Below are 54,704 nucleotides of genomic sequence, written 5' to 3'. Positions count from 1 at the left end.
TCGACATCGGTTCCTTGGTGATGCCGTATATTTCAGGAAACGACCAGCACTACATCTCACCGGGAACGATCGACAGCTTCGAGCTGACGCCTACAGAACTTGAGGCGTTTCTCGGCTTAGAGAATATACCAGTGATAATCGATTCGAAACTTCGGTGGAGTTCTACCGTTGGACTAGATTCCTTCTGATCACGGACCGGAGATGCCGGTGTGGTTCCCAGCGGCCACAGCGCCGGCCTGCGAGAGCAGCAGCAGCGCCGTGAAGAGGACGCCCATCGCGCGTGGGTGGTCAGCGAGGTACTGTACGACCGCGTTGGAGTCATTGTCGGACATGACGATTGGTACCTATACGCGCTTTAAAATAAATTTTTCTGACACTTTCTGATACGATATTATGTTAATTTAATCCGATATTGTTAGTACAAAAAGGCAGACGGAGCCGAGAGCGTCTCTCGACGATCACCACTCGGTAAGACGACCGTAATTCGACAGTGAAAACGAACCGGGAGCGCGACCTGTAACTACTCGGAGTTGTCGTCTTCGAAGTCCGTCTCTTCGCCGAGATCGCGATACATCGCGGTGAAGTCGTGCTCCTCGTCGAACGACGTGAGGGTCTCGTCGAGGTCGCTCCGCAGTTCCCGCACGCGCTCGGTCAGCTCCTGGTACTCCTCGTGGGCCTCCAAGGTGGCGGCGTCCTTCTCGGATTCGAGGAGCGCTTTCTTCGAGGCGAGCGCGAACAGCTCCTGGATCCCGTCGTCGTAGCGGCTCCGGCGGAGCAGGTTCTCGACGGTCTCCTTGAGCGAGTCCCGCGAGACCGGCTTCACGAGGTAATCGTCGAATCCCATCTCGACGATGTCGAAATCGGGCTCGACGGCGGTGACCATCGCGACGCGGCAGCCGAAGCCGCGATCGCGGATCGCCGTCAGGGCCTCGTCGCCGGAGAGGTCGGGCATCCGCCTGTCGAGGAGGACGACGTCGACCTCGTCGTCGAGTTCGTCGAGCGCCTCGCGACCGCCGTAGGCGACGCGGACGCGATACTCGTCTCTCAACCACGTTGCGTACAGGTCGGCGAGGTCCGGCTCGTCTTCGACGACGAGCACCATCGGCAGATCAGCGCTCATTGGTAGGTGTGCGGTGCGTTCGAGAACACCGATACGATGGAATGGCTCCCGGGGGCATATCAAGATACCCCTTGTGACGTCTCCGTGTTATGCCGCCACTACCACCTGTTCGGAGGCGTGTCGATCCCCCGGATTCTCCGCGCCGAGGAACGTCAGTTGCCGTCCGGGCTGTAGTTCGGCGCTTCGTCGGTGATCATCACGTCGTGGGGGTGTCCCTCGGTCTGTCCGGCGCTGGAGACGCGGACGAACTCGGCTCGCTCTTTGAACCCGGGGATCGTCTCCGCGCCGACGTAGCCCATCCCCGAGCGCATCCCGCCGACGAGCTGGTGCAGTTCGGAGGCGAGCGTCCCTTTGTACGGCGTCGCCGCCTCGACGCCTTCGGGGACGAAGTCCTCTTCTTCCTCGTCGGTGTCCTTGAGGTACCGCTCGCCCCCGCCGGACTTCATCGCGCCGACCGAGCCCATCCCGCGGTACTGCTTGTACTTCTTGCCGTTCATCGTGATGACGCGGCCGGGTGCCTCGTCGGTCCCCGCGAAGTACGAGCCGAGCATCACCGCGTCCGCGCCGGCGGCGATCGCCTTGATCGCGTCGCCGGAGTAGCGGATGCCCCCGTCGGCGATGACGGGGACGCCCTCGGGGGCGGCCACGTCGGCGACCTGCGCGACCGCGGTGATCTGCGGCATCCCGGCGCCGGAGACGACGCGGGTCGTACAGATCGACCCGGGGCCGATGCCGACTTTCACCCCGTCGGCGAAGTCGACGGCCGCCTCGGCCGCCTCTCGCGTGCCGATGTTGCCGACGACGACGTCGGCCTCGACGGAGGACTTGATCTCGCGGGCGTTGTCGAGCACGTTGAGGTTGTGCGCGTGCGCGCAGTCGATGAACAGCACGTCGGCTCCGGCCTCGTCCGCGGCGAGCGCGCGCTCGGTGTCGAACGGCCCGACGGCGACGCCGACGCGGAGGCGGCCGTCCTCGTCGCGAGCGGCGTTCTCGTGCTCGCGCCGCTGGAGGATCCCCTGCATCGTGACGAGGCCGACGAGGCCGTCCTCGTCGTCGACGATCGGGACGCGCTCGATCTTGTGGTCGTACATCAGTTCGAGCGCCTCGCGAGCGCCGACGTCGCGGCCGGCGGTGATGACCTCGTCGGTCATCGCCTCGCGGACCTCGTCGGTCTCGCCGACCTCGAGGTACGGCCGCACGTCGGTCGCGGAGATGATCCCGAGGACGGTGTCGTCGTCGTCGACGACCGGCGCGCCCGAGACGCCCTCGCGCTCCATCATCTCGTCGACGTCGCGGACGGTCTGCGTCGGGCTGGCGGTGACGACGTTCTCCCGTCGAATCACCAGCTCGTCGGCGCGTTTGACCCGCTCGATCTCGGCGACGAGGTGCTCCTGCGGCATATTCTGGTGGAGCACGCCCAGACCGCCCTCTCTCGCCATCCCGATGGCCATCCCGGACTCGGTGACGGTGTCCATCGCCGCCGAGAGGATGGGGATGTTCAGTTCGACGTTCTTCGAGACGTGCGTCGAGACGTCTGCGGCGTCGGGTTCGACCCGGCTTTCCATCGGTCGAAGCAGTACGTCGTCGAACGTCAACGCCTCTGGTACGCGAAGTTTCTCCGAAAAGGACCCCTGTGTGGAACCGTCTTTCGCCATATAAACGGTCCACAGTCTACCGACAAAAACGTTGCGAGAGACCATCGCTGTGTAGATTGTTGCCACGTAGTCGACTCAGATATACAGAGGCGTGTACAGTATCGCCTACATCTCCGCGGCGGCTGCTAGGCACCGTCGGTGCCGGGAGCGTCGTGAGTGTACCAGCGGCGTCACGGAACTTTCAGATGTCGCAATATTCGCCACCCTCCCGTGAGTGAATGAGCGATTCGACGCCTATCCGGATCTGTTTCGTGAAATAATCGATTTTTGGCCGACTCTAGTGTGAGAGACGCAGACCCGTGACCCTCTGTCCCACACAACGTTTAATATCCCGTCACGATAGCAATTAGGTATGGACTCCGAGTGTCCCTCTGCATCGCGCATCGCCGGTCAGCAGACCACGGAATTCGATGCGACTTTTACATTTACAGCGATGCAGAACTTCAAACGGGGAAATTGGCTGCTCCCCGCGCTCGATTCGCTCGGAGTGCTCCCGCAGGCCCTCGGCGCGTCCGCGCCGGGCTTGCGCCCGCATCGCCGTCTGGCCGATGGTGACGGCCGTTAGTCGCGAATGAGCGTCTCACGGCATCCGGTCGCGCTCCGCCTCGAGCAGCGGGTGGGCGGTGCGACCCGACTCCTGGCGACGGTGATGGCTCTCCCGCTCGTCGACGGGATCTTCCCGGCACTCATCATCGCTGGCGCGCTCAGCAGTCCGCTCGGCATCATCGAGACCGGACTGCTGATCTTCGGCGGGTCGGCGACGGTCGCGGTCATCCTCGCGGAGATGGACGGCACGCGCCGCGAGCAGGTGACGTCGATCCTCCTCCTCGGCGCGCTGTTGCTCCCCGTCGCGGGGCTCGAGGCCCTCTTCGCGGAGACGCTGAAGAGCGTGCTGAACTTCCAGGTCTTCCACCGGTTCGCCGGCTTGGTGATCCTCGCGGTCGCCGCGAAGACCGCCTCCGCGAAGGTCGGCGAGTATCTCCCCTCCCCGAGCATCATCATCGGCTTCGGCCTGATCGCAAGTCTCGAACTCGGCGGGGCGACGCTCGTGGTCGATCCCAACCTCGGGACGGTCGCCCGCGCGGTCGCCGCTGCCGGAACCGGCGTCGCCTTCGCGCTCGCGGTGGCGACGTTCGCACCGAGCCTCCGCGGGGCCGTCGACATCGACCGCTTCCGCTTCGGCAGTTCGGTCGCGCTGGGAATGCTTGCCGTCGACGTGCTCGGTCTGCTACCGACGGAAGCGCCCGTCGCGTTGGCCGTACTGGGCGTGACGGCGCTGTTCGCCTACGACCCGGACGCGGAACTGGACCACGAGGCAGAGGCGGTCGACGACGTCGACGACGGCCCCGATCGAGACCAACTGCAGGAGGTCGAGGAACGCGACGTCGCGGGTGACGCGCTCTCGTCGATCCGAGCGGCCGTCACCGACGGCGGCGACGGTGACGACTCCGAAGACGAGCGCGAGTCCAACGAAACCGGCGGCGACGTCGGCTACGGCTACCCGGATTCGGACGGCTCGCGAGCGCCGTGGCTCTGAACGGTCTGTGAAGACCGCCACGTGCGCGACGGATTTACCATCCTCCGCGTCTTCGACGGGGTATGAGCAATCGCGTCGTGGAAGGACGGATGGTGACACCCAAGCGGCTCGCCGAACTCGTCGAAGGCGAGCGTCCGATGGAGGCGGAGCCGATAGAAGACGCGGAGATGGACTGTCCCGAATGCGGCGAAAACGTCCTCTCGGTGGGGTATATGCCGAGCGTGACCGAGTTCGTGACGGCGTACAAGTGCCAGGAGTGTTCGTGGTCCGACACTGACCGATGACCGGTCTGGCGGCTGGGCGAGATCGGATTCCGTCGACCGATCGTAATTCCTTTATGCCGTATCGGCATACGAGCAGTTGCAGACACAGGGGCCGTGGCCAAGCCCGGCATGGCGACTGACTCCAGAGGCTTGGCGCCCGGTGACGACACTCCAGACTGATATACCGAGCGACCGACTGATCATCGGTTCGCGACGACGACCCTCTGGAGTACCGAGGCGCGTACCGGAGATATCAGTCGATCGGGGGTTCAAATCCCTCCGGCCCCATTCCAAAAAATACCTTTTTCTGAGCCCTAGGTAACGACAGAGCCAAAAATCCGAGATGCAGATCGTGGGCGAAGCGGGAAGCGTGTCTACTCAGTGCTCGGATCGGCGACGTTCTCGAGATCAATCCCGTCGAGTTCTTTTTTGATAGCCTGATCGATCTCAGCATCCGATTCGAGTGGTCCGATTTTGTTACTCAGTTTCCGATACTTCCGCAGGGCACTGAACCGGCTGAAACAACTTCCACAGAGAGACGCGACAGCAGCCTTTGGGATCTCACGACACCGGGTTTTGACGAGGTAGCGTCGACTATGTTCTGCGAAGCGATAGCGGTGAGGGGCCTCTGGAAGCTCGATCTGACAGCGGGCGCAACTGACCGCTGTGCGTTCCATATGAGTGCTAGGTATTCTCTGATGTCATCTTATAATTCATTTCATTCTACAACCAGCCAGGCTCTGGTGCCTCGCCGAAAAGCCCGGGATCCAGTCCGAACAGTTCAGATGTCAGCTACCGGGAGACCGGAACAGCGTCGACGGTGCGGAGAAATGGTTATCTCCGCCACTCGCGACGATAGGGTATGCTTTCCTCGCTTCTCAGGCTATTCGAGGGGTTCACTGCGCTCGAATCGACAGTCGCCGTGTTGGTCGTTTCCGTCGCCGCAGCCGTCGCGATGGAGTTCGTGATTCTTCGGGTAGCCTACCGATACGTGTCGAATACGGACACGGAGTACGACAACATCGTCGTCGCCTCGGTCCGTGCGCCGCTCGTGGTCACCGCTGCACTCGTCGGCGTCTACGTACTCACCCAAGTTCCGACCGTTCGATCGTCTGTCCTGTTCACGCCGGCGGCGCTCGACGGTCTCCTCGGCCGGCCCTCCCTGTCTGTCATCGTCCTCGTCTGGGCGTACGCGGCCAACAACGTGGTGAATCGGCTCGTGGACGCCGTCAACGCGGAAGGGAACCGGTTCGACTTCGCCCCCGTCTTCTCGAACGTCTGGACGCTGGCCGTGCTGGTCGGCAGCGCCGGGACGTTGCTGTGGCTGTGGGGAATCGAGATCACGCCGCTTCTCGGTGCCGCCGGTGTCGCGGGTATCGCCGTCGGATTCGCGGCGAAAGACACCGTGGCCAACTTCTTCGGCGGCATCGCGCTGTACTTCGACGACACCTACAAACTCGGGGACTACATCGTCCTCGACGACGGCACCGCCGGGACGGTCATCAAAGTCGGCGTCCGCTCGACCACGTTGCTCACCCGCGATGAGGTGATGGTGACCGTTCCGAACGCGGCGCTCAACGCCTCGAAAGTGACCAACGAGTCGGCACCGCAACGTCGCCGACGAGTTCGGGTTCCGATCGGCGTCGCCTACGGAACCGACATCGACGCCTTCGAGGAACTCGCAGTCGAGACTGCACTGGCCGAACCGCTGGTGTTGGACTCGCCGAAGCCGCGGGCGCGATTCAGATCGTTCGGAGACTCGGCCCTCCAGTACGAACTGCTCTGCTGGGTGAACGGGCCGACGCGTCGACGCCGTGCGCAACACGAACTCAACCGCGCGCTGTACAAGGCGCTGAACGCCGCCGAAATCGAGATTCCGTACCCCAAGCGCGACGTGACGATCCGTGAGATGAGCGGAGGCGATTCAGACGGCGTCGCCGACCACCCATCCCTTGATTTACAGGCCCGGGAACGGGATGGCGACGGTACCGGAACGAACGAAGCGGTGTAACCCTAGCGGCGAGGCTACGACAGTTGTTTGCGTCACTCAATCGAACTGACAGGTCGTTCCGGACGCATTCACGCGAATTCCGCCAGCAACAGGAGCACGCTGGGCGCGGCCAAGAGCACGACGCCGACGACCAGCAGGACGGCCGGGATCCAGAGGAGCCCCAGGTCGGTGAGGAGCCACAGCCCGAGGCCCGCGAGGAGTACGAGCAACCCGACGAGGCGCAGTGCCCACGTAACGACGCCCTCGAGTCCCGAGTCAGCGACGACGTCGACCACTTCGAGTGCTTCGTCCATTGTGCGCGAGGCCTCATCGCCGCACTCACTTAGGTCGTGCGACCGCGGCCGAGGGAATCTATTTGCGTAGGCGGTAGCAGGAGTAGAGCACACTTCGTCGGTCGGGAGGTCGAATTCCGTCGATTCAAGGACTGTCGGGAATCCGAGACGGCGTCGAAAAAAGGAGTGCTCCGTCAGGGATTCGAACCCTGGTCCTTGCCGTGAGAGGGCAAGATGATTGGCCGGACTACACCAACGGAGCGGTGCGACATCTCTGGATATCGCCGGGATATGTAAAACGGTTCCGTTTTACCCCCGCCGTGCGGTGGTGTGGCGTACACAACGAGCGTACAGCGTGGAAAACCGATCGCCGCTATTCGTCGTCGTCAGCGTCATCAGTCGCAGTCTCCTGAGAGGAATCGACGACGTCTGCGATCTCGGCCTCGGGGAGGTCTCGATACCCCTCGGCCGTGATCGTCGCGATCGTCACGTTCTCGGCGTCGAGTTCGTCGTCTGTACGCAAGAGCGCTCGAACGGCGGTTTCGACGCCCTCGTCGGTCGTGAGCGAATCGGACCATTCCTCTTCGAGGAACTCTTGAATGTCGTCGCGACCGGATCCGATCGCGACCGCTCGCCACTCTTGGGGAGCGCCCGACGGGTCGGTCTGGTAGAGTCGCGGGCGGGCATCGGACCCATCGCCGTCCATTCCGGCGATCAACAGCGCGGCACCGAACGGACGCGTCCCGCCGTACTGCGTCGTCTCCTGAATCTCGTCGGAGAGGGTCTTGGTGAGCGTCTCGACCCCGAGCGGTTCCCCGTAGCGAAGCCGATTGCGCTGTGCCGCGGTCCGAGCGTCGTCGATCAGCCGTCGAGCGTCGGCGACGTGGCCCGCGGAGGCCGCACCGAGGAAGTCGTCGAGTTTGTGCAGTTTCTCGATGCTCTCGCCCTCCATCAGCGAGGACGCCGTCCGACGCAGGGCCGCGAGGACGACGCCGTCCGCCGTTCGGATCCCGAGGCTGGGTGCCCCGCGATTGACTGCCTCGCGAGCGTACTCGACCTGATAGATGCGTCCGTCGGGTGAGAAAAGCGACGTCCCCCGATCGTACGCCTGCTGGTCGTTTCGGTTCATCTGCCTCACTCGGGGCCGTGGACTGATAAACCCACCACCGCCACGGGATTTTACCGGCTCTGCAGAGCGCGAACTCGACGGCGCGAGGGGCAAGTTGCCGACCGAATCAGGAGTCTACCTCGACGACGTCGGCCTCCGCGGCGTTCTGCTTGACGCTGTCGATCCCCTGCGTCGCCTTCTGCTTCGTGGCGTACCCCTCGCCGCTGTCGGCGATGATGTTGCCGTTCGCGTGAACGAGTCGCCAGCGATACTGTCCTGCACTGTCTTCGAACAGCTCGAACGTCGCGCTCATACGGTGCGCGATTTGTTGGCATACCGTAAAAATATGTCCCACGTTCGACACTCGCGAGTAAAACCGAAGTTGTCTCGCTCGCCGTGCTGCCGTCTCACCCGTCGCTGCGTTGCTTGCCCTCAGGAGTCGACCCGCTCGTAGGTGACGAAGTCGAACTCCTCGTGTGGATCGCGCTCGATCTCGATCCACTCGTCCTCGTCCCACGCCGGGAAGTGCGTGTCGCCGTCGTAGCTCCCGTGGATCTCGGTGAGAATCAGGCGATCCGCGCGGGGGAGGAACTGTTCGTAGACGCGCCCGCCGCCCGCGACGTACGCCGTCTCGACCCCCCGTTCGGCGGCGTCGGCCGCCGCTCGTTGGATCGCCTCCTCGACGGAGTTCGCCAGCACAGCGCCCGCCGGGAGGTCCAGCGACTGCGAGGTGAGCACGACCGTCGTTCGCCCGGGGAACGGCTCTCTGAGAGCCTCGACGACCGCCTCGTAGGTCTTGCGTCCGACGATCACCGGATGACCCGTCGTCGTTCGTTTGAAGAACCGCAGGTCCTCGCTGTAGTGCCACGGCATCCCCCCGTCGCGACCGATGACGCGGTTCTCCGCGACCGCGGCGATCAAGGCGAGTTCGACGTCGGCGTCGGTGCCGCTGTCGCTGTCGGCGGCGTCGGGGGCGCTGTCGTCAGTATCGGTTCTTCCGTCGCTGTCGGCGGCGTTCGGAGCGGATTCGCGCATCACTCGGCCACCGCGAACTCGATCCCCGGCGCGGGGTCGTACCCGGACAGTTCGACGTCGTCGTAAGTGAGTTCGTCGAGCGGCACGTCGGCGACGTCGATCGAGGGGCGCTCGCGGGGCTCCCGGGCGCACTGTTCGAGCAGTCCGGGGACGTGGTCGTATCGCTCCTCGCCGTCGGCTTCCGGCGGCGCGCTCTCGACGAGCCACTCGCGGACGTCGCGGTACTGGCTCCGATCGTCGACGGCCGCGAGGCGGGACTGCAACTCGCCGAGGTTGTCGGCGTACCACGCGCCGCGGTCGCCAGCGCCGCAGTAGACGTGGGCGTCGACGACGCTGTGGGCGAACTCGCCGACCTCGAAGCCGGTCCGCTGAGCGAGCGCCGTCGCCAGGAGCGAGTACGCCGCGATGTTGAACGGGATGCCGAGCGCGACGTCGCCGGAGCGCTGGTGGAGGTGGACGTTCAACCGGTCGCCCTGGACGTTGAGCACGAACGTGTAGTGACACGGCGGGAGCGTCGAGACCGCGGCGTTGGCGGGGTGCCACGCGTTGACGACGATCCGCCGGGAGTTGGGGTTCTCCCGGAGCATGTCCAGCGCGTAGGCGATCTGGTCGAACGTCCCCTCGTCGTTCATCCAGCGATGGTCGTCCGCCGGCCACGACTCGCCCGGAAGCCCCTCTTCGGGCACCGGAAAGCGCCGCCAGAAGCGCCCGTAGGCGGTGTCGAGGTGTCCCTCATCGTCGGCCCACGCGTCCCAGATGCCGGTCTCCTCGCGGAGCGTTCGGATGTGCTGTTCGCCGGAGAGGTACCAGACGAACTCGTGGATCAGCGAGTTCCAGCGCGCCCCCGAGAGGTCTTTCGTCGTCAGCAGCGGGAAGCCCTCCGAGAGGTCGACGCGGTAGTGCTGGCTGAACGCCGAAATCGTGTCCACGCCCGTTCGATTCGGCTTGTGTCCCCCTTCTTCGAGGACGTCGGTGACGAGGTCGAGATATTGGCGCATCGGTCGAGTTGCTGTATCCTGTAGTGCGTGCAGTCTTGATTGTTCGGGTCCGGGGGCACCCGATTGACTCGCACTCCTCGAACCGGAGCGGTGCGGTCTGGCCGATCCGACCGGGCATCCGACCGAACGGCTAAGTCGTCCCGTGGTGAACGGCCGGTCGATGACGACGCTCGCCGAGCCTGCGGTGCTCGCCGCCGCGAAGGAGACGCTCTACCCCGACCTCCCGGACCGGTCCGACCAGTACGTCGTCACCGAATCGCAGTTCACGGCCGACTCGTGGGGCGAGTGGTCGGTTCCCGAGGAGGTGCGCGAGCGACTCAGACCCTTCAACTCGATCCGGCTCTCCTCGGGCGAACCGGACCTGCTCGGCGTGGGGCTACCGTCCGGAACGGTGTTGGACGGGGACGTGTCCGAGAGCCCCGTCGTCGCGGTCGAAGCGAAGGGCCACCGGGCGAACGGCGGAGCCGTCGACGTCGCCCGCGGCATCGAGCAGGTGCACTCGCGGCTCTCGGAGGTGAACCTCGGCTACGTGGCCGTCCCCGCCGAGAGCGTCACCGAGACGTCGCGCTCGCTCGCCCGGGAGTTGAACGTCGGCGTCGTCGGCGTCGAGAGCGCCGACGCCGCGTCGGTGCTCGAACCGCCGCGGGTGACCGGGGCGGGCGAGTTCTCGACGGGCGTGGAGGCGATCCGGTTCCAGGCGCGAACGCACCGCCTGACCGACGGGAGCTTCCCGGTCAATCACCCGAAGAACTACCTCGGCTACGCCCTGGCGCTCGCGGCCGACGGGGACACGGAGGCGACGTACGCCGAGCACGTCATCCGACTCGTCGGAGACGGCCGCCGCGGAGCGGTCCTCCTCGGACTCGTGGACCCCCGCGGCGTCGACCGACTCACCCACCTCGGGCGGGAAGTCGTCCGCTTCGCGCGCTCGGAGTGCGGGAGCGTCGAGGCGGCGCTGGCGCGGTTCGACGAGTGGACCGGCAGCCAAGAGCGGTTCACGGAACTCGCCCCGCGCTGGGCGCAGCTCGCCCGGAGCGTGACGATGCAGTACGAGCCGACGACGCTCGTCGTCGACGCGCTCGAGAACCTCCACCGCGACGGCGTCCGCCCGGCGAGGCTCCCGGCGGTGGCGGAAGCCGCCTGCGAGATCAACCGCCCGCTGGCCGTCGAGGTGTTCTTCACCGAGCGCGAGCGCGACGCCGTGCTGCGGAGCGACGGGACGCTCGATCCGACGGCGCTCGACGACCCCTCGGTGTACAAGTCGGGCCTCCACTTCCAGTACAAGGCCCAACTGTACCACGTCGGCCTCGTGACCGACCGCGGCACCGACGACAAGGCGGCCGCGCTCGACGACGAGTGGGCGCTCGAACAGCCCGCGGGCGCGTACCGGACGGTCCGGCGGAGCTGAACGGCGAGCGGCTCCGAACGTATTTATCTGAAGACGGGACCAGACGGGACGATGGAGCGATCATTTCGCGTCAGGACCGACGGGCGGTCGTTCACGATCACCGCGGTCGACAGGGACGATTGGACGGATATGCGCGATCCGTGTCCGGAGTGTGCGAGCCGCGCGTTCGACCACGTCTCGACCTCCGGCGGTCGCTACGAACTCCGGGCGGGCGCGGTCGTGCGCCGGACAGATCGCTGGAACGCGGACCGGTCGCTCCACACGAGTTGTCGGAACTGCGGTGCGGTGCTCGACAAACACCCGGCCTACGACCTCTTGTTCGACCGCGACGGCGACGACGAGCGGGCAGCGAGTTCCGAGTCGGTCTGACCGGGTGTGTCCAGAGCGGCGTCCGCACTACCGGCCGACCGCGACGCCGTCTGTGTTCGGCCCGCGCCGACCGCCAACAACTATAGGTCGCCCCGCCGTTCCGCCGGACGTGCGAGAACGCGGGAGAGAAACTGGTGGCGCAACCGCGGCGGAACCGACACCGACGGAGGTCGCTGACGGGGGCGTCGACGGCGGCGGCGCGCCCGGAACGGACGGCTGGCTCTACGGGTGGGCGATGGGCTACGCCGCCGTCGGTGCCGCGTCGCTTCTCGTCCCGCTGTACGCGATCGACCTCGGGGCGGGCGCGCTCGTCGTCAGCCTCGTCGCCGCGACGGCCGCCTTCGCGGGCGCTCCGGGAGCGATCCTCTGGGGGCGGCTGGTGGCGCGGACGCGACGCCGGCGGCCGTTCGTCCTCGTCGCGCTCGGGCTCTCGGCGGCCGTCTTCGTCCTGCTGCCCTTCCTCTCCTCGCCGTGGACGGTGCTGCTGGCCAACGCGGCGCTGTGGTTCGTCGTCGCCGCCGCCGCACCCGTGTTGAACGTGATCGTCGTGGAGGGGCACGCCCCGCCCGCGTGGCCGCGGCGGTTCGGCCGGCTGAACCACGTGCAGGGGTACGGCTGGCTGGCCGGACTCGTCGCCGGCGGCGCGTGGTCGGCGGTCGTCGGGAGCCGGTTCGCGCTGTCGCCGCTGGCCTCGAAGCGATTGTTCTTCGTCCTCAGCGCCGTCGTCACTCTCGGCGGGATCGCCGTCGTCGTCCTCCGGTACCCCGAGCCGACGGACGTCTCCGAAAGGCGGTTCCGACGGCTCGCTCGGCGGGTCGCTGTCCCCAACGGCACTGCGGCGCGGGCCACGCGTGCCGTGCCGTTCGGCCCCGGACGGATGTACTGGGCGTTCCGGGAACTGACGGCCCGGCGGTCCCGCGGCGGCGCTACCCGGGACCAGGGTATCTTGGCGGGTCTCCGAGAGCGCTTCTCCGAGAGGCTGCTGCGCTATCTCTTCGCCGCGACGGTCTTCTTCGCCGGGTTCTCGGCGTTCTTCGGCCCGCTTCCGGCGTACCTCGTCGACGCGGGCTACGCGACCGACGAGGTGTTCGGGCTGTTCATCGCGAGTTCGGCGGCCTCCGCGGCGACGTACGCGGCCGCCGGGAGCGCGGCGGCGACGTACGACCCGTTCCGGCTCCAGGCCGGCGCGCTGCTGTTCCGCGCGGGAGCGTTCCCGGTGGTCGCCGTCGCCGGAGCGGCCGTCGCACCGCCCGCGGGCCTGTTCGTCGTCGGCGCGCTGTTCCTCGCGATCGGCGGCTCGTGGGCCGTCATCGCCGTGACCGCGACCGGACTCGTTTCCGAACTCGCGCCAGAGTCGGCCCGCGCGGAAGCGCTCGGGCTGTACACCGCCATCGGCAGCCTCGGCGGGGGCCTCGGGAGCGTCGTCGGGGGCGCGGTCGCCGACGGCGTCGGCTACCTCCCGGCGTTCGGCGTCGCCGGTGGCTGCGTCGTCGCCGGGCTGGCGCTGGCGCTCAGGGCGGCTCAGCGGGAACAGACGTCGGAACGGCGTGCCGCGGGGTGAGAACCCGAGCTAGGAATCGGCGGTTTTCGTCGGCGAGATCCAGACGACGAGGTCCTCGTCGCGGCGGACGATGCCCTCGATGAAGTCGCCGTGTTCCATCGGCGGCTCCTCGACGTCGTCCATCGAGACCCGGACCACCTGATCGACCTCGTCGACCAGCCAGCCTACCGCGGCGGCGTCGTCGAACTGCTTCGCGTCGAAGATGACGATCCGACTCGCTTCGCCGGTGTCGTCCGTGTTCAAGAGCGTCTTCGGGTTCACGATCGAGGTGGTACGCCCCCGCAGGTCCATCACGCCCTCGACGTACGCCGGGGCGTTCGGGACCGTCGTGAGCGAGCCGCGGTCGACGATCTCCGAGACGTAGTCGATGTCGACACAGTACGTTTCCTCGCCCAGTTCGAACTCGAGGACCTGCATCTGTCGGGCGGTGGCGTCGCCGTCGTCTGTGGCGGCCGAGTCGGATGGGCCCGCCGCCACGGATTGGTTCTGCGCCATAGTGGTGATTCCGACAACCGATGGGGCCGCCGGTGTCGTCTACGAGACCGGACAGACCGGCAATAAATGTACTCACACCATTATCACGGCTGATTCTCGCCGGGGAGTGCTTAAGTCCCCGAGTCCGGAACCTCGGAGACAGAGATGTGCGGGCACGACCACGGTGCCGGGACCGCGGGTCACGGCCACCGACGCGGGGGCGACGGGCGATGAGCGCGGCCGCCGGCCCCGGAAGCGGTGACGGGGCTACCCGCGCGGTCGTCGTCGACGACTCGCGGTTTATGCGGACGCTGATCCGGAACCTCCTCGAGGACGGCGGCGTGGAAGTCGTCGGCGAGGCGAAAAACGGTGTCGAGGCCGTCGAGACCGTGGGAGACTGCCACCCGGACGTCGTCACGATGGACATCGAGATGCCGACGATGAACGGTCTCGAAGCGGTCGACGCCATCATGCGCGACCATCCGACGCCCGTGTTGATGCTGTCGGCGCACACCGAGGAAGACGCCGACGTGACGTTCGAGGCGCTGGACCGCGGAGCGGTCGACTTCGTCACGAAGCCCGGGGGCGAGGTCACCTCGTCGATGCCGCGCGTGAAACAGGAACTCGTCGAGAAGGTCGAATCCGCCGCCCGAGTCGACCTCACCGCGGACGCCCGGGCCGCTATCACCGATCGATCACCGGCGAAATCGAGGGGGTCTGCAACCCCGTCGCCGACCACGCCCGATTCGGAAGCAACGGTTGGATCGCTCGATGCCGAGGAATCAAGCCGAACGACCGCGTCGGCGTCTCCGGATCGGGAGACGGCACGCCGGTATCCCGAGGTGGGCACGCTCGTCGTCGGCGCGTCGACGGGTGGACCGAACGTCGTCGAACGCGTCGTCGCCGCGTTGCCGCCCGCGGCGAACCTCCGGGTGCTGATCGTCCAGCACATGCCCGAGGGGTTCACCGAGCGGTTCGCGGCCAGACTCGACGAGCGGTCGGAGTACGCCGTCGAAGAGGCCGAATCTGGCGAACGGATCGAGGCTGGACAGGCGCGCGTCGCGCCCGGCGGGAAACACCTGCTCGCGACGAGCGACCGGAACCGCCGGCTCAGACTGGAACTGACAGAGACCGAGCAGATCCACGGCGTCCGTCCGGCGATCGACCTGACGATGGCGTCGGCGGCCGAGACCGTCGAGGGGCCGATCTGCGGGGTCCTGCTCACCGGAATGGGCCGCGACGGCGTCGACGGGATGCGACGGATCGCTCGCGGCGGCGGACACACCGTCGCCCAAGACGAGGCAACCTCGGCGATCTTCGGGATGCCGCGGCGGGCCATCGAGACCGGATGCGTCGACGTCGTCGCGGCCGCCGAGGACGTCGCTTCGAGCGCCTTGCGGTTCTTCGCGGAGGAGGAGTGACCAATGGACGACGAACTATACCAGGAATTCATCACCGAGTCGGAGGAGAGTATCACGCAGTTGAACAACTCCCTCCTCGATCTGGAGGCGAACCCCGAAGACACGGAGGCGATCGACGACATCTTCCGACAGGCGCACACCCTGAAGGGCAACTTCGGGGCGATGGGCTTCGAGAACGCCGCGACCGTGGCTCACGCCGTCGAGGACCTACTCGACGCGGTTCGGAACGGCGAGATCGAGGTCACGCCCGAGCGGATGGACCTCGTCTTCGACGGGATGGACGAGATCCTCGACATCCTCCACGAGATCGAGTCCAACGGCGAGTCCCAGCGCGATCCGAGCGACCTCGTGGAATCGATCCGCGCGGCCGCGGAGCCTACGCAGGAATCCGACGATGCGGACTCCTCCTCCGCGGCGGCCGACGCCGACGGGGAAGCGGAGACGCCGTCGACGACCGAACGGACGAGCGGCCACGAGGCGCTGGACCGGGCCAGGGATCTCCTCGACGCGGGCGACCCCGCGCTCGCTGACGCGGCTCACCTGTACCAGGCCCGGATCGAACTCGACACGGGAGACATGAAGGGCGTCGACGGCGGACTGTTCGTCAACGGGCTCCCGGAGGACCTCGACGTCGTCGGCGCGGAGCCGAGCCTGAACGGGATCGCCGAGGGCGAGTTCGGCGACGACGTCGTGCTGTTCGTCGCCGACGCCTCCCGCGCGGAACTCAAATCGGCGCTGACCGACATCTGGAAGGTGGAGTCGGTGGCGCTGACCGACGTCGGTGCGTTCCTCGACCGTGCGGGCGACACGGAAACCGACGCGGACGTTGACGAGCCACCTGCCGCGGGCTCGGAAAGCCCCGCGGAGGACGGAGACGTCGACGCCGAATCCGCGGCCGCCGCCGTCGACGCCGTCGTCGACGCCTACACCTCGTCGGACGACACGGCGGAGGACACCGAAGCGACCGCTAGTACGGCCACCGCGGCCGAGAACGAAAAGAGCTCGACCGCTGACTCGGACGTCGACGGCCCGAGCGCGGGCGTCGATGAAGGGCCGAGCGCGGATAGCGAGGCGGAATCCGACGCAGATGGTGAGGCCGCAGACGAAGAGAAGACCGCCACCGAGGAACGGTCCGAACGCGCCGGCGGCAGCGACGGCACGGACGACGCCGGAGACGCCGAGGGATCGACGCCGTCGATCTCGGAGGTGAAGTCCGTCCGCGTCGACGTCGACCAGTTGGACGAACTCCACAGCCTCGTCGAGCAGCTGGTGACCAGCCGAATCAAACTCCGGCAGGCCATCGACGCGGACGACACCGCCGGCAAGGACACAATCGACGAACTGGACAAGATCTCCTCGAACCTGCAGGACACGGTGATGGATATGCGGCTGATCCCGCTGAAGAAGGTCTTCGACAAGTTCCCGCGGCTCGTCCGCGACCTCGCCCGCGAGGAGGACAAGAAGGTCCGCTTCTCCGTGGAGGGACAGGACATCGAACTGGACCGGACCATCCTCGACGAGATCTCCGACCCGCTGATGCACGTGCTCCGGAACGCGGTCGATCACGGGATCGAGCCGCCCGAGGAGCGCGAGGCGGCGGGGAAGTCCCGGACCGGATCGGTCGAGCTGCGCGCCGAGCGCGAACACGACACCGTCGTCATCACCGTCGAGGACGACGGGGCCGGCATCGACGCCGACGTGATCAGAGAGAAGGCGGCCGAGAAGGGGGTCCACTCGCCGGAGAAACTGGCTGAACTCCCCGACGAGGAGGTGTACGACCTCATCTTCCACCCCGGGTTCTCGACCAACGACGAGATCACGGACGTCAGCGGCCGCGGCGTCGGGATGGACGTCGTGAAGACCACGGTCGAATCGCTCGACGGCTCCGTGAACGTCGACAGCACGCTCGGGGAGGGGACGTCGATCTCGATTCGGCTGCCCGTGACGGTCGCGATCATCAAGGTCCTGTTCGTCCAGATCGACGATCGGGAGTTCGGCGTGCCGATCAAGTACATCGACGAGATCTCCACCCAGCAGCGGATCCAGCGGGTCGACGGCGCGGAGGTCATCGTCCACGAGGACCACATCTTCCCGCTGATCCGGCTTCGGGACGCGCTGTCGATCGATTCAGAGTCGGACCACGACGGGATGATCGTCCGCGTCCGCCCGGCAGACCGGCAGGTGGCCGTCCGGTGCGACGGGGTCGCCCGACAGGAGGAGGTCGTCGTCACGCCGCTTCAGGGACCGCTCAAGGGGACCGAGGGGCTCTCCGGGACCGCCGTCGTCGGCGACGGGAACGTGGTGCCGATACTCGACATCAACTCGCTGCCGATCCCCGACCGCGGCAAGCAGGCCCGGCGAGGGTGGACCCCGCCGGCCGACGACAGCCCAGACGCAGAGGAGGCAGCCGACTGATGGGGCTCGGAGACGTCGAACGGGACGCCGATTCCGACGCGTTCGACGACCTGCTCGCGTACATCGAGTCGTCGCTGTCGTTCGCGACCAGTTCGTACAACCGATCCTACCTCGACAGGCGCGTCTCCGCGCGGATGCGACGCCGACACGTCGAGGAGTACGACGCCTACCAGCGGCTCCTTCGGGAGGAAGCGGACGAACGGGAGGCGCTGTTGAACGCCCTCAGCGTCAACGTCACGAGCTTCTTCCGCAACCCCGACGTGTGGGACGGCCTCCGGGAGCTACTGGCCGAACTCAGCGACGCCGGGCGCGTCCGGATCTGGAGCGCCGCGTGTTCGGACGGTCGGGAGGCGTACTCCGCGGCGATGCTGGCGCTCGGCGACGACCGGATCGACCACCGGCGCGTCGAGATCCTCGGGACCGACATCAAACCCGAGATCCTCCGGGTCGCCCGTCGCGGGGAGTACCGCGCCTCCGAGACGAACGACCTCGAAGAGCAGCTCGAACCGCTGGCGCACAGCGACCGGTACGTCGAGCGCGACGGCGACGCCTACCGCGTCACCGACGAGGTCAGAGACCTCGTCTCGTTCCGACGCCACGATCTGGTGCAGGAGGAGCCCCCCCAGACGTTCGATCTGGTCATCTGCCGGAACCTGTTCATCTACATCAACACCGAGGCCAAGGAGGCGATCTTCGAGACGCTCGGTTCGGCCGTCAGACCGGGTGGATACCTGACGATCGGGATGACAGAGACCGTGCCCTCCTCGTGTCGCGACCGCTTCGAGGCGGTGGAAAAGCGGCTCAGGATCTACCGCGACACGGGAGCGAAACAGCCCTCGACAGCGCGGAGGTGAGCGGACGTGAAACCCGGTGAGACGAAGATCGAGGACACGCGCGGGCGGTTTCTGCAGGCGCTCAGAAACGGTCGCGAGCGCAACGACGCGGCGTGGACGAACGGGCGGATTCTGCTGTCGAACCGGCGGATCGTCCTCGCCGGGACCGGCGGCAAGCGCACCTTCCCGCTGTCCGACATCGACCAGATCGGCGGGCGCTTCGACGTGAACCAGCGCGTCGCGACCGTCTCAGACTATATCGCGCTCCAGTTCGACGACGGCGAGGACGTCATCCTCGTCGCGCCCGCGGAGTTCGAGGAGTTCAAGATGGCGATCTACGACGCGATCCTCTCCTCGACGCAGTTTCTCGTCCGCCACCCGGCGGTCGAGGGCGGCGTCGTCCAGAACACCGAGTGGGTCGGCGCGCGGCTCAAGGTCGAGGAGCAGGCCGAAGTCGTCAGCATCGCGACCGTCACGGGGCGGTTCGTCGAGATCCCCCTCGACGACATCGGCGACATCGAGATCGGTCACCGGACGGTCAGAGAGGAGCGCCGGAAGGTCATCGAGGTCGAACACTCCGACGACTCCACCAGCGTGCAGACGTACATCTCGGGGCCGAACCGACACGTGGAGATCCTGAGCTCGCTGCTCCGGATCGGCGAGGAGCAGACCGAGACGTCGCTCGATCTCTCCACGCAGGACAAGCAGGTGCTGATGGCGCTGTACTCCGGCGTCTCACCGTTCGACATCCCCGCGTTCCTCGGCATCGAGGTCGACGAGGTCGAAGCGCTGTTCGTCCGGCTCATCGATCACGACGTCTTAGACGAGGTCCGCGTCCGCCACGAGGTCGAGTTGAACGCCCGCGGGCGCTCGATCGCGGCCGACGCCATCGACGAACAGAGCGCCGAGATGTGATCGGTGGCAGTCGCGGACGAATATGTTCGTATTTGTCCTTTTCACTCCTCGAACCCTCTCTCCGAACGAGATGAGCACCTCAGCGGACCGCGATCACGGACACGGCGAGGCCGAACCAGTCACCGACCGGATGCACGACAACTCGTGGTCGGCGAACCTCGAAAAGCCGCAGCACGCCGCCGACGTCGACCTCGTGGTCTCGCAGGCCCTCGACGCGATCGACCACACCGTGGCTGGGAACCACGTCAACCTCGTCACGCACGGCGACCACGGCCATCCCTCCGAGTACCTCTACGAAGCGCTCGAGGCCGAGACAGGAGAGGGCGTGCGCTGGGAGTACGTCCAGCAGTGCGGCTGCGGGGGACACGTCACTCGCGTGTATCTGGCTTGACTCTCAGCGCTCACCGTCGGGTCCGCCAATCGCCCGAACATATCCGGGAGTAGCCATAGGTCGGATTCGTCCGTAGGTCCCCTATGGTCGGATTCCCCTCTCCCTTCGGCGGCGGTGGCGACGACGAACTCTTCGACGAGTACGGTGAGTTCGAGCCAGATCACCTCCCCGAGCCGGGCGCGTTCCTCGACGGCCACGGCGTGCTCGCCGGCGACGATCACGTCGCATTTCATCGGATCTCGCGGGACGTATTCGAGGAGCGCAAAGTCTACGACATGACGTTCAACTACAACTTGGCGCGCTTGAACCTCGACACCCGACACGCGAACGCCGGGTTCCGGTACGCGGAGGAGGCGGACGATCCGTCCGTGCTCCGCGCGGAGTTCACGCCCACGACGCCGTTCTGCCCGCAGACGCACACGCTCACTATCGGGGCCTTCCGGGCGTGGAACGGGCTCTCGGACCGGCACGACTACGACCTCGTTCGGGTGCGAGCCGCCGAGATGCACCACCAGAGCGACGGGATCAACGACCGGCTCCGGGAGTTGGACGAACAGTACCTCGAGACGGGGTCGGTCACTCACGTCCCCGAAGGTGAGACCGATCCGGATCAGGTCGGACCGGGGCTGACCGGCTCAGAGTCCGGCGGAGGGACCGACGCGGACGACGGAGCGAGCCGTCGCAGCCCCGAAGCGCCGTTCTGATTCACTGTTCGGTGACGGTGTCGTCCGATTCCGAGGCGGATCGATCCGAGTCCGCCGCCGACGTGCCGAACAGGATCCCGACCAGCGAGTGCGGACTGTGTTCGTGGAGCACCCCCGCGAGGTTGGCGCTGAAGGCGAGCGCGCCGAACAGTACGAGCAGGCCGCCGACGGCGACACTCACAGAGGGCAGGTCGAGAAGGTCGCCGGCGACGAGGAGGCCCGTCCCGCCCACGAAACAGGCGAAATCGAGGGCGGCGACGCGGTCGTCGTAGAGGTCGTCGATCATCGGAACGGCCTCGTAGCCCAGCAGGTCGCTGTAGCGGTGGACCCAGACGATGAACGGGACGACGTGATAGAGCGTGCCGAGGACCACGAAGCCGATGACTCCCAAGACGAGCAGATGGACCGTTCCCGGCGCGCCGAAGAGCGCGTCTCGTGCCAGCGGATCCGCGATCCACGCCGAGACGGTGAGAACTGCCCAGAGCGCCATCGCGCCGACCACGACGGCGTACCGCGAGAGCATCGGCGTCCAGTCGACCTGCGTCTCGTAGAGCCGCCGTCCGAGTACGACGCTGAATCCGAGGAGCGAGCCGGCGACCAGCAGCCCGCCGACGCGGGCGGTCGCGCCCGAACCGACCAGCCGACCAGTCGCCAGGAGGGCGACGCCGAGGGGATACCCCACCTCCTCGATCCGACGCAACCGGACGTCGATCCCGCGGAGCTCCGTCTGGGTGAACATCGTCGCGAGTTGGTAGAGCGCGCCCACGATGGTCGTGAGCACGGCCCCGAAGACGGCGAGCGTCGCGTGGCTCTGAATCACGGCCGCACGTCCGATCGAGAGCGGTGCGAACACGGGGACGACGAAGTCCAGCGCGAGGAGAAACCCGAGCGCGGTCAGGACGAGGAAGAAGCCGAGCGCGAGCGCGAAGTGACGCTCCGTCACGTCGTAGGCGGGGAGCGACCAGAGAGTCCGCCCGACGTTGTAGACGAACGTCCAGAACCCCAGAAGCAGGACGCCGCCGAACACCGGGAGCGCGGTCAGGGTTCCGGTGAGGAGACCGGCGGCGAACCCGAGCAGCCCGACTGTGACCAGCCACAACTGCAGGGTCGAGAGGCGCCGGGAGTGGAGCCGCGTGCCCGACCAGACGGGGACGAACTGCGTCATCGCGCCCATGATCGTGAGGCAGACCCACCCGGCCAAGAGGAGATGTACGTGCGCGAGAGTCGCGAGGCCGACCGCCACGTCGAGCACGGAGCCGATGCCGACGAGTGCCCCCGCGAGCAGAAATCCGAGCCCGACGACGAAGTGCTGGAGAGGGACCGTCATCGGCGGTTGTCGGTCGGTGTCGAGGTTCCCTGGAACGACGCTCATACGTCGGACAACGTGGCCCGGCCACCTCCTGCTACTCCCGAACACGTTCGCGGACCCGTCTCGTCGATCGGTCGCGGTTCGCGTCGGGCGGACGAACATCTTCGGGAAAACAGTCTGAACCGACGGAGGCGTACACCCTCGTATGGTCGAAACCGCCGGTTTCGTCGCGGAGAGCGCTGCACCGACGGACGCCCCCCGAGAGCTGTTGGACGCGCGCGACCTCCCGCCGCCCCAACCGCTGCAGAACACGCTCGAACGGCTGGTCGAACTCGATTCGGACACCGTCTTGGTTCAGGTGAACGACCGCGCGCCGCAACACCTGTACCCAAGACTGGCGGATCGCGGGTACGAGTACGAGACCGTCGAGACCGACGAGGCAGTCGTGACGGTCATCTGGAGCTCGTGATCGACACCCGCCACTCGTCGTCGGACCGCCGAGACGTCTCGTAGTCGAAGCCGCGGCGTTCGAGCACGGCGTAGAGCGGTTCGGGCTCGAAGCTGTTGACGAGGACGAGCGTCTCGTCCGCCGGAAGCGCGTCGAGCGCGCCCATAATCTCGCCGAAGGGCTCGCCGTCGATCTCCCGGGCGTCCAACTCGCGCGTCTCGCCGTCGATCACGTCTGCCGTACCCCTGTCGGGCGTGTCCGCCCCACTGTTGTCGGGAGTGTCCGTACTCATACGGAGATGATCGCACCGCGTTTCGATACCCGTTTTCCCGATGATGTTCGTTCGCCCGTGCGGGGGTTTATATACGAACGCGGGGCCAGAGGTCGCGTGCGCTGAGAGACCCCCCGCGTCGGTCCGCCGTCCCACCGCGACCCGACCGCTTCCGACTGTTCGCCACGTCCGGCCAGTGACGACGAGAGCCCCGCCCGCTCACTCCTCGAACCACTGGGCGTCCGAGAGCGTCCGCTGTACCGCCTCCTCGCCGACGGCGTGCGCGAGGGCCTCGAAGCCGCGCCGCTCCGCGCGGTCGCGGGCGTTCGCGACGAGGCGGGAGACGATGAACTCCGGCGTCGACTTGCCGACGGTTCCGAACCGCGGCTGGTAGTCCACCTGTAGCGACAGGTCCTCGGTGAGCCCCTCGGCGAAGATGCCGTCGATCCGTGCCTCCGGCGGGAGCGGGCTGAGGTCGTCCGCGAGGTGGGTGACGTACACTCCGAGCGCGCCGCGGTCGACCGTCAGGTCCACGAGCCCGTTCAGCAGGTCCGCCGCTCGCCCGGGTTCGGTGATCGCCTCGAACTCGTCGACGAGCATCAGCGTCCGATCGCCGGTCGACAGCGGCGGGACGATCGACTTCAGCGTCGACTCCAACACGCCGGCGTTGAAGCTGGCGTGTCGACGGTGGAACACCACCGTGTCGAACTGCCCGACGTCGGCGCGGTCGGCGGGGACCGGGAGCCCCATCGACGCGAGGAGGACGACCTGCGCGAGCGTCTCCAGGAGCGTCGTCTTCCCCCCGGAGTTCGCCCCGGTGAGGACGGCGACCCGGTCGCCGGACGGCGGGGCCGGTTCCCCGTCGACGTCGTGGGATCCGACCGCGTAGGTCACCGGCTGGACCTCTCCCGACAGCGTGAGGTTCCGCGCCCGCGACACCGCGAGCCCGTCTTCGACGAGGTGGGGGCGGTTGAGGTCGTGCTCGGCCGCGAAGCGCCCCAAAGAGAGCTCGAAGGCGATGTCGGAGACCGCGTCGATGGCGACCTCGACGTCGGCCCTCGCCGAGTCGATCGACTCGCGAAGCTCCTCGGCGACGGCCGCCTCGCGCGACTCAACCTCGGCCTCGAACTCCGAGAGGAGCGACCGCAACGACGTCGAGACGAAGTCGGCCTCGTCGCGGGCGTCGTCGGCGACGGTCGACTCGACGCGTCCGCGGCGCACGTCGGTCTCGCTCGCGACGTACTCGACGAACGCGGCGCGGAACTCCTCGAAGCTTCGGACGCCGCGCTCGCGGACGGATTCGAGGACGTCGAGCGCGCCCGACTCCAACTCGGCGACGGCGTCGCGTCGCTCGCGCAACCGGTCCAGTTCGTCGTCCGCACCGGCTTCGACGGTCCCGTCGTCGGCGACGGTTCCCAGCGCGTTCGCCGCGCGCTCTAACGACTCGTCGTCGAGGTCGTCGAGCGCCTCGAACGTCCCGCCACGGAGGCCAGCCGCGCGGAGCGACAGCGCCGTCTCGACGGCCGCGCGGTCGCTTCCCCCGGCGTCGTCGTACGCCTCGAACGCCGAGCGAACCGCCTCTCGGTCCTCGTCGGTGAGCCCGACCCACGCGTCGCGGGCAGCGAGCACGCGGTCCAGTCGATCGGCCCGCTCCTCGACCGCGGTCAGCGGCGTCAGGACGCGGATCCGGTCGGCGGCGTGCGCCGTGAGCGCGTGCTCGCTCGCCAGCGCGAGCAACTCGTCGTAGACGTCGCGCGCGTCCCGCGTCCCGAGCGTGTCGATGCCAGCCGCGCCGTTGGCCCGCCGCAGGATCCGAACGGCGCGCCCGCGGGGGATCCCGGCATCGGCGAGCGCTCGGATGTCGGCGCTCTCGATGGCCTCGACGGCGCGTTCGACGCCGAGTTCCTCCCGAAGCTTCTCGCTGGTCTTCGGGCCGACGCCCCAGTAGTCCTCCAGTCGCATATCCCCCGGTCCAGCGGCATCACCTTGTAGGTTGGCGGTCGCGAGAAGGGTCGACGACGGGTGCTGTGGCTCGGTGGCTGTACGCTGAGGGTGAAACGCTCGGAAGGGGGAGCCCGAGCGTCGGTGTCGCGTGTGACGACGAGTGGCTACAGCGACGAAACGCGTCGCGAGCGGGCGTCGCGAACGGCGGCACCCTCCCGGATCATGTCCTCGCAGTGGGGGCACACCCGCGCGTTATCGACGCCCTCGGGGGCGAACACTCGAACGTAGTCACGAGAGACGAACGAGCCGCAGTTCTGGCACTCAGGCACGGGCCTCCACCTCGACGCCGGTTCGGTCGATCATAGCCAGTTTCGTGAACGGGGGCTGCGGGCCTAACACGGTACCCTACGTCGTTAGGGTGGCGCGGACGAGCGGTGGCTCACCGCCGCGAGGGGCAGCTATTTGTCTGTGGACTCGCACCCTCTCGGTAGCACGAATGTCTGCCGACGGAACGACGGACGACGCGGCACCGGGGCCGACAGCGTCGGCCGAGGAGCCGGTCGTCCTCGTCGTCGACGACGACAGGGACCTCGCGGACACCTGCGAGTACTGGCTGCGCGACGACTACGAGGTGCGGGTCGCCTACGGCGGTCGGGAGGCGCTCGACCGACTCGACGACGAGGTCGACGTCGTTCTGCTCGACAGGCGGATGCCGGACCTCTCCGGCGACGAGGTCCTCGAGGAGATCGACGAGCGGGGGTTCGACTGCCGGATCGCGATGATGACCGCAGTCGAACCCGACACCGACATCGTCGAGATGCCGTTCGACGAGTACCTGGTCAAACCCGTCGACGAGGCGGGCGTCAGGGACGCCGTCGAGGAGCTACTGGTCCGCTCGGAGTTCGACGACCGCGTCCGGGAGTACTTCGCGCTGGCGTCGACGGAGGCGGTGCTCGACGACCGCAACATCGACGAACTCCGCGACCCCGAGGCGCTCGACGAGTTGACCGAACGCGTCCGCGAACTCAGAGACGAGCGCGAGTCCGAGATCCGGACCCGGGAACGCCAGCTCTCTCGGATCAAGCGGACCAACGAGTTCCTCCGGGAGCTCGACCGATCGCTGGTCGACGCGACGACGAGAGCGGACATCGCGCGGACGGTCTGTGACTCGTTCGAGAACTCGCCGTACGAGGGGGTGTGGATGGCGAAGTACAACGACGTCGTCGACACCGTCTCCTGCGAGGCGAGCGGCGACTCGATCGCCGATCCCCTCGCCGACGCCGACGAGGAACAAGTCGACTGGACGACGCCGTCGGAGGCCGTTCGATCCGCGATCGACACCCGGGCAGTGCGGACGACGGCCGTGCCCGAAGCTCACGCGAACGCCGCGTTGTCGGCCCCGGACCCGACAGGCGGCGAACGGAGCCTCGTCGCCGCGCCGATCAGTTACGGCGACACCGTCTACGGTGCGTTGGCCGCCTACGTGCCCGGTGCCCCCACCGACGAGGAGGAGTCGATGCTCGGGGAGATCGCCGAGCGGATCGGCCACGAGATCAACGCCGCGGAGTCGAAGCAACTCCTCCAGGGCGAGACGGCGATCGAACTGGAGTTCGATCACGCCGACACCCGGGACCTGCTGGTCGACCTCTCCCTGGAGTTCGAGACGACGGTCCGCCTCGACGGGACGACCCTCACCGACGCGGGCGTCGTCTCCTGTTACGTCGCCATCGAGGGGGTCGATCCGTCGCCGGTGCTCTCGACCGTCACGCCGCTGGACGTGGTCGTGAACGCGCGCACCGTCTCCGAGGAGGGCGACGAGACGCTGTTCGAGTTCCGCTTGACCGGCGCGTCCGTCGTGGTCACGCTGGTCGAACTCGGCGCGACGATCGAGTCGCTGTCGGCGACCGACGGCGTCGGCACGATGGTGGTCAGAGTCCCGCCGAAAGCCGACCTCAGAGCGCTCACCGACGCGGTCCAATCCTCCTATCCCGACATCTCGATCGTCGCGAAGCGTGAGGTCGAAGACGCCGTCCAGTCGACGTCGTCGTTCCGCCGCCAGCTCGAGGAGAAACTGACGGCTCGGCAGCGAGAGGTCATCGAGGCGGCCCACGCCTCGGGGTACTTCGAGTGGCCGCGGGGCTCCACCGCCGAAGAGGTCGCCGAGTCGCTCGGCATCGCGGCACCGACGTTTCACGAACACCTGCGTTCGGGGGAGCGAAAGCTCATCGAAGCGTTCGTCTCGGAGTCGTCGGGGACGGAGCCGTCGGTTCGCACGGACGGGGCGGACGGCGTCGGCGACGGCGACGAATAGATGAGGCGCGCGAGGGGAACGGCGTCTCGGGGCGCGTTTCGTGTATTAGTCGATCACGCGTCGTTCATCCGCTGCGCTCGCGTCTGACCACAGGCGCGACACTCCGTCACGCGATAGGGTTCTCGCGAGAACTCCCTGTTCGTCCGCTTTTTGCTCTCGGTCTTGAGTTCGATGGAGACCTCGTGGGGCGTCCGGGAACCGCAGTCCTCACAGTACTCGGTCAGTTCGGTGATCGTCGATTGGCTCTTGGACATCGTGGTTCGGTACCTGTAGCAACGACACCGACGGTAATCACCCCGGACCCTACACACGTAGGGTCACGCCGACGCGGTCGCTCGAAGCAGAAGGAAGTCGAAGAGATCTGATCGGAAAATCGCGTATGTCGGCCTCAGACGCCGCCTTGTCTGTAGATCAGGTTGCGCTGGATCTCGTTGGCCCCCTCGTAGATGACCGGGATCCGAACGTCGCGGTAGACGCGGGAGATGGGGTACTCTTCGAGCACGGAGCGGCCGCCGTGGAGTTGCATCCCGCGCTCGGCGCAGTGCATCGCCGTCTCCGTCGACTTGGTCTTCGTCGCCGCGGCCCAGAAGCCGGCGTCCTCGCCGGTTTCGACCTTGTGCGCGGCGCGCCAGTTGAGCGCCCGCGCAGCCTCGAACTCCATTCGCATATCCGCGAGGATGTGCTGGGTCGACTGGAACTCGGCGATGTTGCGGCCGAACGCCTCCCGGTCGTGGACGAACTTCCACGTCTCCTCGATGGCGTGTGCGGCGAGGCCGATGCCGTGGCCGCCGACGACGACGCGGCCGTGGTTGAAGAAGTCCGCGAGGACGTAGAAGCCGCCGCCCTCGGTGCCGACGAGGTTCTCCTCGGGGATCTCGCAGCCGTCGAAGACGATGTGGCCCTGCTTGGACGCGCGCATCCCGATCTTCTCGGGGATGTGCTCGGCCTCGTAGCCCGGCGTGTCGGTCTCGACGATGAACATCGAGTAGTTCGAGTAGCGGTCGTCGCCGTCGCCGGTCTTCGCGTAGACGGTCAGCCAGTCGGCCTCTACTGCGTTACCCACCCAGTACTTCTCGCCGTTCAGCACCCACCCGTCGTCGGTCCGCTCGGCGGTCGTCGTCATCCCCGCCATATCCGATCCCGTCTGGGGTTCCGACACCGCGAGCCCGGAGATCTGGTCGTTGGCCGCGACGGGCCGGAGATACTCGTCTTTCTGCTCCTCGGTCCCGTACGTTTCGACGATCTCACAGCCGAAGGAGGCGAGCATCAGCGTCAGCGCGATCCCCGCGTCGGCGGCGTAGAACTCCTCGTTGATCGCGAGGATCTGTTCGAGGTCGTACCCCTTGCCGCCGTACTCCTCGCCGATGTCCTGGGCGACGAGGCCCGCGTCCATCCCCGCCTCGAGGACGTCCCACGGGTACTCCGCCGACTGAAAGTACGCCTCCGCGTTCGGCCGGATATGCTCGTCGGCGAACTCGCGCGCCTCGCGTTTAACCTCGCGTGCGTGCTCGGGAACCACCGATTCGTCGAGAAGATCCATAGGATTCCGTCTCGTCCCACCGGCAAATAACCCTCGGAACTTTGATAAACTGAAAACGGGTTCTCTATTTTATTCCTCGGTCTCCTCCCGGTTCGCCTCCGAGAGCAACTCGCGAACGGCCGCGCGGTCGACGGTCCCCGAGACGGTCCGCGGGAGCGAGTCGACGACGGCGACGGTCTTCGGGAGTTTGAACCCCGCGAGCCGCTCCCGGGCGAACGCGAGGAGTTCAGCCCGGTCGAGGGCCTCGCCCGCGGAGTCTGCGTCGCCGGTGACGTCCGCCGTGTCCTGTGAACCGACCGTCGAGTCCCGTCGGGGGACCACCGCCGCCGAGACGCGCTCGCCCCACTGAGCGTCCGGCACGCCGACGACCGCCGCCTCGCGGACGTCGGGGTGGTCGAGGAGAACGTCGACGACCTCGCCGGGTTCGACGTTCTCGCCGCCGGTGACGATGCGGTCGTCGACGCGGTTCAGGACGCGAAGCAGCCCGGCATCGTCGAAGGCGCCGACGTCGCCCGTGTGGAGTCCGTAGTGCCCGAACGCCTCCTCGTTGGCCGCGTCGTCGCCGTAGTAGCCCGGCGTCACGGTCGGCCCGGAGACGACCAGTTCGCCCGACTCGCCGGCCGGCAGCGGCTCGCCGTCCTCGCCGACGACGGTCACGTCGGTCATGAACAGCGGTCGCCCGACGGTGTCCGGGGCCTCGAAGGCCTCTTTCGGCCGCGCGGTCGCGATCTGGGAGGCGGTCTCGGTCATCCCGTACGTCGGGTGGACCGGGATCGAGTAGTCCCGACAGCGCTCGACGAGGTCGGCCGGCGCGGGGGCCCCGCCGAGCAACACGACACGCAGCGAGTCCGAGAGCGTTCCGCGGCGCTCCAGCATCCGCCGGAGCATCGTCGGGACCACGGAGGTGGCGGTCGCGTCGTACCGATCGAGGTCGTCGGCGACTTCGCCGGCGTCGAACGCCCTTCGGAACACGACGGTCATCCCGTAGAGCGGCATCCGAAGTATCGGCGCGATCCCTCCCATGTGGTGCAGCGAGAGCGCCACGAGCCACCGCTCGTCCGGGTCGAAGCCCAGCCGGAACATCGAGGCGACCGCGCTGGAGAGGAGGTTGCCGGTGGTCAGCCTGACGGCCTTCGGGTCGCCGGTCGTCCCGGAGGTGAAAAGCAGCAGTTGGCAGTCGTCGAGGTCCCACTCCGCGGGCGTGACGGAGTCCGCCTGCATCGTCGACAGCGGTTCGGTCGCGTCGGTCACCGGATCGTCGACCGTGAGGAGCAGATCGGGGCTGTGGGACGCCGCCGTGTCGCCCGCGCTGTCGTCGGTGGCAGCGGTCGCGCCGTCGTCGGACGTGGCGGCCGTCCCGTTCGCGTCGTCGCCTGCACCGGCCCCGGCCGCCTCGACGACCGCCTCCTCGGTCTCGGCCCCACAGACGACGGCGTCGACGGCCGCGGTTTCCATCTGCCCGGCGAGTTCTCGGGCGGTCAGTCCGTCGCCCATCGGTACGAGCGTCGCGCCGAGGCGCATCGCCGCGTGGATCAGGCAGACGTATTCGAGCCGGGAGTCCAACACCGCGCCGAGGTGCATCCCCGGGTCGACCCCCGCGGTCGAGAGCCGCCCCGCGAGGTCGTCGACGAGGGTGTCGAGGTTCCCGAACGAGTAGGCGTCGCCCGCGCCGGCGACGACGAGCGCCGGGGTGTCGGGCTCGATCCGCGCGCGGTGAGAGAGCCAATCGCGCATCCTACCTACGAGGGCGTCGGCGAGCGCCTAAACTGTACTGTTGTCGCAGGGGTGGCAGACTCCCAAGTCGCTCCGCGCGCGGACCACTCGCCGCATCTGGCGACTCACTCGTGCTGGACGTACTCGACGAGGACGCCGCCGGTCGAGCGAGGGTGCAGGAAGGCGACGTCGTGGCCCCACGCGCCCGCTCTGGGCTCCTCGTCGACGAGGTCGACGCCGACGTCGCGGGCGCGTTCCAGCGCGGCGTCGATGTCGTCGGTCCGGAGCGCCGCGTGGTGGATCCCCGGCCCGTTGCGATCGAGAAACCGCGCGATCGGGCCGTCGTCGGCCGGTTCTAACAGCTCGAAGTAGCCGCCGTCGAGGCCGAGGAACCGGACGGCCATCCCGTCGAACGTCTCCTCGTGGACGACGGGGGCATCGAACAGCGCCGCGAACGTCTCCGCCAGCGCCGCGCCGTCGGTCGTCGCGATCCCGAGGTGGTCGAACGCCATCGTCATAGGTGACTCTCACGCGAGAGCGAGATAAGCGGTGTGGACGAACGCGACGGAGCGGCGTGAACGAACGCGGTCGAGCGACGCGAAGAGCGGGGGGGGGAGACTCAGACGCTCGGGCGGTACTCGCCGAACTCCTCCCGCAGCACGTCGGATATCTCGCCGACGGTCGCGTACGCCTTCACGGCGTCGACGATCGGCGGCACGAGGTTCGCGTCGCCGGCGGCGGCCTCGCGGAGATCCGAAAGCGCGGCTTCGACGGCGTCGTCGTCGCGCTCGGCTCTCACCGCGCTGAGCCGCTCTTTCTGCCGCTTCTCGTCGTCCTCGTCGACCTCTTGGATGTCGACGCGGGCGTCCTCGTCGACCTCGTACTCGTTGACCCCGACGACGACCCGATCGCCCTCCTCGATCTCGCGCTGGCGCTCGAAGGCGACGTCCTGGATCTGCCGCTTCACCCAGCCGGACTCGACGGCCGGGAGCATCCCGCCGCGCTCGTCGATCTCCTCGATCAGTTCGAACGCCTCGGCCTCGACGTCGTCGGTGAGCGACTCGACGTAGTAGCTGCCGCCGAGCGGATCGATCGTGTCCGCGACGCCCGACTCGTGGGCGAGGATCTGCTGGGTCCGAAGCGCCGTCCGGACCGACTCCTCCGTCGGCAGCGACAGCGCCTCGTCCTTGCCGTTGGTGTGGAGGCTCTGCGCGCCGCCGAGGACGGCCGCGAGCGCCTGATAGGCCACGCGGACGACGTTGTTCCCGACCTGTTGGGCGGTGAGCGTCGACCCGCCCGTCTGGGCGTGGAACTTCAGCTGTTTGGACTTCTCGTCGTCGGCCCCGAACCTGTCTTCCATAATCTGGGCCCACATCCGCCGGGCGGCGCGGAACTTCGCGACCTCTTCGAGCACGTTGTTGTGCGCGTTGAAGAAGAACGACAGCTGCGGGGCGAAGTCGTCGACGTCGAGTCCGGCGTCGAGAGCGGCCTCGACGTACTCGATGCCGTCGGCGAGCGTGAACGCGACCTCCTGGGCCGCCGTCGAGCCCGCCTCGCGGATGTGATACCCCGATATCGAGATGGTGTTGAAGTTCGGCACCTCGGCTGCGCAGAACTCGAAGACGTCGGTGATGAGCCGCATCGACGGCTCCGGCGGGTAGATGTAGAGGTTGCGCGCGATGTACTCCTTGAGAATGTCGTTCTGGATCGTCCCGCGGAGCTGTTCGCGGGGCACGCCCTGCTGGTCGCCGATCGCGACGTACATCGCTAAGAGCACCGCCGCGGGGGCGTTGATCGTCATCGACGTCGACACCTCGTCGAGCGGGATCCCGTCGAAGACGACCTCCATATCGCGGAGGGAGTCGATCGCGACGCCCGCCTTGCCGACCTCGCCGGCCGCCATCGCCGCGTCGGAGTCGTAGCCCTTCTGCGTCGGGAGGTCGAACGCCATCGACAGCCCCGAGGAGCCCTGTTCGATGAGGTAGCGGAAGCGTTCGTTGGTCTCACGGGCCGTGCCCATCCCCGCGTACTGCCGCATCGTCCAGAGCCGCCCGCGGTGCATCGTCGGGTAGACCCCGCGCGTGTAGGGGTCCTCGCCGGGGAAGCCGAGGTCCGACTCGTAGTCGAGGTCGGCGACGTCGGCCGGCGTGTAGAGCCGCTCGACGTCCTGCCCGTCGGTGTCGGTGGTGAACGACTCCCGCCGCTCGCCGAAGCGATCCAGCGTGGGCGCGAGCGTCTCCTCCTCCCACTCGCGCTTTCCCGCGCGGATCTTCGCGAGGTCGTCGGGATCGAACATACCCGATGTCGCGTCCGACCGGTATTGAAACTGTGTCATCGACCCGTCTCCGCGGCGGCCGCGTCGCCGGTCGGCGGCTCCCGAACCGCGAGGGACAACACCATTACGGACGCCGACAAACGGGGGGTTATGACAGACCAGGTCGACCCCGAGCGGGTCCGCGGCGGGCAGATGACCGACGCGGAGATCGACGCCTACCTCGACGAACAGGGGACCGGCGTGCTCTCGTTGGCCGAGGGGAGCCGCGCCTACGCGATCCCGATCTCTTTCGGCTACGAGACCGGCCGGGCCGTCTTCTCCTACTGGCAGTTCGGCTCCGACAGCCGGAAGAAGGAACTCAGCGAGTCGACCGAGCGCGCCTGTCTCACCGTCTACGACATCGAGTCGCAGACCGACTGGCGGAGCGTCCTCGCGTTCGGCACCCTCCGGGAGCTACCGACGGCGGAGTGGCGAGAACTCGGCGAACTGATCGATCAGAACGCGTGGTCGCCTGATCTCACGCCGATCGGCAAGCGGCGGCTCTCGGTCGTCGGCTACGAGCTGTCGATCGAGGAGGCGACCGGACTGCAGCGACATCCGGACACCGAACGCGAGTGATCCGCCGACGGTCTCCGCGCGACACCCGCCCCGACCACCCGAGAGCCGACGACGCGGGGAGTCGAACGCGCCCGTCGCGAACGCCGCGGTTCGCCACGCTTTTGCTACCGGACACCCTCGCTTCGGCCAACTATGTTCGGCGGAGGCGGCATGAACCCACGGAAGATGAAGCAGATGATGGAACAGATGGGTATCGACGTCACGGAACTCGACGTCGAGGAGGTCGTCATCACGACGGCCGACGAGGAGCTCGTCTTCTCGGACGCCCAAGTCACGCGGATGGACGCGCAGGGCCAGCAGACCTACCAAGTCGTCGGCGAGCCCGAGAGCCGCGAGAAGGGCGCTGGCTCGGCTGCGGCCGCAGTCGAAGGCGATAGCGACGCCGACAGCGACGACGGAAGCGCGATCCCCGACGAGGACGTCCAGCTCGTCGCGGAACGCGCCGGCGTGAACACCGACGCGGCCCGAGAGGCGCTCGAAGCCAACGACGGCGACCTCGCGGCCGCCATCGCCGACCTCGAGTGAGCTACCTCCTCGTCCACGACGACCGCGAGTACCTGCGCGCGCCGGGCGACGAACTCCAGACGGACCTCGGCGTCCTCGACGTCCCCGAGGACGTCGAACCCGGCGACGTCTTGGAGACGCATCTCGGCGAAGAGTTCGTCGTCCGCCGGCTCCGCGGCCCGGACCTGTTCAACCACTTCGAGCGCACCGGCGCGCCGATGATGCCCCGTGACGTCGGGCTCATCGTCGGCCACGCGGGAATCGCCGCGGAGGACCGCGTGCTCGACGCCGGCACCGGAACGGGCGTCCTCGCGGCGTATCTCGGCCGGATGCACGCCGACGTCGTCAGCTACGAGATCGACCCCGACTTCGCCGACGTCGCCCGCGAGAATATGCGACTGGCGGGCGTCGACGACCGCGTCGAGGTCCGCACGGGCGACCTCTCGGCGGAGCTCGACGCCGCGGTCGAGGACGGACCGTTCGACGCGATCACGCTCGACACCGGCGACGCTCCCGAAATCGTCGCTCGCGCGCCGGACCTCCTCGCGGACGGCGGCCACGTCGCGGTCTACTCGCCGTTCGTCGAGAACAGCCGCGCGGCGGTCGAAGCGGCGCGGGAGGCCGGCCTCGTCGACGTCGAGACGTTCGAGACGATCCAGCGGGAGATGGACTTCGGCGCGCGCGGATCTCGCCCCTCCACCGCGGGCGTCGGGCACACGGGCTATCTGACGTTCGCGCGCAACGGCCGCTGAGCGGTCGTTTCGCTTCTTCTCTCATCAGTCTCAGCGGATCGAGCGCAGCATCGAAAACAGCTCTTCGCGGGCGTCTTCGGGATCGAACGAGGTCGGCCCCGGCAGCGAGAGGGGATACGCACCGCCCCCGAGGAGGAATTCTCCATCGCCGACGGGCCACGCGGCGAAGTACGCCTCGACGGGGGCCGATCGGTCGTCGAGGCGGACGCGAGCGCGGTAGCGCGTCGCCTCCGTCGTCGCGCCGTTCTGCGGCCTCTCTCCGTCTGTCGATTCGACGCCGCCACTCCGACCCGCGCCGAGGTCGAGACGATGTCTGTCGGCGCGGTCGATCGACTCGAAGCCTCGCTCTCGGAGAATTTCCACGAAGCGCGAGTTGGCGCGGTCGGCGACCAACCGCGAGAGCCCACCGGAGGGCGACTTCGCCGGACGGATCCGGAGCCGACTCGCGAAGACGAATCGCCACGTCGCGTCGGCATCGGCCACCTCGGCGAGTCGCTCTCGGAGGTCGACGTCCTCGTAGATCCGCGTGTTCGCGGTGACGGTCACGACGCGGACGTCGAAGGGGGTGGTGAGCTCCTCGGAGACGAGCTCCCACCCCTCGGGGACGTTGAGCGTCGGCGGCGAGACGTCGGGAGACACACCGAACGGTCGGACGCGGGCGACTTATACTGTCGGGCGCGCCGCCTGTGACGGTCGACTGACGCCAGAGGCTCGTCCGACGGCCCGATCCGTCGGCTGACTAACCCTTTTGCGATCGGCGGCCGTTCCTCCTACTATGGCACTCGCGCGTCACGGAACGGGGCCCCGAACCGCGGCCGCGGCGTTGGCCTCGCAGGTCCATCCGGTCTTTATGCTCCCGCCGGTCGCCGCCAGCCTGTTCGGCGCGATCCTGGCGGAGCGATTCGCCCCGGGAGCGCTCGGTCTCCACGCGACGGCGACCTTCTTCGCGGTCTACACCGCACACCTGAAAGACGGCTACGTCGACTTCCACGGTCGCGGCGAGGACGACGACCACCCGCTGACCGAAGCGGGCTGCCGGTGGGCGCTCGCCGGTTCGACGCTGTGCTTCGCCGCCGTGACCGCCGCGATCGGGGTCGTCAGCGGTCCCGGGACGGCGCTTCTCACGGCACCGATGTGGGCGCTCGGGTTCTTCCACGCACCCCAGTCTGACACCAACCCCGTGACGACGACGCTGGGGTATCCGTTCGGAATCGCGCTCGCCATCGTCGGCGGGCACCACGCCCAGACCGGAGCGCTCGCCGTCGAGGCGCTCGCGTTCGGGCTCGTGTTTCTCGTCGTCCTCGCGGGCGTGAAGATCGTCGACGACGCGACCGACTACGCCTACGACCGGTCCATCGGGAAGCGGACGGTCGCGGTCGTGCTCGGGGTTCGCCGGGCCCGCAGACTGGCTTACGCTCTGCTTTACGCCGGATTCACGCTCGTTCTCGTCTTTACCGTTGACGGCGTGTTTCCCCCCGCTGCGCCGTTCGCGGCGGTCGCCTTCGGCGTGGTCGCCGTCGTCGCGACGGGTGCCGGACCGTCGGTGGCGACGATGCTCCTCGTTCGGGGCGCGTACGTGTTCCTCGCGGTCCTCGTCGTCGCCGTCTGGTTCCGCCCGCTGGCGGGTACCGCGCTCCCAGATATCGGCGTCCTCGGTCCGTACACGTACCTCGCGACGGAGGTCGTCTTCGGTGCCGTCGCCCTCGCGTTGCTCCGTCGGGCCGACGCGGTGTGGCGCGCGGCGCGCACCGTGCTCGCGCTGTATCCGATCGCGTACGTCTGGGACTGGTACACCCTGTCGGTCGGCGTGTTCGCGATTCCGCTACGGACCGGCGTCGAACTCGTCGGGATCCCGCTGGAAGAGCACCTGTTTATGGTCGTCGTCCCCGCCCTCGTCGTGGGCGTCCACGAGACGTTGGCCGAACTGGAGGAGTGACCGGCAGGCGCGAGTTCGAACGGGTGGCCGATCGTCTCAGTGGTCGTCTTCGCGCCACTTGTGGCCGCACTCGACGCAGGTGAAAAAGCGGGTCTCCGACTCGTCGGCCGAGCGGATCTGCTTCATCTCGTAGCGGGCGCGGTCGTGGCCGCACTCCGGGCAGATGACCGTCGTCGTCGGGCCGATCTCGGCGTCGTCGACGTCGGACATGTCGACGACCTCGCTCTCCTCGCGCTTCGCGGTCGAGGTCATGTCGGCCTCCTTGGCGGTGTCCCGGGGCTTCTCGTATCCGCACGCGCCGCAGACCCAGACGTCGCCGTCGGTCTTCATCATCGAACCGCATTCGTCGCAGAACTCCATTATACCCCGACGGAAGACGCCTCAGAGACTTAAGTGACCGGGATCCCGTCCGTCTCCGGCGACCGCACGCACCGCGGCCGGATGTTGAAACGTCTTAATACCGCGGTGCGAACGGGGGAGTGTGACCGACGATGACGCCCTCTCGGAGCAGGCGAAGGAACGACTCGCCGACGTCGTTCGCCTGCAGCCGACGAAGAACAAAGAACTCCAAGATCAGTGGGGAATGGACTCCGGCAGCGAGGTGCACCAGTACCTCGAAGGGGAGCTGAAAGACTACTACTACCGCGACGACAACAGCCTGATCCGCGCGACGGCGGCGGCGGCCGAACTCGTCGACGTCGAGCCGGGTGTCGAGGGCGGCGACGGCGAGGACGGCGGCGTGCCGTCGGTGATCCGGGTGCCGCAACTGGAAGCGCGGGTGTTCGAGGTCGTCGCCGGACCCGACGAGCGCTCCGAGAGCGTCGTGAGCGTTCTCAACAAGGTCCGGGCGGCGTTCGACGTCGACCCGGAGGTCGAAGACGTCCGCCGCGCGCTCCAGAGCCTCCGCCGGAAGGGAGCCGTCGAGGTGATCTACCGGACGGTGCCGACGTTCCGACTCGCCGCGCCGCGCGAGGAGATCGACGTCGAAGTGTCGGAGTCGTAGCGTCGACGTCGGATCCGCGGCGCTCTCGTCCGCCCCGTTCGGGTCACTTCTCGTCCGGCCCGTTCGGGTCACTTCTCGTCCGCTTCGCTCACGACGGGTTCACTCGCATCGTTCGCGCTACTCGTACTCCCGCGCTCGAATCCACTCGCGTCGCTCGCGGAGCAACCGTTTGATGCCCTTGCCGGGGCCGCCCTCGATCGGCCAGCCGCGCGTCCGCCACGCCGGTGGTTCCGGCTCGAACTCCGAGCAGGAGCCGGCGCACTCGGCGGCGGTTTGGGATCTCCGCTTCACGGCGCAGTTCGGGACGAGCGCGCTGCCGAACCGACGGAGCTCGAAGTGCCGGCAGTCGGGTCGCATCGTCTCGTGGTAGGAGCGCCAGCCGCGCCCGTACGCGCGCTCGGCGAGTTCGAGGCGTCGCCGCCGCCGCTCGTCGTCGGCCGCGGCGTCCGCGGGCGTCACTTCGCTGGGGTACCACTCCACGCTGCCGTCGAATTCGACGCGGTGATCGAGGTGGTCGTCGCGATCGCCAGCGACGGCGTCCTCGTGGGATGCGGCCGCGTCGTCGACGTCGACAGAGAGCGCAACGATGCCGACGTCGACCGGGAGGTCCTCCAAGAGCGCGGGCTCGAAGCGCTCGCCGGTCGCCTCGGTCGCGACCCACACCTCGTCGGCGAGGGCCGTCTCGACGTCGTGCTCCAACTGGCCGGCGAGCGCCCGCGCGGCCGACGCGTCCAGATCGGGCTTGTTCTCGATGGCGACGATCCGCCGGAGCCAGTCGGGGTAGGGCGCGACCTGCCGGATCTCGATTCGGTTCCCGTCCCGACGCGTCTCGACGAGGTCGCGCGCGTCGGCGCGGTGGATCGCCTCGCGGACGTAGCGCCACGGGTAGCCCGGATGCGGCAGCGCGTCGCGGTACCACGCCCACTCGGCCGGCGCGTTGCGGACGACGTGCAGGAGATCCGAATCCAGCTCGCGCTCGCCGAACTCCCGCCGCGCTCGGAGCCCAGCGGGATCGCACTCCAGGACGACGGTATCCCACCGCCGCCGGCGGGTTCCGAGCTGTCTGGCGACGACGACGGCGTCGCGCCGCGGCTCCTCGGGCGGCCACGACTCCTCGGCCCACCGACAGACGAGCAGTTCGAAGCCGAACTCGGCGTCACCCGGATACACGCGTGTCGGCTCCGGGGCTTACGCGAGGTACTTGCCGTCCTCGACCTCGCCGTTCTCCTCGGCGAGTTGGTCCAGATACTCGTGGGCGCGCTCGAAGATCTCGCGCGGACCGTCCTGCGTGATCGTGTTGAGCGCCTGCTCGTAGTCGCGCCACTGGAGGTCGCGGTGCTCGTTCGAGAGTTCCGCGCTGGCCTCGAACGAGCGCGCGATGAACAGGTGGACCGTCTTGTGGATGGTCTTCCCGCCGGCCTCGAAGACGTAGTCGTACTCCTCTCTGAACCCGTCGATGAGACGGAAATCCTCGATTCCGGCCTCCTCTTTTACTTCGCGAATCGCCGTCTGCTGGAGCTCCTCTTCTCCTTCGACCCCGCCTTTGGGGAACTCCCAGTCCCCCGGTCGGCTCTTCAGGAGCAAATACTCCCGTTCGCCGCGGGTGTCGCGGAAGAGGATCGCTCCAGCGCTTACCGCTTCCACTGTCATTAGATAGATAATCCGGGTAAGGCGTTAAGAGGCTATCGGACGTTGGAGGGGACGCAGACGGTCGACAGTGGATCGGCGCGCCACGGCGGCTCGGGGCTATGGATGTATTTTTACCGCTCGGCGACGACGTATCTGCTATCCCAGCGAAACCCCAGCCATGACCTTCGTCACGAAACTACGCTTCCAGTCGGGAAACCGATACGAACTCGAATCGGAAGTCTCGGAACTCAAATCGATGCTCGAACGCAAGGGCGCGGAGTGCAAGGGTCCGCACGCGGAGCCGCCCGAGCGAATCACGGTCCCGCAGTACAAGTCGCTACAGCCCGGCGACGCCTACTCGGCGTGGGACTACACCGTATACTCCCGGAAGCTCGAGATCCACGGCAACGACCACACCGCCCGCGAGGTGGGCCATATGGACTTCCCCGAGAGCTTACACGTGGAGATCGAGGTCGAACAGCAGAAGCCCGCGGGCCACCTTCAGAAGTAATCCGGCGTCGGACTCGACGGTCTCTCTCTGTTTCTCACCGCGTCGCGTCCGACGCGAGCCATCGAGGAGTCGACGACTCAGTACCGGTCACCGGTCGATCAAAAAACGACGGGACGCGTTCAGAACGCGCTTTCGCCGACCGTCTCGACGTACTCCGCCTCGCCGACGTGTTCGCTCTCGTCGAACTCCGTCACGCGGAGGAGCACGCGCTTGTCGACGAGGTTGCCGGGCGCGTTGTGCACGCGAAGCTTCGAGTCACCGATGCGAGCGATCGGGGTCTCCCCGTCGATCTCGGTGATGAACACCGAGATCTCGTCGCCCTCACCGAACGACGGCTTGTTCGTGCGGAACGACCAGCCCTTCGTGTACTTCTCGAGGAGGCTCATACGCGCGCCACCTCCTCGGATTCGCGGTCACTGGTGTACTCCAGCCCGAAGCCGGTGAGCGCCGCCAGCAGGAAGATGATGACGAGCACCCAGCCGTGGAACACGAACAGCACGACGTCCGCCGGGTTGACCACCATCGACTGAGTGAACCACTCGTACTCGTTGGGGAGGCCCTGGATGACCGCGAACCCCACGAGGACACCGCCCGACCACGGGAAGATGTATCCCAGCGCCGAGGTGTTCGCGTCGAGGATGTTCGCCCGTCGGTACCCGTTGATGTTGAACCGCTCGCCCAGCCGTGCGATGTACGGCCCGATGGCGATCTCCGCGGCCGTGTTGATCGTGATCATCGCGTTGACCAGCGCCGTCCCGAGGACCATCGTGACCTCGGCGCGGCGGACGTTCGTCGCGACGGAATCCAGCAGCCAGTCCTGCAGCGCCGCGAAGCCGCCGCCGCGGATCATAATCTGCGCGCCGGCGACGATGAGCAGCACGAGGACGATGAGCGGGAAGAAGCCCTGCGCACCGGCGTAGAGACTCCCGCCGACCCCGGTCTCCCCCGCGGGGACCAACTCGACGAACGGGAGCCACGCCAGCGACTGTGCGATGCCGAGGGTCTCCGGGGCCTGGAACGCGACCATCTCCGCGACGGAGGCGAGCCCGAAGGCGACGTTGAAGACGGCCGCGACGATGATGCCCCACGAGATCGCCTCGACGATGTGTCGCCCGGCGACGGCGGTGCCGATGACGACGAACATCGAGAGGAGGTGGAGCAGTCCCGCCGGCTCACTGTTCTCGACGAAGATCTGCTGGGCCTGTCCGGAGATGTCGAGCCCGGGCATCGCGGGCCCGGCGACGAGGTATCCGATGAACGCGATTATGGCCGCGAGAATCGCGTACTTGAACCGCGAGGCCACGACTCCACCGATGTCGGAGTCCTGCGTGACGGCGCTCACGATGGTGGTGTCGCTGACGGGCGCGAGGTTGTCCCCGAAGACGGCTCCCGAGAGGATCGCCCCGAACATCAGGACGGGGTTCGCCCCCAGGAGGACGCCCGCCGGGAAGAAAAGCGTCGTGAACGCGACAGTCGTTCCGTACCCGGTCCCGATCCCGGTCGCGAGCAGCCCCGCGAGAATGAACGTCACGGCGGGGAACAGTCCGGCACCGACGTTCGCCGCGTTCGCGGCCCAGACGAGCCCTTCGACGAACCCGCCGACCTGGATGGTCTCGGCGAACATCCCCGCCCACAGCCACGCGACGACCGCGGTCGCGGCCACGCGGCGGGTCATCCCCTCGAAAATCGTGTTTGCATAGCCTCGCCACGACCCCTTCACGAGGAACAGGCCGATGATCAGCGACACCAGCATCCCCGCGACCAGCCCGGTCGTGTCGCCGATGCGCAGGAGGCCGCTCTGTACGATGGCCCACAGCACGAAGAACGCCAGCGGGAAGGCGCTTACGAGGTCGCCGCCGTAGAACTCGATCTCCGGCGGTCCCTCTGAGGCGATCTCCGTTTCGGCTACCTCCTCGGAGAGGTCTTCGTCAACGTCTCTGTCCTCACTGTCACTCATAGTACCACGCCGAAGTCATCTCGATACAAATATAAATAATTCATTATCAATCTAACTGCAAATGGGTTACCGCCCCGCTCCGACGCGATTTTACGCGCCGGCGACCACCTCGCGGTATGACCGATGCTGACCTCGTCGAACTCCGACGAGACTTACACCGACACCCCGAACCGGCGTGGTGTGAGTTCTACACGACCGCGCGACTCGTCGACGAACTGGAGAAGCGGGACCTCGACGCGCTCTACGTCGGGTCCGAAGCCCTCGCCGACGACAGAGTGGGCGTCCCCGACGACGGGGAACTGTCTGACTGGCTCGACCGCGCCCGCGACGCCGGTGCGCGCGAGGACGTCCTCGCGCGGTTGGACGGCGGCCACACCGGCGCGGTCGCGGTAGCCGAGCGCGGCGACGGCCCGACCGTCGCGCTCCGCGTCGACATCGACGGCCTCCCGATCACAGAATCGACCGAGGCCGACCACGCCCCCGCGGCGGCGGGCTTCCGCTCCGAGAACGAGGGCTACATGCACGCCTGCGGCCACGACGCCCACGCGACGATCGGCGTCGGCGTCCTCGACGCGATCCTCGACTCCGACTTCGACGGGACGCTCAAGGTGTTCTTCCAGCCCGGGGAGGAGAAGATCGTCGGCGGAGAGCCGATGGCGACGTCCGGCCACCTCGACGACGTCGACGCGCTGCTGGCGGTACACGTCGGGCTGGATCACCCGACGGGCCAGATCGTCGCCGGGATCGACGGGTTCCTCGCCGTCTCGCAGTTCGAGGCGACCTTCAGCGGGTCGCCGTCTCACGCCGGGGCGCGCCCCGAAGCCGGGGAGAACGCGATGCAGGCCGCCGCGACCGCGATCGGCAACCTCTACGGCATCCCGCGGCACGCCGACGGCGCGACCCGCGTCAACGTGGGCGTGATCGAGGGCGGCACGGCGACGAACATCGTCCCCGAGCGGGTCCGCATCGAGGGCGAGGTCCGCGGGGAGACGACCGAACTGATGGAGTACATAGACGAGAAGGCTCGCCGCGTCCTCCGATCCGCCGCGGAGATGCACGGCTGCGAGGTCGAGATCGAGCGCGCCGGCACGGCTCCTTCCGCGGAGAGCGACGACGACCTCCGGGAGATCGTCGCCGACGTCGCCCGCGACACGTCCGGCGTCACGTCGGTCCTAGACACGGATCACCTCGGCGGGAGCGAGGACGCGACGTACCTGATGCAGCGGGTCCAGGAGGGCGGCGGCAGCGCCGCCTACGTCGGCGTCGGGACCGATCACCCGGGCGGTCACCACACCTCGACGTTCGACGTCGACGAGGCGTCGATCGACGTCGCCGTCGACGTGCTTTCCCGGTCGCTGATCGAGTGCGCTCGTCGGCGCGATTGATCGAGCGAGAGTCGGTTCGACCCGTCCGACGACCGTCTGACTCTCCGGAAAGTATTTGATCCGGATTCGGCGATACACACAGGGATGAACAGTCGAACTATCGACGTGGTGACCGACTGGGAGACGGTCGCCGCACCGGACGGATACGAGGGGCTCCACGAGCTCGCCGACGCCGAGTTCAGCGGAGCCGTCTCCGCCGGGATGACGTGGGCGTTCTTTCTGAACGGCCGCGTCGTCGGCGTTTTCGAGGGGGACATCGAGGATTTCGAGGACGCCGAACTGACCGCGTACCGCGCGGCAGATCCGAGCCTTCCGCTGCTGTTCTCGATGCAGGAACGCGGCGGGGAGACGCAGGCACGCTACTACACGAATCAGACGTCGCTGTCGGACGCCGATCAGACGCTCTCGAACGGCGGTTTTACCGGATACATCGAGCTCTCCGAAAACGTTCTCTCTGGGGATTACTACGTCGTCTACCACGGTGGCAAGTCGATGAGCGCCGCGTTCGTCGGCAGTTCCGAGCGGCTGCTCACGGGCGATGAGGCCTTCGAGACCGCCGCCGACGAGGTCGGCATCTACGAGGTGATAGACGCCGACGTCGAACTCGTCGAGATTCCGGACCGCCCCGAACCGGAGTCCAGCGGGTCCGAACCCGACGGTTCGGCCGCGGCCGCCGCTACCGGGGAGGAAGACGCTGGCGAGGATGCCGGTGGCGGAGAACAGGAAGCAGACGCGGACACCGAACCGGCCGCAGACGCGAGCGAGGAAGCGGACGGCGACGCCGGAACGACAGACGACGCCGGAGCGGTAGACGACGCGGGATCCTCGGCAGACGACGCCGAGGCCGCGGTCGAAACTGCCGACGACGACGGCGTCGACGAGGATACCGCGACCCCCGGGCCCGACTCCGAGGAGGAGGCCGAAGCGGCGGACGGCAGCGACGAGGCAACCGCTTCTGAACCCGTCGACGCCGGGGCGGACGGCCCGCGGACCGTGGCGCGTGACTCCGAAACGGCGACCGCCGACGCGGCGGGTGACGCATCTCCACGCGAAGGCGCTGCCGGGGGCTCCACGGCGGCGGGCGAGCAGGCCGCGGGCTCCGAAAGCGGTGCTGACGGCGTCTTCTCCGACGAGGAGCGCTGGCGGGAGGCGAAGACGATCCCGTCGCTCGACCCGGAAAAATCGAGCAGCAACGGAACGACGGAGAGCGCCGGGGACGCGCCGTCGCAGTCGGCGAGCGGGCGGGTGGCGGAGCTGCAACAACGCCAGGCCGCCCGCCAGCGTGCGCGCGACCGGAGCGCAAGCGACGCGACGCAATCGAGTGCCGCGCCGCGGAGCGGGGGCGGCGGAGCGCAGAGCGCCGGGGGGGACCGCTTGAAAAAGCGGCTCTCCCGCGCGCGCGATCGGATCGACGAACTCGAAGCCGAGCGGGAGGCGCTGCGAGAGGAGCGGGACTCGCTCCAGGGAGATCGAGAGGAGCTCAAAGAGCGCGTGAACGCGCTCGAAGCGGAACGCGAGGAGCAACGAGATCGGATCGACGAACTCGAGGCCGAGCGGGAGACGCTCAAAGCGGAGGTCCAGCGGCTGGAGGCCGAACTGGACGGCGGCCCGGAGTCGGCGGGGGAGACGTCGATGTCGGCCGAACAGGCGCTCTCGGGGACGAACCTGTTCGTCCGCTACGACCGGAAGGGGGAGGCAACGCTCGAACACGCCCACGCCGGAGACGCCTCTCGGGAAGACGTCGCGAAGAATCTCCGCTTGGAGCACCACACCACCTTCGAGACGGACGGCCTCGTCGTCGACGGCCGACCCTACGCGGAGTTCCTCCGCGACAGCACCGAGTACTCGTTCGCGGAGTGGCTCGTGACCGACCTCCTCTACGAGATCGGCGAGACCGGCAACCGCTCGTCGATGGCCGGCGTCTTCGATTCGATCCCGGAGATCGACCGCATCGAACTGTACGGCACCGTCGGCGTCGACACCGACGAAGGCGTCGAACGACGCGACTTCGACGTCATCTTCCGCGACAAGATGGGCGATCCGCTGTTCGTCGCCGACATCAACGACTCCCGGAACGCGACCACCGAGGCGATGGTCGGTTCTCTCGTGAGCAACACCGGCGTCATCGCCGAGGACGAGGAGTCGCTCTCGGCGGGGTTCTACGTCACCGAGTCGTTCTTCGAGCCGGGCGCGCTGGAGACGGTCACCGAGGAGACCGGCGGCGGCCTCCTCTCGCGGTCGAAGAAGCGCTCGTACGTCAAGCTCTCGCGAAAACAGGGCTATCACCTCTGTCTAGTCGAGGCGCGAAACGGCGAGTTCCACCTGAACGTCCCCGGTCTCTGATCGGATCGAAGGCGGCCTTCGTTCCGAACGACGACGTCTGTCCGAAACGCGGGCGTCGGTTTCACTCTCGGGGCAGCGTAGAACAGAGAGATGCGAAGTGCGGGGCGACCTCGCGTCGGCCGGCAGGATTCAGCTCTCGACTTCGACGGCTTCTTCGATCTTCATCTCGTCGAGTTTGTCGACGATCTGGTCCAGTTTCTCGTCGAGTTCGTCGACGAACTCAGCGGTTCGCTCGGTCGTGATCGCGCCTTGGCTCGACGGCTCGATGAGGTTCTCCTCCTCGAGGACGCGGAGGGAGTAGCGAACTTTGTGATGCGGGTAGCCGGTCTCGTTCGACATCTTCACGATGCCGATCGGTTCGCTCTCTATGACCATCTTCAGGACCTGTAAGTGGCGTTCGAGCATATCCACTTCCTTTTCGAGTCGATCTATCATGTCATCTGTTAACTTGTCTGGGCAGGATTTAAATGTTGCCCTCCGGCCGCAGAAACGCACTACCGGGGATACCACGTGGTACGGTGGCAGGCGTAATTAACGATTCGGGTCGGCGGTCGCCGCCGCGGTCGCAGATCGAGGGGCGTTCGACGCGATGACAGCAGATGCCTGCCTACCGAGCCGATCACAAACACCCAACCCGTACACGTTCGTGCACAACTCACGCGGGCGGACCGTAATGGGTTTTACGCGGGACGGAGAACCGCCGTGTATGACCGTCACGATCGTCGGCTCCCAACTCGGCGACGAGGGCAAAGGTGCACTCGTCGACCTGTGGGGAGGCGACGCCGACGTCGTCGCCCGGTATCAGGGCGGCGACAACGCAGGCCACACCGTCGTCGAAGGCGGCGACGAGTACAAGCTCTCGCTCGTTCCGAGCGGGGCCGTCCGCGACAAGGTCGGCGTGCTCGGCAACGGCTGCGTCGTCAACCCGAAGACCCTGTTCTCGGAGATCGACGAACTCCGCGAGCGCGGCCTCGACCCCGACGTCCGCGTCGCGCGACGCGCCCACGTCATTATGCCGTATCACCGCGTCCTCGACGGCATCGAAGAGGAGGCCAAATCCGACTCCGACCTCGATGCCGGGACGACCGGCCGCGGCATCGGCCCGACCTACGAGGACAAAGCGGGTCGCCGCGGCATCCGCGTCGGCGACCTGCTCGACCCCGACGTCCTCCGCGACCGACTGGAGTACGTCGTGCCGCAGAAGCGCGCGCTCGCCGAAGACGTGTTCGGCATCGACGCGGGCGAGGCGTTCGACGTCGACGCCGTCTTCGAGGAGTACCGCGAGATCGGCGAGCGTTTGAAAACAGAGTCGATGACCGTCAACGCCGGGGAGTTCCTCGGCTCGTTCCTCGACGACGGCGACGACGTCCTGTTCGAGGGCGCACAGGGCACCTCGATCGACATCGACCACGGCATCTACCCGTACGTGACCTCCTCGAACCCGACCGCCGGCGGCGCGGCGACCGGCACGGGCATCGGTCCGACGGTCGTCGGCCGCGGCGAGGTCGTCGGCATCGTCAAGGCGTACCTCTCACGGGTCGGCACCGGTCCGCTCCCGACGGAGCTCACCGGCGACGACGAAGACCTCGCCGACGAGATCCGCGAGAAGGGCGGGGAGTTCGGAACCGTCACGGGCCGCCCACGGCGTATCGGCTGGCTCGACGTCCCGATGCTCCGGCACGCCTCGCGCACCAACGGCTTCACCGGCATCGCGGTCAACCACGTCGACGTGCTCGCCGGACTCGACGAGGTGAAGGTGGGTCACTCCTACGACCTCGACGGCGAGGAACTGTTCACGATGCCCGCGACGACGGAGCGCTGGGGTCGCTGCGAACCGAACCTCCGCGAATTCGAGCCGTGGGGCGAGGTCGACTGGACCGCCGTCGCCGCCGACGGATACGACGCAATTCCGGAGAACGCGCGAGCGTACCTCGACTACATCTCCACGGAAGTCGACGCGCCGATCTACGCCGTCGGCGTCGGCCCGGACCGCGAGGAGACGATCGAACTGGCGAACCCCTTCGACGAGTAGCGCGCGGTCGGCCGCCGGACGCGACCTCGCGGGACTCGCGAACCCGTATTCTTTTCACCGCCGCTTTCCTTCCCTCTCCTGATGAAAGAGTCTCTGATGGACATCCTCTGTGACCCCCTCGACAAGAGCGACCTCGAACTCGAGGTCGACGAGCGCGACGGCGACGAGATCCTCGAAGGCCGGCTCATCGGGACGGTCACGGGCGAGGTCTACCCGATCGAGGACGGGATTCCGAACCTGCTGCCGCCGGACATGCGCGACGAGGAGTAGCGCGAACGGCCGCCCGGGTCGCACAAAACCTTTTACAGATACGCTGCGTCGTCGGCGACGTGACAGAGTCGCTGCACGTGGAACTGAACGACGGGTCCGTCCACGCGATCGACGCGCCGAGCGCGTTCACCGCGGAGGGGCCGTTCCACGTCGAGTTCGACAACGCGGGCGGTGCCACCCACGTCCACCTCCACCTCGACGACGACCTCTCGCGCGTCTCGCGGGTCGACGAGGTCAACCACTACGTCCGAGACGGTGCCACCAAACGCGTTCCGATCGGCGTGCTTCCGGACCGACGGCCGGTCACCGGACGGCTCAAAATAGTCTCGGGGTACGGCGCGGAGGTCTCATACACCGAACTCACGATCGTGCCGAACGCCACCGATGACGCGCAGGCGAGTTCGAGCCCGAACGAACAGTCGGGAAGCACGGACGGATCCGCCGAGCAGTCGACCGACGGTCAGGCAGGCGAGACAGCGGGTGCGACCGAACCTGCGGTCGTCCGTCGAAAGACCACGAACGCGAGAACGGGTGGAACCCGCGGCTCGATGTCGGTGCTCGGCGGTCCGTCGGCGTCGACATCGAAATTCGATGCCCTGACGCGTGCGTTCTCTGCCGATAGGGCCGCGGCCGTCGCCGCGAGCGCGCGGCGAGGGTCTCCGGAGGCGGTCGCGTTCCTCGCGCTGGCGACGGCCGCGCTCCTCGTCGGGGCCGGCGTGATCGTCGTCGCGAACGACCTCCTCGTCGCGCTCGTCGTGATCGCGGTCGTCGCGGCCACCGTCGGCGTCGCCGGGTGGCTACTCCTCGAGTAGCCGACGGTCGCTCACTGGAGGTACGAGGGATCCTCCGCGTCGCAGTTCTCCTCGTGCGCCTTCGCGTCCCCCTCGTCGTCGAGCAGCAGTCCGCACTCGTCGCACTGGTACCACGTCCCTCCGTCCCGTTCGACGGTCGACACCATACAGTGAGAGACGTTGTCACGAGTCAAAACGCTTCCCCCGGACCGATCGGACCGCCCGACCCGCCGGGTAAGACAAAAGAGCGGCCGACACGAAGCGGGCGTATGAGCGCGGACGACGCCCTCGAACTCACCGTTCGCGGGGCCGAAAAGCGGGACGCCGGGCGCGGGATCGCGCGGCTCCCCGAGCCGGCGCGTCGACGACTCGGCGTCCTCAGCGGCGACACCGTCGTGGTCGCGGGCGAGCGCGAGACCGTCGCGAAGGTGTGGCCCGCCGGGGGCGGCGTCCCCGAGGACGTCGTCCTCGTCGACGCCGACACGCGAACGAACGCGGGCGCGAAGATCGGCGAGACGGTCAGGGTCAGACCGATCGACGTCGAGGACGCGAAGTCGGTGACGCTCTCGATGCCCGAGGACGTCGCTTTCTCCGACGAGGGGCGCGCGGTCGAACTGATCAAGCGCGCGATCCGCGACCGGCCGATCCAACCCGGCGGGCAGATCCACTTCGAGACGCTGAGCGAGGAGCCGTTCGTCGTCGATGCGACGGAGCCCGAGGGGATGGTGCGCGTCGTCGACGCGACCGAGCTCCGATTGAACCGCGGCGGACGGCTGCGCCGCGTCGTCTCCTCGCTGTCGGGCGGCGGCAGCGGCGCGTCCGCCGGCGGCTCGGGATCCGGCTCCGGCGGGGGTGACTCGGGAACGGGTGGAGCGGGGGCGACGCCGACAGTCACGTACGAGGACATCGGCGGTCTCGACGAGGAACTCGACCTCGTGAGGGAGATGATCGAACTGCCGCTCTCGGAGCCGGAGGTGTTCGCGCACCTCGGCGTCGACCCCCCGAAGGGGGTGCTCCTGCACGGCCCGCCGGGCACCGGCAAGACGCTGATCGCGAAGGCCGTCGCCAACGAGGTCGACGCGACGTTCATCGATGTCTCCGGCCCGGAGATAATGTCGAAGTACAAGGGCGAATCCGAGGAGAAGCTCAGAGAGAAGTTCGTCGACGCCCGCGAGAACGCGCCCGCGATCGTCTTCTTCGACGAGATCGACTCGATCGCGGGCAAGCGCGACGACGGCGGCGACGTCGAGAACCGCGTCGTCGGCCAACTGCTCTCGCTGATGGACGGCCTCGACGCCCGCGGCGACGTCGTCGTCATCGGCGCGACCAACCGGGTCGACTCGCTGGACCCCGCGCTCCGCCGCGGCGGCCGCTTCGACCGCGAGATCGAGATCGGCGTCCCGAACGAGCAGGGGCGACGCGAGATCCTCGACGTGCACACCCGGCGGATGCCGCTCGCCGACGACGTCGACATCGACCGACTCGCCGCGAGGACGCACGGGTTCGTCGGCGCGGACCTCGAATCGCTGGCGACGGAGGCGGCGATGATCGCGCTGCGCCGCGGCCGCCGGGCGGACGCCGACGCGCCGATCACCGAGTTGGAGGTGACCCGCGCCGACGTCGAGGCCGCGATGGCCGCGGTCGAACCTTCGGCGATGCGGGAGTACGTCGCGGAGTCGCCGACAACGACGTTCGACGACGTGGGCGGACTCGACGACGCCAAGCGGACCCTCGAACGCGCCGTGACGTGGCCGCTGACCTACGGGCCGCTGTTCGACGCCGCGAAGACCGAGCCGCCGACCGGCGTCCTGCTCTACGGCCCGCCCGGAACGGGGAAGACGCTCCTCGCGCGGGCGATCGCCGGCGAGAGCGGCGTCAACTTCGTGCAGGTGGCCGGCCCCGAGTTGCTCGACCGCTACGTCGGCGAGTCCGAGAAGGCCGTCCGCGAGGTGTTCGAGCGCGCCAGACAGGCCGCCCCGGCGATCGTATTCTTCGACGAGATCGACGCCGTCGCGACCGACCGCGACGCCGCGGGCGGCGACTCCGGCGTCGGCGAGCGCGTCGTCTCGCAGCTTCTCACTGAACTCGATCGGCTGGCCGACCACCCGAACCTCGTCGTCCTCGCGGCGACCAACCGTAAGGGCGCGCTCGATCCGGCGCTCCTCCGTCCCGGGCGGCTGGAGTCCCACGTCGAGGTTCCTGCGCCCGACGAGGCCGCCCGCCGGGAGATCCTCGACGTCCATCTCGCTGAAAAGCCGCTCGCCGACGACGTCGATCCCGAGGAACTCGCGGCGGCGACGCAGGGGTATTCCGGCGCGGATCTCGCCGCCGTCGTCCGCGACGCGTCGATGCGCGCCATCGAGCGAGTCGCCGGCGCGTACGAGGGCGAGACCGCCAACGAGCACGCCGACGAGGTGGTCGTCTCCGGGGCGGACTTCGAGACGGCGCTGGAGGCGGTCGGGCCGTCGGAAGCGGGACGGTGAACCGAACGTCGCGACTCAGTCCCAGAACGACTGCGTCCGGGCGTACTGGCGCTCCTGTTCGAGAATGTCCCGATAGAAGTCCGCCTCGTCCTCGCGGAGTTTTCCGATGATGCGCGCGGCCGTCTGCGGGCCGACCCCGCGCCCGGCGAGCGCGATCACGGCCTGCTTGCCGTGGCTCTGGACGAGCCCCGCCGAGCGGTAGGCGCGCTCGACCAGTCGTTCTTCCTCGTCGTCGCGCTCGTCGGGGTCGGCGCGGACCGCCGCGGGCGTCTCCTCGTCCCAGGGATTCAGACACGCGATCCGGGTCGCGCCGCACTCGGGGCACTCCGGTTGCTCGCGGACGCGGCGGACCTTCGTGGTGTGCTCCCAGTCCGAGCAGTGTAAGCAGAACAGCCGCACGCGGTCGTTTCGGATCCGCTCTTCGATCGCCTCGATGACGCTCGCGTCCGCGTTTTCGGGGACAAGCAGTTCCCGGCCGCCCGAGCGACCGTCGACGCCGATCGGGGTGCGTTCTCTCGCGGTTTCGAGCGCGACGGGCGAGTCGTCGTCCTGCAGATCGGCGAGCAACTCGGCCGCCGCCTCGACCGCGAGGTCGACGTGGAACACCTCACGGACGGCCTCGTCGTAGACGGGCGTGTCTTCCAGCGCCGCGAGCAGACGGTCCGCGCCGAAGCGTTCGCGGCCCTGATACCGCTTGAGCGCGCCGAACTTCGCGGCGACCTGCGCGAGCGTGAACTTCAGCGCGTCGGAGTTCTTCAGCGCCAGTTCCAGCACCGCCTCGACGTGCGCGGGATCGGTCGCCTCCAGCACCTCGATCACGTCGCGGACCGACGAGCGGGCGGCGACCTCCAGTTCGATCCGATAGGGGTTGACCTCCATTCCCACCGAGGTCCCTGTTCGCTGGCCGACGAGCGCGGCGAGTAGTCGTCCGAGCGTCTCGTTGACGCGGTGGCCGTGGCAGCTGTTTAGGACGACCGTACGGGCCTGTCCCTCGACGACGAACCGGTCGGCCGTCGGGATCGGGTGGCCCGTCTCGACCTGCCGTTCGACCGGATCGAGCGCGGCTTCCAGCGTGGCGGCGTCGGTCGGATACCGGCTCCGGAGGTCGCGGGCGACGGCCTCGCGGGTCGCACCCGCCTCGAACTGCCCGGCGGCGACCTCGCGGATCTCTCCGACCTCCTCGGCGACGGCCGAGGGAACGGGAATCTCCGAGCCGGTCCAGGAGGGGACCTCGCCGCTCGGGTCCTCGATCGGCGTGACGTTCACCCGGCCCTCCTCGTCGTCGATGTCGTTGATGCGCCACATCTCGCCGCGCTGGACGAACGCCGCGCCGGGTTCGGCGAAGTTGACGACGAAGCGCTCGTCGAGCGTTCCGATCCGCCCGCGCGAGGAGATGTCGTGGACCTCGTAGGTTTCCTCGTCGGGGATCATCGAGAGGTTCGCGTAGAAGTACTGCCACGTGCCGCCGGACTTCTCCAAGCGGTCGGCGTCCTCGTCGAGCCAGAGTAGCCGGTTCTTCGAGAGCTCGCGCACGACTTCGCGGAAGGTCGCCTCGTCGAGACCGGCGAAGGGGTAGGCGGCGGTCACGAGTTCGTAGGCCCGCCGCGCCGACACCTCGCCCTCGTCCATCACGACGCCGACGATCTGATTCGCGACCGTGTCGAGGCTGGCGTGGTGGATCCGCGCGGGTTCGACCTCGCCAGCCTCGGCGCGCCGGGCGATCGCGAGCGCTTCCAGCGTGTCGTCCGGCGACGAAGTCACTAACGTCCCCCGGGAGACCTCGTCGCGGCGGTGGCCCGCGCGGCCGACCCGCTGGAGGAGTCTCGCGACCTCCCGTGGACTGCCGTACTGTACGACGTGATCGACGCGGCCGACGTCGATGCCGAGTTCCATCGACGACGTGCAGACGAGGGCGTCGAGGTCGCCGGCCTTGAACCGGTCCTCGACGTCGATGCGGACGTCCTTCGAGAGCGAGCCGTGGTGGACCTCGATCGGTTCGTCCAGCGCCTTAAACCGCGAACCGAGCGCCTCGGCGGTCTGCCGGGTGTTGACGAACACGAGCGTCGACTCGTGCTCGTGGACGATGTCGCGGATGGCGCGGACGTGGCTCGCGATCTCGTCGTCGGTGGCGAGTTTGCCGGCGAGCAGTTCGTCCTCCCGCGTGATCTCCGGGTGCGTGACGGTGAAGGAGACGTCGCTGGCGACGTCGACCTCGACGATCTCGAAGTCCCGGTCGCCGGTGAGGAACTTCCCGACCTCCGCGGGCGAGCCGACGGTCGCCGAGAGGCCGATCCGCTGGAACGGCCCCGCGAGCGCCCGCAGTCGCTCCAGGCCGACGGTCAACTGCGCGCCGCGCTTCGCCGACGCGAGTTCGTGGACCTCGTCGACGACGACGTGGCGGACGTCCGAGAGCGCGCGTCTGAGTTTCTTGCCCGTGAGCATCGCCTGCAGCGTCTCGGGGGTCGTCACCAGCACGTCCGGGGGGTCGTCGGCCTGCTTGCCCCGCTGGTACTGCGTCGTGTCGCCGTGACGGACGTCGATCTCGACGTCGAGGGTCTCGCCCCACCACTCCAGTCGCTCGCGCATATCGCGGTTGAGCGCGCGCAGCGGGGTGATATAGAGCGCTGAAAGTCCCTCGCGCTCCTCGTCGGCGGCGCGGACGATCGCGTCGAAGACGGGCAGCATCGCCGTCTCGGTCTTCCCCGTTCCGGTCGGCGCGATCACGAGGGCGTTCTTCCCGGTCGCCAGCGGCGGGATGGCGCGGCGCTGCGGCTCCGTCGGCGTCTCGAAGCCGCGGTCGGAGAGCGCGGCGCGCACCTCGTCTCCGAGCGCCGTGAACGCGTCCATCCCCTGCGACGCGCCGGGTGGCATCGACAGCAGTAACGGCGCGAGCGGAATAAGCACAGCGTTCGACGTCGTTCAGAGCCGGGGCGCTCGGCGAGCGGGTGCCGTGCCGCTACCCGAGTAGCCGGAGCGCGACGCCGAGGGCGGCGACGAGTCCGCCGCCGATGAAGGTTCCCGGAATCGGGAGCACGAACAACAGGACGCCGACCAGAATCACCTGATTCGAGGTCCGCATACCTCACCGTTGTCGCTGGAGACCGAAAAGGGAGGCGCTCAGACCGACCGGTACGGTCCCAGCCGCGTCCCGTCGAGCAGGTACGCCTCCGCCTCCTCCTCGACGAGTGCGGCCGGGAGGAACGGCGCGAGAAATCCCTGCCCCTCGACGTTGATCCACGTGCCGCCCGAGCGGTCGTTGAACGCCGGAACGACGACCAGTTCGGGGTCGCGCCAGTCGAGATCCGCCACGTCGACCCCGAGGTGCTCGGCGAACGGTTCCGGACGCAGCGGACCGCGGAGCCACGCGCGCTCCTTGCGCCCGCCGCCGACGCTGTCCTCCAGGCGGACGGCGGGGTGCTCGTGACCGACGCAGATCACGTCGCTCTCGATCACCTCCCGAGCGGGCCACGTGTGGCCGTGGACGAACCCGACCCGCCCCAGACGGACGCCGTCCCGCTCGGTGACGACGAACCGGTCCGGGTACTCGGGCTCGAACCGCTCTGCGATGCCGCCGTCGTGGTTGCCCGCGACGAGCGTCACGGGCACGCGTTCGAGGACCGCCTCCAGCAACTCGTCGAGTTCGTCGCCCTCCGGGCCGTCCGTCCCGCCGATCCGGTGGCCCAGATCGCCGAGCACGACGAGGCGGTCCGGCGCGACGCGATCGAGCAGGCCGAGGAGTCGGACCCGCCGGACGGCGGCGTTGCTCTCGAGTTCGACGCCGCGCTCGTAGCGGAGACCGCGCTCGATCCCCGCGTGGTAGTCGGCGACGACGAGCGCCCGCTCGCCGTCGAGGCGGGCGACCGCCGCCGGTTCGCCGGGTACGGGTTCGACGAGCGATCCGGACGCGCCGCCGGATGCCGCGTCCCCCGATCGGTCGGTGGAATCGATCGGGTCCACGTTCAGATCGACTTCAGCGTCCCCTCCGCGGGCTCGTAGCACTTCCCGCCCATCAGCGCCTCCTGAATCGCGTCCTCGACGTCGTCGGGGTCCGCGCCGTACTCCTCGACGACGGCGGCGACGACGGCCTCGCGGTCGGCTCCGTCGCCGTCGTCGAGGTCGGCCATCACCGAGACCGCGGCGTCTTCGAGGTCGACGTCGGCCGGCGCGTCGTCGGCCGGCGCGTCGTCGG

Annotated in this window: 57 protein-coding genes, 2 tRNA genes and 1 pseudogene (1 of these 60 running past the window's edge); 29 read left to right on the top strand and 31 right to left on the bottom strand. The window is 67.9% G+C overall.

Annotation, left to right across the window (positions count from 1 at the left end; all coding sequences use genetic code 11):
• Positions 1 to 188, top strand: the 3' end of a protein-coding gene (locus ACP99_RS04210) for a hypothetical protein (protein WP_049985398.1). 1,993 nt of this gene lie to the left of the window's left edge; 188 of the gene's 2,181 nt are visible here — the last part of the coding sequence; the start codon falls outside the window, past its left edge; it ends in the stop codon at positions 186 to 188.
• Here ACP99_RS04210 and ACP99_RS20375 read toward each other — a convergent pair whose 3' ends face one another.
• From ACP99_RS20375 to guaB, 3 genes are all read right to left on the bottom strand, one after another.
• Positions 189 to 332, bottom strand: coding sequence for a DUF7503 family protein (locus tag ACP99_RS20375; protein WP_197052348.1), 144 nt, complete (start codon positions 330 to 332; stop codon positions 189 to 191). It abuts the gene before it with no gap.
• A 188-nt stretch (positions 333 to 520) separates the two neighbouring features.
• Positions 521 to 1,120 (bottom strand): response regulator transcription factor, encoded by a 600-nt coding sequence (locus ACP99_RS04205; protein WP_049985397.1) that lies wholly within the window; start codon positions 1,118 to 1,120, stop codon positions 521 to 523.
• A 152-nt stretch (positions 1,121 to 1,272) separates the two neighbouring features.
• On the bottom strand, positions 1,273 to 2,775 hold the full coding sequence (gene guaB, locus ACP99_RS04200) for an IMP dehydrogenase (RefSeq protein ID WP_049985396.1): 1,503 nt from the start codon (positions 2,773 to 2,775) through the stop codon (positions 1,273 to 1,275).
• Positions 2,776 to 3,127: 352 nt separating this feature from the next.
• Between guaB and ACP99_RS04195 the strand changes: the two genes are divergently transcribed.
• The 5 genes from ACP99_RS04195 (at position 3,128) to ACP99_RS04175 (ending at position 6,586) form a co-directional block, all read left to right on the top strand.
• Positions 3,128 to 3,340: a hypothetical protein gene (locus tag ACP99_RS04195; protein ID WP_049985395.1), complete on the top strand. Its 213-nt coding sequence runs from the start codon at positions 3,128 to 3,130 to the stop codon at positions 3,338 to 3,340.
• A 6-nt stretch (positions 3,341 to 3,346) separates the two neighbouring features.
• Positions 3,347 to 4,312, top strand: a complete 966-nt coding sequence (locus tag ACP99_RS04190) for a DUF5794 domain-containing protein (RefSeq protein WP_049985394.1) — start codon at positions 3,347 to 3,349, stop codon at positions 4,310 to 4,312.
• Between the two features lie 62 nt (positions 4,313 to 4,374).
• The gene (locus ACP99_RS04185) at positions 4,375 to 4,596 is read left to right on the top strand and encodes a DUF5795 family protein (RefSeq protein ID WP_049985393.1); all 222 of its coding nucleotides are present in this window, start codon (positions 4,375 to 4,377) and stop codon (positions 4,594 to 4,596) included.
• An 87-nt stretch (positions 4,597 to 4,683) separates the two neighbouring features.
• A tRNA-Trp gene (locus tag ACP99_RS19825) sits at positions 4,684 to 4,863 on the top strand.
• Between the two features lie 574 nt (positions 4,864 to 5,437).
• A complete protein-coding gene (locus ACP99_RS04175; RefSeq protein WP_081927118.1) occupies positions 5,438 to 6,586 on the top strand; it encodes a mechanosensitive ion channel family protein in 1,149 nt (382 codons plus the stop codon).
• Positions 6,587 to 6,654: 68 nt separating this feature from the next.
• On the opposite strand, the gene ACP99_RS04170 is transcribed toward ACP99_RS04175, so the two are convergent.
• From ACP99_RS04170 to thyA, 6 genes are all read right to left on the bottom strand, one after another.
• A complete protein-coding gene (locus ACP99_RS04170) occupies positions 6,655 to 6,879 on the bottom strand; it encodes a hypothetical protein (protein WP_049985392.1) in 225 nt (74 codons plus the stop codon).
• A 166-nt stretch (positions 6,880 to 7,045) separates the two neighbouring features.
• A tRNA-Glu gene (locus tag ACP99_RS04165) sits at positions 7,046 to 7,120 on the bottom strand.
• 111 nt (positions 7,121 to 7,231) lie between these two features.
• Entirely contained in the window at positions 7,232 to 7,987 is a 756-nt protein-coding gene (locus ACP99_RS04160; protein ID WP_049985391.1) for an archaeal proteasome endopeptidase complex subunit alpha, read from the bottom strand.
• A gap of 106 nt (positions 7,988 to 8,093) precedes the next feature.
• Positions 8,094 to 8,279, bottom strand: a complete 186-nt coding sequence (locus ACP99_RS04155; RefSeq protein ID WP_049985390.1) for an HVO_2922 family protein — start codon at positions 8,277 to 8,279, stop codon at positions 8,094 to 8,096.
• 119 nt (positions 8,280 to 8,398) lie between these two features.
• Positions 8,399 to 9,001 carry a dihydrofolate reductase gene (locus tag ACP99_RS04150; protein ID WP_081927116.1) on the bottom strand — a complete coding sequence of 201 codons (603 nt, stop codon included), beginning with the start codon at positions 8,999 to 9,001 and terminating at the stop codon, positions 8,399 to 8,401.
• Positions 9,001 to 9,999, bottom strand: coding sequence for a thymidylate synthase (gene thyA / locus ACP99_RS04145; protein ID WP_049985389.1), 999 nt, complete (start codon positions 9,997 to 9,999; stop codon positions 9,001 to 9,003). The genes ACP99_RS04150 and thyA overlap by 1 nt, the downstream gene beginning before the upstream one ends.
• A gap of 160 nt (positions 10,000 to 10,159) precedes the next feature.
• Between thyA and ACP99_RS04140 the strand changes: the two genes are divergently transcribed.
• From ACP99_RS04140 to ACP99_RS04130, 3 genes are all read left to right on the top strand, one after another.
• Positions 10,160 to 11,407 (top strand): hypothetical protein, encoded by a 1,248-nt coding sequence (locus ACP99_RS04140; RefSeq protein ID WP_049985436.1) that lies wholly within the window; start codon positions 10,160 to 10,162, stop codon positions 11,405 to 11,407.
• A 51-nt stretch (positions 11,408 to 11,458) separates the two neighbouring features.
• Positions 11,459 to 11,776 (top strand): hypothetical protein, encoded by a 318-nt coding sequence (locus ACP99_RS04135; protein WP_049985388.1) that lies wholly within the window; start codon positions 11,459 to 11,461, stop codon positions 11,774 to 11,776.
• 109 nt (positions 11,777 to 11,885) lie between these two features.
• Positions 11,886 to 13,337, top strand: coding sequence for an MFS transporter (locus ACP99_RS04130; RefSeq protein WP_231554206.1), 1,452 nt, complete (start codon positions 11,886 to 11,888; stop codon positions 13,335 to 13,337).
• A gap of 9 nt (positions 13,338 to 13,346) precedes the next feature.
• Here ACP99_RS04130 and ACP99_RS04125 read toward each other — a convergent pair whose 3' ends face one another.
• The gene (locus ACP99_RS04125; protein WP_049985387.1) at positions 13,347 to 13,832 is read right to left on the bottom strand and encodes a chemotaxis protein CheW; all 486 of its coding nucleotides are present in this window, start codon (positions 13,830 to 13,832) and stop codon (positions 13,347 to 13,349) included.
• A 209-nt stretch (positions 13,833 to 14,041) separates the two neighbouring features.
• On the opposite strand from ACP99_RS04125, the gene cheB reads away from it, so the two are divergent.
• The 6 genes from cheB (at position 14,042) to ACP99_RS04095 (ending at position 20,490) form a co-directional block, all read left to right on the top strand.
• Positions 14,042 to 15,232 (top strand): chemotaxis-specific protein-glutamate methyltransferase CheB, encoded by a 1,191-nt coding sequence (cheB, locus tag ACP99_RS04120; protein WP_049985386.1) that lies wholly within the window; start codon positions 14,042 to 14,044, stop codon positions 15,230 to 15,232.
• A 3-nt stretch (positions 15,233 to 15,235) separates the two neighbouring features.
• Positions 15,236 to 17,647, top strand: coding sequence for a chemotaxis protein CheA (locus ACP99_RS04115; protein ID WP_049985385.1), 2,412 nt, complete (start codon positions 15,236 to 15,238; stop codon positions 17,645 to 17,647).
• Positions 17,647 to 18,501, top strand: a complete 855-nt coding sequence (locus ACP99_RS04110; protein ID WP_049985384.1) for a CheR family methyltransferase — start codon at positions 17,647 to 17,649, stop codon at positions 18,499 to 18,501. The genes ACP99_RS04115 and ACP99_RS04110 overlap by 1 nt, the downstream gene beginning before the upstream one ends.
• 6 nt (positions 18,502 to 18,507) lie before the next feature.
• Entirely contained in the window at positions 18,508 to 19,395 is an 888-nt protein-coding gene (locus ACP99_RS04105) for a CheF family chemotaxis protein (protein ID WP_049985383.1), read from the top strand.
• A 70-nt stretch (positions 19,396 to 19,465) separates the two neighbouring features.
• Positions 19,466 to 19,786, top strand: a complete 321-nt coding sequence (locus tag ACP99_RS04100) for a CGCGG family putative rSAM-modified RiPP protein (RefSeq protein WP_049985382.1) — start codon at positions 19,466 to 19,468, stop codon at positions 19,784 to 19,786.
• A gap of 83 nt (positions 19,787 to 19,869) precedes the next feature.
• On the top strand, positions 19,870 to 20,490 hold the full coding sequence (locus ACP99_RS04095; RefSeq protein WP_049985381.1) for a hypothetical protein: 621 nt from the start codon (positions 19,870 to 19,872) through the stop codon (positions 20,488 to 20,490).
• Between the two features lies 1 nt (position 20,491).
• Here ACP99_RS04095 and ACP99_RS04090 read toward each other — a convergent pair whose 3' ends face one another.
• Complete coding sequence (locus tag ACP99_RS04090; RefSeq protein WP_049985380.1) at positions 20,492 to 21,862, bottom strand: hypothetical protein; 1,371 nt, start codon at positions 21,860 to 21,862, stop codon at positions 20,492 to 20,494.
• Between the two features lie 142 nt (positions 21,863 to 22,004).
• Between ACP99_RS04090 and ACP99_RS04085 the strand changes: the two genes are divergently transcribed.
• Positions 22,005 to 22,268 (top strand): DUF2249 domain-containing protein, encoded by a 264-nt coding sequence (locus ACP99_RS04085; RefSeq protein ID WP_049985379.1) that lies wholly within the window; start codon positions 22,005 to 22,007, stop codon positions 22,266 to 22,268.
• On the opposite strand, the gene ACP99_RS04080 is transcribed toward ACP99_RS04085, so the two are convergent.
• The 3 genes from ACP99_RS04080 to ACP99_RS20370 form a co-directional block, all read right to left on the bottom strand.
• Positions 22,252 to 22,539 (bottom strand): DUF2249 domain-containing protein, encoded by a 288-nt coding sequence (locus tag ACP99_RS04080; protein WP_081927114.1) that lies wholly within the window; start codon positions 22,537 to 22,539, stop codon positions 22,252 to 22,254. The two genes, ACP99_RS04085 and ACP99_RS04080, sit on opposite strands and share 17 nt — an antisense overlap.
• 198 nt (positions 22,540 to 22,737) lie before the next feature.
• Positions 22,738 to 24,480: a DNA mismatch repair protein gene (locus ACP99_RS04075; RefSeq protein ID WP_049985378.1), complete on the bottom strand. Its 1,743-nt coding sequence runs from the start codon at positions 24,478 to 24,480 to the stop codon at positions 22,738 to 22,740.
• 146 nt (positions 24,481 to 24,626) lie between these two features.
• Complete coding sequence (locus ACP99_RS20370) at positions 24,627 to 24,791, bottom strand: DUF7563 family protein (RefSeq protein WP_197052347.1); 165 nt, start codon at positions 24,789 to 24,791, stop codon at positions 24,627 to 24,629.
• 167 nt (positions 24,792 to 24,958) lie between these two features.
• On the opposite strand from ACP99_RS20370, the gene ACP99_RS04070 reads away from it, so the two are divergent.
• Positions 24,959 to 26,773, top strand: a complete 1,815-nt coding sequence (locus tag ACP99_RS04070; protein ID WP_049985377.1) for a bacterio-opsin activator domain-containing protein — start codon at positions 24,959 to 24,961, stop codon at positions 26,771 to 26,773.
• Between the two features lie 53 nt (positions 26,774 to 26,826).
• Here ACP99_RS04070 and ACP99_RS04065 read toward each other — a convergent pair whose 3' ends face one another.
• The 5 genes from ACP99_RS04065 to ACP99_RS04045 all read right to left on the bottom strand — a co-directional run bounded on the left by ACP99_RS04065 (position 26,827) and on the right by ACP99_RS04045 (position 32,322).
• Positions 26,827 to 27,027 carry a DUF7835 family putative zinc beta-ribbon protein gene (locus ACP99_RS04065; protein WP_049985376.1) on the bottom strand — a complete coding sequence of 67 codons (201 nt, stop codon included), beginning with the start codon at positions 27,025 to 27,027 and terminating at the stop codon, positions 26,827 to 26,829.
• A gap of 134 nt (positions 27,028 to 27,161) precedes the next feature.
• Positions 27,162 to 28,313 carry an acyl-CoA dehydrogenase family protein gene (locus ACP99_RS04060; RefSeq protein ID WP_049985375.1) on the bottom strand — a complete coding sequence of 384 codons (1,152 nt, stop codon included), beginning with the start codon at positions 28,311 to 28,313 and terminating at the stop codon, positions 27,162 to 27,164.
• Positions 28,314 to 28,382: 69 nt separating this feature from the next.
• On the bottom strand, positions 28,383 to 30,047 hold the full coding sequence (locus ACP99_RS04055; protein ID WP_049985374.1) for a class I adenylate-forming enzyme family protein: 1,665 nt from the start codon (positions 30,045 to 30,047) through the stop codon (positions 28,383 to 28,385).
• Between the two features lie 104 nt (positions 30,048 to 30,151).
• On the bottom strand, positions 30,152 to 30,538 hold the full coding sequence (gene mce / locus ACP99_RS04050; RefSeq protein ID WP_049985434.1) for a methylmalonyl-CoA epimerase: 387 nt from the start codon (positions 30,536 to 30,538) through the stop codon (positions 30,152 to 30,154).
• 107 nt (positions 30,539 to 30,645) lie between these two features.
• A complete protein-coding gene (locus ACP99_RS04045) occupies positions 30,646 to 32,322 on the bottom strand; it encodes an acyl-CoA mutase large subunit family protein (protein ID WP_049985373.1) in 1,677 nt (558 codons plus the stop codon).
• Positions 32,323 to 32,451: 129 nt separating this feature from the next.
• Here ACP99_RS04045 and ACP99_RS04040 point away from each other — a divergent pair, with 129 nt between their 5' ends.
• The 3 genes from ACP99_RS04040 to ACP99_RS04030 all read left to right on the top strand — a co-directional run bounded on the left by ACP99_RS04040 (position 32,452) and on the right by ACP99_RS04030 (position 34,175).
• Positions 32,452 to 32,919, top strand: a complete 468-nt coding sequence (locus ACP99_RS04040) for a pyridoxamine 5'-phosphate oxidase family protein (RefSeq protein WP_049985372.1) — start codon at positions 32,452 to 32,454, stop codon at positions 32,917 to 32,919.
• A gap of 132 nt (positions 32,920 to 33,051) precedes the next feature.
• A complete protein-coding gene (locus ACP99_RS04035; protein WP_049985371.1) occupies positions 33,052 to 33,444 on the top strand; it encodes a nascent polypeptide-associated complex protein in 393 nt (130 codons plus the stop codon).
• Complete coding sequence (locus tag ACP99_RS04030; RefSeq protein WP_049985370.1) at positions 33,441 to 34,175, top strand: methyltransferase domain-containing protein; 735 nt, start codon at positions 33,441 to 33,443, stop codon at positions 34,173 to 34,175. Before ACP99_RS04035 ends, ACP99_RS04030 begins: the two co-directional genes overlap by 4 nt.
• 30 nt (positions 34,176 to 34,205) lie before the next feature.
• Here ACP99_RS04030 and ACP99_RS04025 read toward each other — a convergent pair whose 3' ends face one another.
• Positions 34,206 to 34,814 carry a hypothetical protein gene (locus ACP99_RS04025; RefSeq protein WP_049985369.1) on the bottom strand — a complete coding sequence of 203 codons (609 nt, stop codon included), beginning with the start codon at positions 34,812 to 34,814 and terminating at the stop codon, positions 34,206 to 34,208.
• A gap of 136 nt (positions 34,815 to 34,950) precedes the next feature.
• On the opposite strand from ACP99_RS04025, the gene ACP99_RS04020 reads away from it, so the two are divergent.
• Positions 34,951 to 36,111 (top strand): lycopene cyclase domain-containing protein, encoded by a 1,161-nt coding sequence (locus ACP99_RS04020; protein ID WP_049985368.1) that lies wholly within the window; start codon positions 34,951 to 34,953, stop codon positions 36,109 to 36,111.
• 36 nt (positions 36,112 to 36,147) lie between these two features.
• Here the strand turns inward: ACP99_RS04020 and ACP99_RS04015 are convergent, their stop codons facing one another.
• Positions 36,148 to 36,471 carry a transcription factor S gene (locus ACP99_RS04015; protein WP_049985367.1) on the bottom strand — a complete coding sequence of 108 codons (324 nt, stop codon included), beginning with the start codon at positions 36,469 to 36,471 and terminating at the stop codon, positions 36,148 to 36,150.
• A gap of 121 nt (positions 36,472 to 36,592) precedes the next feature.
• Between ACP99_RS04015 and ACP99_RS04010 the strand changes: the two genes are divergently transcribed.
• Positions 36,593 to 37,114, top strand: coding sequence for a DUF5797 family protein (locus ACP99_RS04010; RefSeq protein ID WP_049985366.1), 522 nt, complete (start codon positions 36,593 to 36,595; stop codon positions 37,112 to 37,114).
• Positions 37,115 to 37,231: 117 nt separating this feature from the next.
• On the opposite strand, the gene ACP99_RS04005 is transcribed toward ACP99_RS04010, so the two are convergent.
• A complete protein-coding gene (locus ACP99_RS04005; protein ID WP_049985365.1) occupies positions 37,232 to 38,284 on the bottom strand; it encodes a DUF5787 family protein in 1,053 nt (350 codons plus the stop codon).
• A gap of 18 nt (positions 38,285 to 38,302) precedes the next feature.
• A complete protein-coding gene (locus tag ACP99_RS04000; protein WP_049985364.1) occupies positions 38,303 to 38,764 on the bottom strand; it encodes a bis(5'-nucleosyl)-tetraphosphatase in 462 nt (153 codons plus the stop codon).
• Positions 38,765 to 38,921: 157 nt separating this feature from the next.
• On the opposite strand from ACP99_RS04000, the gene ACP99_RS03995 reads away from it, so the two are divergent.
• Positions 38,922 to 39,254, top strand: coding sequence for an uS10/mL48 family ribosomal protein (locus ACP99_RS03995; RefSeq protein WP_049985363.1), 333 nt, complete (start codon positions 38,922 to 38,924; stop codon positions 39,252 to 39,254).
• A gap of 119 nt (positions 39,255 to 39,373) precedes the next feature.
• On the opposite strand, the gene ACP99_RS03990 is transcribed toward ACP99_RS03995, so the two are convergent.
• Positions 39,374 to 39,640 carry a DUF7513 family protein gene (locus ACP99_RS03990; RefSeq protein WP_049985362.1) on the bottom strand — a complete coding sequence of 89 codons (267 nt, stop codon included), beginning with the start codon at positions 39,638 to 39,640 and terminating at the stop codon, positions 39,374 to 39,376.
• Positions 39,637 to 41,211, bottom strand: coding sequence for a Na+/H+ antiporter NhaC family protein (locus tag ACP99_RS03985; protein WP_049985361.1), 1,575 nt, complete (start codon positions 41,209 to 41,211; stop codon positions 39,637 to 39,639). Before ACP99_RS03985 ends, ACP99_RS03990 begins: the two co-directional genes overlap by 4 nt.
• A gap of 116 nt (positions 41,212 to 41,327) precedes the next feature.
• Here ACP99_RS03985 and ACP99_RS03980 point away from each other — a divergent pair, with 116 nt between their 5' ends.
• Together ACP99_RS03980 and ACP99_RS03975 are read left to right on the top strand one after the other, a co-directional pair.
• Entirely contained in the window at positions 41,328 to 42,596 is a 1,269-nt protein-coding gene (locus ACP99_RS03980; protein WP_049985360.1) for an amidohydrolase, read from the top strand.
• Between the two features lie 84 nt (positions 42,597 to 42,680).
• Complete coding sequence (locus ACP99_RS03975) at positions 42,681 to 44,939, top strand: DUF7527 domain-containing protein (RefSeq protein ID WP_049985359.1); 2,259 nt, start codon at positions 42,681 to 42,683, stop codon at positions 44,937 to 44,939.
• A gap of 129 nt (positions 44,940 to 45,068) precedes the next feature.
• Here ACP99_RS03975 and ACP99_RS03970 read toward each other — a convergent pair whose 3' ends face one another.
• A complete protein-coding gene (locus tag ACP99_RS03970) occupies positions 45,069 to 45,374 on the bottom strand; it encodes a hypothetical protein (RefSeq protein WP_049985358.1) in 306 nt (101 codons plus the stop codon).
• A gap of 271 nt (positions 45,375 to 45,645) precedes the next feature.
• Between ACP99_RS03970 and ACP99_RS03965 the strand changes: the two genes are divergently transcribed.
• The 3 genes from ACP99_RS03965 to ACP99_RS03960 all read left to right on the top strand — a co-directional run bounded on the left by ACP99_RS03965 (position 45,646) and on the right by ACP99_RS03960 (position 48,053).
• Positions 45,646 to 46,971, top strand: a complete 1,326-nt coding sequence (locus tag ACP99_RS03965; protein WP_049985357.1) for an adenylosuccinate synthase — start codon at positions 45,646 to 45,648, stop codon at positions 46,969 to 46,971.
• An 81-nt stretch (positions 46,972 to 47,052) separates the two neighbouring features.
• The gene (locus ACP99_RS19820; protein ID WP_197052346.1) at positions 47,053 to 47,241 is read left to right on the top strand and encodes a methytransferase partner Trm112; all 189 of its coding nucleotides are present in this window, start codon (positions 47,053 to 47,055) and stop codon (positions 47,239 to 47,241) included.
• Between the two features lie 59 nt (positions 47,242 to 47,300).
• Complete coding sequence (locus ACP99_RS03960) at positions 47,301 to 48,053, top strand: DUF7524 family protein (protein ID WP_049985356.1); 753 nt, start codon at positions 47,301 to 47,303, stop codon at positions 48,051 to 48,053.
• A gap of 11 nt (positions 48,054 to 48,064) precedes the next feature.
• Here ACP99_RS03960 and ACP99_RS21165 read toward each other — a convergent pair whose 3' ends face one another.
• The gene (locus ACP99_RS21165) at positions 48,065 to 48,199 is read right to left on the bottom strand and encodes a DUF7128 family protein (RefSeq protein ID WP_049985355.1); all 135 of its coding nucleotides are present in this window, start codon (positions 48,197 to 48,199) and stop codon (positions 48,065 to 48,067) included.
• A gap of 102 nt (positions 48,200 to 48,301) precedes the next feature.
• Between ACP99_RS21165 and ACP99_RS03950 the strand changes: the two genes are divergently transcribed.
• Positions 48,302 to 50,515, top strand: a complete 2,214-nt coding sequence (locus ACP99_RS03950; RefSeq protein WP_049985354.1) for an AAA family ATPase — start codon at positions 48,302 to 48,304, stop codon at positions 50,513 to 50,515.
• A 15-nt stretch (positions 50,516 to 50,530) separates the two neighbouring features.
• On the opposite strand, the gene ACP99_RS03945 is transcribed toward ACP99_RS03950, so the two are convergent.
• From ACP99_RS03945 to ACP99_RS20365, 4 genes and pseudogenes are all read right to left on the bottom strand, one after another.
• Positions 50,531 to 53,386 (bottom strand): DEAD/DEAH box helicase, encoded by a 2,856-nt coding sequence (locus ACP99_RS03945; RefSeq protein ID WP_049985433.1) that lies wholly within the window; start codon positions 53,384 to 53,386, stop codon positions 50,531 to 50,533.
• A gap of 85 nt (positions 53,387 to 53,471) precedes the next feature.
• Positions 53,472 to 53,594: a hypothetical protein gene (locus tag ACP99_RS21160; RefSeq protein ID WP_269319645.1), complete on the bottom strand. Its 123-nt coding sequence runs from the start codon at positions 53,592 to 53,594 to the stop codon at positions 53,472 to 53,474.
• A 38-nt stretch (positions 53,595 to 53,632) separates the two neighbouring features.
• On the bottom strand, positions 53,633 to 54,463 hold the full coding sequence (locus tag ACP99_RS03940; RefSeq protein ID WP_049985432.1) for a metallophosphoesterase: 831 nt from the start codon (positions 54,461 to 54,463) through the stop codon (positions 53,633 to 53,635).
• A gap of 11 nt (positions 54,464 to 54,474) precedes the next feature.
• A pseudogene (locus ACP99_RS20365) lies at positions 54,475 to 54,704 on the bottom strand (hypothetical protein); the annotation flags it as partial.

Origin of the sequence: Halobellus rufus, from assembly GCF_000739575.1 — an archaeon.
GTDB lineage: Archaea > Halobacteriota > Halobacteria > Halobacteriales > Haloferacaceae > Haloquadratum > Haloquadratum rufum.
The sequence above is the reverse complement of the archived record's forward strand: the minus strand, read 5'-3'. Positions and strand labels throughout refer to the sequence as shown.

Excerpts from the sequence above, each read along its gene's own strand:
- ACP99_RS04040 (WP_049985372.1), top strand. The coding sequence starts at position 32,452 with ATGACAGACCAGGTCGACCCCGAGCGGGTCCGCGGCGGGCAGATGACC.
- ACP99_RS04070 (WP_049985377.1), top strand. The coding sequence starts at position 24,959 with ATGTCTGCCGACGGAACGACGGACGACGCGGCACCGGGGCCGACAGCG.
- ACP99_RS04020 (WP_049985368.1), top strand. The coding sequence starts at position 34,951 with ATGGCACTCGCGCGTCACGGAACGGGGCCCCGAACCGCGGCCGCGGCG.
- ACP99_RS19820 (WP_197052346.1), top strand. The coding sequence starts at position 47,053 with ATGAAAGAGTCTCTGATGGACATCCTCTGTGACCCCCTCGACAAGAGC.
- ACP99_RS03980 (WP_049985360.1), top strand. The coding sequence starts at position 41,328 with ATGACCGATGCTGACCTCGTCGAACTCCGACGAGACTTACACCGACAC.
- ACP99_RS04035 (WP_049985371.1), top strand. The coding sequence starts at position 33,052 with ATGTTCGGCGGAGGCGGCATGAACCCACGGAAGATGAAGCAGATGATG.
- ACP99_RS21165 (WP_049985355.1), bottom strand. The coding sequence starts at position 48,199 with ATGGTGTCGACCGTCGAACGGGACGGAGGGACGTGGTACCAGTGCGAC.
- ACP99_RS03965 (WP_049985357.1), top strand. The coding sequence starts at position 45,646 with ATGACCGTCACGATCGTCGGCTCCCAACTCGGCGACGAGGGCAAAGGT.
- ACP99_RS04090 (WP_049985380.1), bottom strand. The coding sequence starts at position 21,862 with ATGAGCGTCGTTCCAGGGAACCTCGACACCGACCGACAACCGCCGATG.
- guaB (WP_049985396.1), bottom strand. The coding sequence starts at position 2,775 with ATGGCGAAAGACGGTTCCACACAGGGGTCCTTTTCGGAGAAACTTCGC.
- ACP99_RS04190 (WP_049985394.1), top strand. The coding sequence starts at position 3,347 with ATGAGCGTCTCACGGCATCCGGTCGCGCTCCGCCTCGAGCAGCGGGTG.
- cheB (WP_049985386.1), top strand. The coding sequence starts at position 14,042 with ATGAGCGCGGCCGCCGGCCCCGGAAGCGGTGACGGGGCTACCCGCGCG.
- ACP99_RS03995 (WP_049985363.1), top strand. The coding sequence starts at position 38,922 with ATGACCTTCGTCACGAAACTACGCTTCCAGTCGGGAAACCGATACGAA.
- ACP99_RS04140 (WP_049985436.1), top strand. The coding sequence starts at position 10,160 with ATGACGACGCTCGCCGAGCCTGCGGTGCTCGCCGCCGCGAAGGAGACG.
- ACP99_RS04160 (WP_049985391.1), bottom strand. The coding sequence starts at position 7,987 with ATGAACCGAAACGACCAGCAGGCGTACGATCGGGGGACGTCGCTTTTC.
- ACP99_RS04065 (WP_049985376.1), bottom strand. The coding sequence starts at position 27,027 with ATGTCCAAGAGCCAATCGACGATCACCGAACTGACCGAGTACTGTGAG.
- ACP99_RS04055 (WP_049985374.1), bottom strand. The coding sequence starts at position 30,047 with ATGCGCGATTGGCTCTCTCACCGCGCGCGGATCGAGCCCGACACCCCG.
- ACP99_RS04080 (WP_081927114.1), bottom strand. The coding sequence starts at position 22,539 with ATGAGTACGGACACTCCCGACAACAGTGGGGCGGACACGCCCGACAGG.
- ACP99_RS04175 (WP_081927118.1), top strand. The coding sequence starts at position 5,438 with ATGCTTTCCTCGCTTCTCAGGCTATTCGAGGGGTTCACTGCGCTCGAA.
- ACP99_RS04060 (WP_049985375.1), bottom strand. The coding sequence starts at position 28,313 with ATGGATCTTCTCGACGAATCGGTGGTTCCCGAGCACGCACGCGAGGTT.
- ACP99_RS04110 (WP_049985384.1), top strand. The coding sequence starts at position 17,647 with ATGGGGCTCGGAGACGTCGAACGGGACGCCGATTCCGACGCGTTCGAC.
- ACP99_RS04095 (WP_049985381.1), top strand. The coding sequence starts at position 19,870 with ATGGTCGGATTCCCCTCTCCCTTCGGCGGCGGTGGCGACGACGAACTC.
- mce (WP_049985434.1), bottom strand. The coding sequence starts at position 30,538 with ATGGCGTTCGACCACCTCGGGATCGCGACGACCGACGGCGCGGCGCTG.
- ACP99_RS03950 (WP_049985354.1), top strand. The coding sequence starts at position 48,302 with ATGAGCGCGGACGACGCCCTCGAACTCACCGTTCGCGGGGCCGAAAAG.
- ACP99_RS04100 (WP_049985382.1), top strand. The coding sequence starts at position 19,466 with ATGAGCACCTCAGCGGACCGCGATCACGGACACGGCGAGGCCGAACCA.
- ACP99_RS04195 (WP_049985395.1), top strand. The coding sequence starts at position 3,128 with ATGGACTCCGAGTGTCCCTCTGCATCGCGCATCGCCGGTCAGCAGACC.
- ACP99_RS04170 (WP_049985392.1), bottom strand. The coding sequence starts at position 6,879 with ATGGACGAAGCACTCGAAGTGGTCGACGTCGTCGCTGACTCGGGACTC.
- ACP99_RS04125 (WP_049985387.1), bottom strand. The coding sequence starts at position 13,832 with ATGGCGCAGAACCAATCCGTGGCGGCGGGCCCATCCGACTCGGCCGCC.
- ACP99_RS03970 (WP_049985358.1), bottom strand. The coding sequence starts at position 45,374 with ATGATAGATCGACTCGAAAAGGAAGTGGATATGCTCGAACGCCACTTA.
- ACP99_RS04015 (WP_049985367.1), bottom strand. The coding sequence starts at position 36,471 with ATGGAGTTCTGCGACGAATGCGGTTCGATGATGAAGACCGACGGCGAC.
- ACP99_RS04150 (WP_081927116.1), bottom strand. The coding sequence starts at position 9,001 with ATGCGCGAATCCGCTCCGAACGCCGCCGACAGCGACGGAAGAACCGAT.
- ACP99_RS04115 (WP_049985385.1), top strand. The coding sequence starts at position 15,236 with ATGGACGACGAACTATACCAGGAATTCATCACCGAGTCGGAGGAGAGT.
- ACP99_RS03975 (WP_049985359.1), top strand. The coding sequence starts at position 42,681 with ATGAACAGTCGAACTATCGACGTGGTGACCGACTGGGAGACGGTCGCC.
- ACP99_RS04135 (WP_049985388.1), top strand. The coding sequence starts at position 11,459 with ATGGAGCGATCATTTCGCGTCAGGACCGACGGGCGGTCGTTCACGATC.
- ACP99_RS03985 (WP_049985361.1), bottom strand. The coding sequence starts at position 41,211 with ATGAGTGACAGTGAGGACAGAGACGTTGACGAAGACCTCTCCGAGGAG.
- ACP99_RS04085 (WP_049985379.1), top strand. The coding sequence starts at position 22,005 with ATGGTCGAAACCGCCGGTTTCGTCGCGGAGAGCGCTGCACCGACGGAC.
- ACP99_RS04000 (WP_049985364.1), bottom strand. The coding sequence starts at position 38,764 with ATGACAGTGGAAGCGGTAAGCGCTGGAGCGATCCTCTTCCGCGACACC.
- ACP99_RS04205 (WP_049985397.1), bottom strand. The coding sequence starts at position 1,120 with ATGAGCGCTGATCTGCCGATGGTGCTCGTCGTCGAAGACGAGCCGGAC.
- ACP99_RS20375 (WP_197052348.1), bottom strand. The coding sequence starts at position 332 with ATGTCCGACAATGACTCCAACGCGGTCGTACAGTACCTCGCTGACCAC.
- ACP99_RS04155 (WP_049985390.1), bottom strand. The coding sequence starts at position 8,279 with ATGAGCGCGACGTTCGAGCTGTTCGAAGACAGTGCAGGACAGTATCGC.
- ACP99_RS04185 (WP_049985393.1), top strand. The coding sequence starts at position 4,375 with ATGAGCAATCGCGTCGTGGAAGGACGGATGGTGACACCCAAGCGGCTC.
- thyA (WP_049985389.1), bottom strand. The coding sequence starts at position 9,999 with ATGCGCCAATATCTCGACCTCGTCACCGACGTCCTCGAAGAAGGGGGA.
- ACP99_RS03990 (WP_049985362.1), bottom strand. The coding sequence starts at position 39,640 with ATGAGCCTCCTCGAGAAGTACACGAAGGGCTGGTCGTTCCGCACGAAC.
- ACP99_RS21160 (WP_269319645.1), bottom strand. The coding sequence starts at position 53,594 with ATGCGGACCTCGAATCAGGTGATTCTGGTCGGCGTCCTGTTGTTCGTG.
- ACP99_RS04075 (WP_049985378.1), bottom strand. The coding sequence starts at position 24,480 with ATGCGACTGGAGGACTACTGGGGCGTCGGCCCGAAGACCAGCGAGAAG.
- ACP99_RS03945 (WP_049985433.1), bottom strand. The coding sequence starts at position 53,386 with ATGCCACCCGGCGCGTCGCAGGGGATGGACGCGTTCACGGCGCTCGGA.
- ACP99_RS04045 (WP_049985373.1), bottom strand. The coding sequence starts at position 32,322 with ATGTTCGATCCCGACGACCTCGCGAAGATCCGCGCGGGAAAGCGCGAG.